Raw genomic sequence first — 52,470 nt, forward strand, 5'->3', positions numbered from 1 at the left:
AGCCTTTGCATTGCTGATGAATACCTTTATGAAATATGCTTCTAAAGAATATGTTTATATGCCTCCTACCTGCTCCTGTGCAACAACAGCCGCACCTGCAGCGGCTGCCGGTGTCGCATTTCTCCATGGCCTGACTCCTCAGCAGATCAATGATATGCTGTGTACAGCACAGGTTCAGATGGCCGGCGTAGTATGTGATGGTGCAAAACCTTCCTGCGCTACAAGAATGTATGTTGCCCTGTTTGGTTCTTTGCAGGCTATGATGATGGCAAAGGAAGGCATCCGTGCTACAAATGTAGAAGGCTTTGTTCATAATGATTTGAAGGTTACGCTGGAAAATCTTTATCGCCTGCAGCATGATGTTTTACATAACAAAGTGGATGCAATCCTGTGGGATATTGTAAAAGAACAGAAGGTTATTCATTAAGAAGCGTCTTAGGTAGATTCCGATTTATCCCGATGCAAATATAGGCAGTGTTTGATTCTTGCCAAACTGCGACTGTAAACCAACTGCACCTTGTGCTACAATAAGCTTGTAAGACAGGTAAGCATATTTTAGGTCAAAGTAAAGAGAGGGCTGTCGCTTTAACGAATGAATTTTCGTGAAGCGGCAGCTTCCTTTTTGCTGTTTTAAGGATAAAATCCATCAAAAAACGCTTTTCATTGTTACAGGCTATTATTAAAGACGCACTTTAATAAGCCATTTTTGATGGCTTGAAAAATTGTTTTGATAAGTCAAAATTTAGGCACTTTTTATCGGAAATAAATGTGTTCCGGTTCTTCCATTTTGAATCTTATTATGCAGTTTGTTTATGTTGCTTGCCATGGCAAGCAACGTGCTCTCTGCAAAAACATTTGCATTTCCTTTGCTTAAATATCTACGGAACTGCATATCCTGTTTTAAATTTCCAAAGGAGCCTTCCGCCTGTATCCTTCGGTTTGTCCTGAAGAGAATCCCTTCTTCTGAGAGTATCCGGTCTAAACCTTCTTTTCTATGTTTTAGAAATGTTTTCGCAACCTGAAGTGTCTTTGTCCGTTCTTCCAAATGGGTTTTGCAATTATTCCCTTTGATGCATTCGCTTTTGTAAGGGCATCCATTACAGTCCTCACATTTATAAATCGTTTTTTCGCTTACATATCCTGTTTTGCTTTTTGAGTGGCGGATATGATCTACACCTAATTTTTTACCATTTCTGCAGGTATAGATATCTTTTTTTACATCATACTCCATATTTTCTATCTTACCGATATCATTTTTATATTTACGGGTCTTGGAAATCTCATAGTTCGCAGGTTTTATATAAGAAAGCTGACCATTTGCTTCTAGAAAGAGATAGTTTTCTTCACTTTCATATCCAGCATCTGCTGTTATGTTTTTATATTTGAATTTCAAATGCTCCTGTGCATCTTTCAAAAAAGGGATCAACGTTGTGGTATCAGTAGGCTGGGGACCTATGGTAAGCCATGTGATGTATTCAGAATCCACGCCATGCTGAAGATTATAAGCAGGCTTTAACTGTCCGTTTCCCATGGCATCCTCCTTCATTCGCATAAAAGTAGCATCATGATCTGTCTTTGAATAACTGTTGCGTCCCGCACAGATATGTATCTGCTGGTTATATTTTTTGAGCCGGTTCAAATAACTTTCAAGAGTTTCAATGCTCTTTTGAAGCGGCGTTTTTCTTTTCCCAATCCCATGCACAAACACTATATTTTCAGTTTCTTTTAATGCATACAGTTTTTTGCGGAGCTTCTTTACATGCTTTATTTTTATTGTATTTCCATAAACGATTTTTATATCATAAAGCAACTCACACTCAGCTACAAAATCAGCAAGTTTCTGCAAAAGTTTTGCCTGGTTTTTTGTTACTGCCTTCTTCCAGACGAAAGTATACTTATTGGCACTGGCTTCAATTTTTGTACCATCAATAAAAATGGTCTCTCCGGAAATTTCCCCCATGCAAAAAATGGATTGGATGCATGTGTAATAGAAGCATGTAAGCCTTTTTATCCGCCACAGTTGATTATTCAAGATGAGTTGCATCTGATATCAGGCCCATTAGGTACAATCTATGGCGGTTATGAAACCATTATTGAGGATATGTGTTGTCTTGAGAAAAATGGAAAGAAAATACATCCGAAATATGTAGTTTCTACGGCAACTATAAAGAATGCGGGAGAACAGATTAAATGCCTGTATGCAAGGGAAAACTATGCCCAATTTCTCCCTAGTGGATTCGACACTAGAGATGCCTATTTTATTCGTGAGATTCCTCTTGTATCTAAAGACTTAGAAGACTTGACGGAGGATGATATTACAGAACTACTGGAGAAGGGTGAGAAGCCTTTCAGACAGTATGCGGGTATCTGCGCAAGTGGACAATCTGTTAAGACTACTTTAATCAGGCTATATTCGGTTCTTTTACAAGAGGCTTTTATTTTGTCGGAAGATCCTAAGTACCAGGATTATGTTGATCCTTATTATACCCTGGTTGGATACTTTAACTCAATTCGCGAGCTTGGTGGTGCGGTACGTTTGCTGGACGACGATATTAACAGCAGACTTAAAGTATTAAGAAAAAAATATAAGAATGCAAGGCAGAGATTTTTAGGATTTGACGGTAAGAAAGAAATTACTTCTAGAATTCCATCGTATCAAATTGCTGAAATATTGGAAAAGCTGGCGGAACCATTTGATCCATCCAAAGAAAGACAGAGTTGCTATGACGTGGTTATTGCTACAAATATGATTGCAGTAGGTATGGACGTAGATAGATTGGGATTAATGGCTGTTGTAGGTCAGCCAAAGCAGAACTCGGAATATATTCAGGCAACAAGCCGAGTGGGAAGAAAATATCCTGGAATTATTTTTACAGTGTATAACCCATATAGGCCAAGGGATTTGTCTAACTATGAAAATTTTGTTGGATTTCATTCTCAAATGTATCGATACGTCGAAGGTACAACAGCTACGCCGTTTGCTGCAAGAGCTAGGGATAGGGCTCTTCATGCTTTAGTAGTAGCGATGTTAAGACTTCAAACGGAAACAATGGCTGGAAACAAAGGAGCTTCTAATATTCTGTCAATATCTGATGAAGATTTTGTAAAGTATCTTCCTGTTTTTTCTAAAGCAGACTATTGATTGTATTTATATTAAGTTTTCAGCAACAATGTAACCATTGAAATTACATCTGTTTTTTGATATGATTACTGTCAAAGAGAGGTGTTTATAATGCAGATTTCAAGCAGATTTACAATGGCAATCCATATGTTTGCCTGTATAGATACATTTTCGGATCAGAAGATGACTAGTGATTTTATGGCAGCAAGCATTGGAACTAATCCGGTGATTGTTCGTAAAATATTGCAACAATTAAAGGCTGCTGGTCTTATTGAAGTTGCAAGAGGGACAGGCGGTGTGACAATTACCAGACCATTGGAGCAGATTACATTCCTTGATGTGTATAAAGCAGTGGAATGTGCACCAGATGAAGAACTGTTTCATTTTCATGAGAATCCCAATCAGAAATGTCCGGTAGGAAAGAATATTCACCATGTTCTTGATAAGAGACTATTAGAAGTACAGAAGGCAATGGAGGAAAAACTTTCAGAAATGACACTTGCTGATGTGAAAAAAGATATTGCAGTGTATACAGAGGAAGAGTAGCCTACAGAAGGTTTCGGATGAGTGATTATATCATCACAATTTCCGGAACCTTTTCGTTTTTCATAATCAATGTAAAATCTTCAAAAGGAGTTGTAACAAAAAAAGTTACAAAAAGTTTGATGTAACTATTGACATTACATTAAACTGATGATATTGTATAGCCACAAGATGTAATAACCATTGTTACAACATACCAAGGAGGTAATTTAAAATGCAGAAAGTAGTAGAATTTTTACAGAAAAACCCGGTTCAGTATTTAGCAACCGTCGGAAGAGATGGAAAGGCAAAATGCCGTCCATTCATGTTCTGTTTTGAGCAGGACGGAAAGCTTTGGTTCTGTACTAACAACACAAAGGATGTTTACAAGGATATGTTAGCAAATCCTGAAGTAGAAGTATCAGTATCTTCCCCTGAATACGCATGGATTCGCCTTCATGGCAAAGCAGTATTTGAGGACAACAAGAGTGTAAAGGAAGGATGCATGAACAATCCTATCGTTAAGGGACAGTACCAGACAGCAGATAATCCTATTTTTGAGGTATTCTATCTTGAAAATCCGCATGGTTTAATCGCAGATTTCTCTGGAAATCCACCTTATGAATTTTAAAGATAATTAACAGAAAAAATTACAGTCTTCGGGGCAAGGTGTAATTCCTGACCGGCAGTATAGTCTGCGAGCAAAAGCTGATATGGTGCAATTTCATAACCGACGGTAAAGTCCGGATGAGAGAAGATATGATAAAACAAGTCCCGCAGGGAATCCCGTCCTGCGGGCTGTTTTAAATTCAGGCAAATCTCACAAAAAGGAGATTTATGAGTAACAATACAGCAACTATTAAAACAAAAATGGATTATCTTAAACTTCTGGTGGATGAAATTCATTCAACAACAGTTGCAACGATAGGTTCAGATGGACATCCTCAGACAAGAATCATAGATATGATGTACTATGATGAAGAAGGTGTGTATTTCCTTACAGCAAAGGGAAAAGCATTTTATGACCAGTTAATGGAGCAGCAGTATGTGGAAATATCAGCAACGAGAGAAAAAATTGCAGTGTCTCTGCGTGGAAAAATAAAGAACATCGGAAAAAAGAATCTTGATATTATGTTTGAAAAAAATCCATATATGAAGAAAATCTATCCGGGAGATACGAAAGACGCAATCGAAGTGTTTCGGCTGTATGAGGCACAGGGAGAGTATGGGAAAATCCAGTGCCAGAAAGCCTGTCATCCAAAGACTTACGATGCAAAAGACCTGTTTCGTAAAATGGATAAAGCAAGAAGAGACTGCCTGATTCCATCAGAACTTGTACCAAAATGTCCGGTGTGTGGCGGCAATATGGCTATGAATCTCCGTTGTGATAATTATTTTGTGGAAGATGAAGCGTGGCATGAGGCAGCCGACAGGTATGCGGGTTTTCTGGAACAGAATAAAGATAAAAAGGTAGTTCTTTTGGAACTTGGAGTTGGATTTAATACGCCGATTATTATACGTTTCCCTTTTGAAAAGATGGTGAGGGAGAACTCGTCTTATAGTTTGATACGCCTGAATATGGATGAAGCGGTAGTTCCGGAAAGCTTCGGGAAACGTGCAATCGGTATTGGCGGTGATATGGCAAAGGCAATTACTGATATAAGGGGGCTGGTATTATGACACAGGATGAGCGAAGAGAATATCTGATTCAGTATCTTTTAAAAGAAGAAATACCGTTTGGCAGACAGAACATTCCTACGGATAAGCAGGGGCAGGAAAATCTGCTCCGCTCACTTATGAACGTCAGACCGCCAAGACCAATCAGTAATGATTTTTTGAAAATACAGGATGAGTATCTTACAGAAAGAAATATAGAGCGTGGAATCACAGATATTGATACGCTTGCACCTGTAAAATCCGATTCGAGATTATATATCTGGCAGGGGGATATTACCACTTTGAAATGTGATGCGATCGTGAATGCGTGTAACTCACAGATGCTTGGTTGTTTTTCACCGATGCATGCCTGTATTGATAACTTTATTCATACTTATGCTGGAATGGAACTTCGTTTGAAAATGCATGAAATTATGGCAAAGCAGGGGCATGAAGAAGAGACCGGTAAAGCAAAGATAACATCGGGATACAATCTTCCGACAAAATATATTCTTCATACGGTAGGACCTATTATACAATGGAAAGTCACAAAAGAAGATGAAGACCTGTTGGCAAGCTGCTACACAGAGTGCCTAAAGCTTGCAGCTGATACTGGTGTGGAATCTATTGCATTCTGTTGTTTGTCTACAGGTGTATTCCGTTTTCCACAGCAACGAGCTGCCGAGATTGCAACGAACACTGTAAAGCAGTATCTTAACAAAGACAGCAGAATAAAAAAGGTAATCTTTAATGTGTTTAAGGATGAAGATTTAAAAATATACAGTGGATTGTTATAAGCGTCTGTTGAAATATCCGATAAATCTTATTGTACTGTTACTGCCTGAGAATGTGATTTATATTGGAATCCGATGTTAAGTGAAAGACTGGTGAGAAGAACGAGAATATTATTAAAAAAAGTGGACAGTTCACCAATTGGGGGCTGTCCACTTTTAATATAGAATCCAAAAATTAAAATGAATCTTTTTATCTAACATTTTCTATTATGAATGACATAAATTTATGTGCTACATTACTCAATCGTTCATAGTCCTGATAAATGAAAGCAATCTTCTTTTTGTTGTTTACCTATAATAACGATTGGAGTAATCGATTATAGACACTGCAATCAAAAAAATCTGAAAATATATTTATCAACATTACATAAAAATGTGTAGATGCACATAAAATGGGAATACATATTGAAATGCAGGTCGTTCTGTGATAGAATCTCATTACTAAAAAGTGTGCAGATGCACGGAAATGGGGAGCGTAACGATGGAGATTAAAAGAGACGTTTACCTACAGCAGCTGATCGAGCGAAAAGATAATGGAATGATAAAGGTGATTACCGGCATTCGTAGATGTGGCAAATCCTTTTTGCTGTTTACCATCTTTAAGAGATACTTACTGGGGAACGGCGTTGATGTTGATCATATTATTGAGATTGCATTGGACGGTATTGAAAATGAGGAACTAAGAGATCCCAAGGTATGCTTCAAGTACATCAAGGATGCCATGAAAGACGATGGCAAATACTATCTGCTTCTTGATGAAGTGCAGTTTATGTCACGATTTGAGGAAGTGCTGAACAGCCTGCTCCGCATGAGCAATATTGATGTGTATGTCACCGGAAGTTATTCCAAGTTCCTGTCCAGCGACATTGTGACCGAGTTCCGTGGCAGAGGTGATGAGATTAGAATCTATCCTCTCTCCTTTGCAGAGTTTTATTCTGTCTATGACGGCGATTATGATGATGCCTGGGATGACTACATGATCTACGGAGGATTGCCGCAGATCGTAAGTTTCCAGAGCGAACGACAGAAAGCGGACTATCTGAAGAACATCTTTGCAAATGTCTATCTGAGGGATGTTATTGAAAGAAATAAGATTCAGAACGTGGATGAGATTGGGATTTTGGTTGATGTGCTTGCATCTGCAATTGGCGCACCGACCAACCCTTCAAAGATTGCCAATACATTTGCCAGTGAGCGCCAGATGACTTATGCTAATAAAACCATCTCCAAGCATATCGACCATTTGACAGATGCCTTTTTGATTTCCAAGGCAAGCCGATACGATATTAAGGGCAGAAAGTATATCGGTGCAAATCTGAAATACTACTTTACTGATCTGGGACTGAGAAATGCACGTCTGAATTTCAGACAGCAGGAGCCTACTCATATCATGGAGAACATTGTTTATAACGAGCTGCTGATCCGTGGCTACAATGTTGATGTGGGTGTCGTGGATATCTTCGATAAGGATAAAGAGGGCAAACGTGTTCGCAAGCAGTTGGAGGTTGACTTTGTGGTGAATCAAGGAAACCAGAGATACTATATCCAGGTTGCATATGACATGACTTCGGAAGAAAAACAGACGCAGGAGTTCAATTCTCTGCGTAATATCCCGGACTCTTTCAAGAAGATCGTCATAGTAAATGGCAGCAAAAAGCCTTGGAGAAATGATGAAGGTTTTGTCATCATGGGAATGAAGTATTTCTTGCTGAATGCGAATAGTCTGGAATTTTAAGTCGATTTGAGTTGTTGCTGTGGTGTTGTTCTATTTCAAAAAAGAGTGAAATGATATAAATAAGGCCACGGCTGATTTCATGTTGGAACAGCCGTGGCTCAGTTTATTTTTTTATCCGTACAAACGAGACTGTTCCGCAGATTATGTAGAACAGACAGAGTACGATTCCGATAGTGAGAACATACGAGAATAAAGATGAACCTAAGAACGAGATAAACAAAAGTTTGTTGAATTAAAAATGAAATTTTCAAATACAGAAATGCAGTGATGCAGACATATATACACGGTAATTTACCAGTTTTTGAGGGATTTAACCATATGCAGTATCAAATTCGCGACCCGGAAGGGTTTGCCAGAATGCTGGAAACGATTATTGAGACAGGAAGATTACCCAACCCGGTTGTTAAGAAGCAAAGTAAGATAACTTCAAGTTTTGAGGGATGACAAGCGGATCAGTATGATATTAATTGAAAATGCGTATATGGTTGATTGGTGTGTGCGGTAATATACTATATTCAGAAAAACTATTCAGGAGGGTGTTAGTGTGAGAAAATCAGATTGGGCAAAATGGTTGATCGTGATTCCGGCAATGCTAGGCATTGTGTTGGTAACCTATGTGGATCGTATAACAGATATCTGGGGATTTGGTGCATTTATCTGCCAGCTGATTGCGATTTTAGAATTGGCTTATGGTATGCGAATCGCGATGCTGGCACAGAGTAGAAAGAAGTCCTACCGGTTAACACCGGAAGAACGACATGAGTATGCACAGTATTTATATGAGAAACAATATCAACGTTACCCTGCTGTGGCGAATCAGATGCTTTTGGTTATGGCAAGGATGAGTATACTTCTTGACAATTATGAACGGGCTACACAGGAGCTGGAAGATATTTGTATAGATAAATTTAATCCGGCACAGTTGAAGGTGTATTATTACCTGAAAGTGGTTACAGCAGTAGTGGCAGGAGATACAGAAGGGCTTCAAGAGAGCCAGATGCGTTATGCAGGGATTCCGGATACTAAATGTGTATATCCGCCAGAAGCTGAGCTTGCTGAGTGGATAGAGCAGAGAGATACAGTGCAGATGGCAGAAGCACTGAAAAAGGCAGTGCCGGATGAGAAAGAGCATCCGGTACGGATCAGTATCATTACTTTGATTCTTGCATATAGTACCTTCTTTTACGGATTGTGGTATGGTATAAACCGTGATATGGGATATGAAGTGAGATATCGTTTCGCAGAAATATCGATTGCTGTTATTACAATCAGTCTGGCGATTCTTTTAATCTGGGGAATCGTAAGCTTGTACAGACACAATTGCCAGGCATTATCCATACAGTCTGGTAAAAACAGAGTGGCATTAATAATCATTTTTGGAGCTGCTGCGATATTTACACTTTTGATTATTGGAATGAGTGGTCTGAGTGTAGTGTTCGGAATGGATGGAGAGGAGACGGTGACTGGTCATGACAGCAAATATACGTATATAACCGTGCAGGAGGATTATGGCGGCGAGCGGAGATATCGAACCAATAATCCATTTGTTATGCAGAGTATGGATGGTCTGTGGTGGTCTTCGGATTCTTCGGATATAATGGATGCTGAAGAAGATAACGAAGAATCATCGGATGCGGATACAGAGGATTTCCCAGTGACAGAAGATACTCAGAACGGAGATGTGGTAGAAGCTTATGAGGCAGAAGGACAGCATGATGGTCTGACGATTCAGAATGCGATGCTGGCGGTCTATAATTATCTTCAGGAGAATAATGCACTTCAAAATATGGACTTCAGTTACACTGCGAATGCAAAAGGAGAAGTCTATGGTATTGTCAGTGAAACGCAGGAAACAAAAGATGGTAATACGGTAAATGTAAGATATTGTCTGTATGACAACGGAGCGAAGACGGATGCGGATGGTAATTCTTGCGAAGAACTGGTGTTAGAAAAAGTATATCCAGACGGTAATTACGAGACCGAATTGGTAGATTTTTATCTGGTAAATACGGATACGATGCAGGTGACAGATGAACAGAAGAATACGTGGTAAAATAAATTCTGGGGAAGTAGGTGCATTATATGACAATGGGAGAAAGAATAAAACAACTGCGAAGTGCAAATGGGTTTACACAAGAAATGCTTGCAGAAAAAATGAATGTGTCCCATTCGGCGATTGCAAAATGGGAAGCGGCAAACTAAAATTATTCGGATTGAAAAATCGGGATTTGATGAATTAAACTAGATGGCAATTGATGGAGTAACAAGTTGTATGAGAATTCGAGAAGTTAACAAAAATAAAAAGCAGTTTATATCATTATTGTTATTAGCTGATGAACAGGAGAGCATGGTTGATTGCTATCTTGAAAAAGGAACTATGTATGTGCTTGAAGACAATGATGTAAAAGCTGAATGTGTTGTCACCGATGAAGGTAATGGAATACTTGAAATCAAGAATATCGCAGTCAATCCGGAAAATCAGGAAAAGGGCTATGGCAAAGCATTAATTGATTTTCTTGCCAATAAATATGCGGATGAATATTCTGTTTTGCAAGTTGGAACAGGTGACAGTCCATTGACGATACCATTTTATGAAAAATGTGGATTTGTTCGTTCTCACAAGATTCCCAATTTCTTTACCGATAATTATGACCACCCAATTTATGAGGACGGTGTACAGCTAATAGATATGGTATATTTGCAAAGACATATATAATTTCCAGTTTGCAGGGATGATAAGCGGTTCAGTACGATATAAATTGAATATAGAAACGTAAAGACTATTTATCGTAAAACAGTAAATGGTCTTTTTTGTACCTTTTGGGGAGCGAGTAGAGATTTATAGCCGGAAATCTATGTTTTGTCATAATCTGTGAAATAAGATGGGTTAATTCTTCGATTTACATGTTTTTTAAAGTGTAATGGCATGGTATTATGGTACTTATAAAGAACCTATTATGTCTGTTGGAGAGAGCGGTGAAAAGTTATGAAGCTATTATTTAAACAACGGTTGTTTTCATGGTTTGACAGCTATGATATCTATGATGAAGCAGGCAACACTGTTTATGTAGTAAAAGGTCAGTTGTCCTGGGGACATAAACTTGTAATTTATGATGCCTATGGAAATGAAGTAGGAATGGTTGTTCAGAAAGTACTTACTTTTCTTCCTAAATTCGAAATTTATAAAAACGGCAGTTATATCGGATGCCTGAGCAAAGAATTCTCATTTCTGACGCCACATTACAATATTGATTACAATGGATGGCATATTGATGGAACCATTATGGAATGGGACTATAGCATTCTTGATCGAAGCGGTTATTCAATTGCACGGGTTAGTAAAGAATTGTTTCATATGACTGATACATATGTTATTGATGTGCAGGATCCAGGAAATGCATTGGATGCGCTGATGTTTGTGCTGGCAATCGATGCAGAAAAATGTTCCAGAAATTAAATAGTTGATCTTGTTACTGTAATTATTCGGAGGATGAAGCATGGGATTATTCAAAAAGAAAATCGTGAAAAAAACATATGACAGAGAACATATGAAACCAGTTATTCGTGCAAGCATTTGTACCGGGGAAGAAGTTGAAAAAGAATATTAGACATCTTCTGGGTCGTGGATGGACGCCAGGTATTCGTCTGTAAGCTTATAGGGAAAAAGGAGTTATTTTATAAAGGTGATGAAAATTACTTACATTAACCACAGTGGATTTTTAATTGAAACTAAAGATTGCTACTATATTTTTGACTATTATAAGGGTGAATTACCACTTCTTGACAAGAAAAAAGAAGTAATTGTTTTTTGCAGTCATTTTCATAAGGATCATTTTAATCCTGTGATTTTTGAGATCCTTGATGATATGAGCATGACATATCAGGCAATTTTGGCGAAAGATATACGCAAAAGAAAACATTTGTCAGATATGAAGATCACATATGTTTATCATGATCAGACTTATAATCTGGATAATGGCACTCAAGTCGATACATTGCTATCTAACGATAGTGGTGTAGCATTTATTGTCAAAACAAAGGAAGGCACCATTTATCATGCCGGTGACTTAAATGACTGGTATTGGGATGGTGAGCCAAAAGCTGATAACCAGAGACTTACTTCAGCATATCGTGCGGAGATCAGGAAAATCAAGGGCATGCATTTTGACGCTGCATTTGTTCCCTTAGATCCGAGACAGGGAGATCACTATGCCGATGGGATCCTGTATTTCATTAAAAATGTAGATTGCAATGTCATTTTTCCAATGCATTACTGGAATGATGCCAATGTAATTAAGCGGTTTATTACGGAATATCCGCAATATAAATCACGTATTAAAAACACAGAATGTGCAAAAGGAGAAGAATTATGAAGTTTAAGATGATTCACGAAAACTACAATGTATCAGACCTGGACCGATCTATTAAATTTTACAACGAGGCCCTTGATCTGCACGAAGTGAGAAGAAAGACTACCGATGATTTTATCATTGTGTATTTGAACAATGATGTAAGTGATTTTGAGTTGGAACTTACCTGGCTTAAAGATCATCCACAGCCATATAATCTGGGTGAATGCGAATTCCACCTGGCATTCCAGGCAGAGGATTACGAGGCAGCGCATAAGAAGCATGAAGAGATGGGATGCATTTGTTTCGAAAATGAAGCAATGGGAATCTATTTCATTGTAGATCCAGATGGATACTGGCTTGAGATACTGCCGTAAAGCTAGAGTATATTGGGAATTTTAAGAATTTAATTTATCCATATAAATAACGAAAGGCTTCCGTAGGAGCCTTTCGGACTATGGGCTTCTCAAGTTTCCGTAGTGCGATCACAGGGCGTATCGTAGCCTCTCCAAACAAGTTTGTCAAGGAGATGTAGGTCAGTTCATCCTTGCTATGGATACCTGGTTTGAAAGATTGATGGTGGAATAATAGAGGCTGTGATAGAATGAAGAAAATGATTTGATACGCTAATCGGAATTAGGAGGCTATCGGAAATGACTGAAAGAGAAAAAATGCTAAGTGGAGAGTTGTACGATCCAACGGATAAAGAATTGGAGCAATTACGCGTGAATGCACGTAAATTAGCAAGAAAATACAATTCGACAGATGAAGATGACCAAGAAGAACAAGCACAGATATTGAGGAAATTATTGCCAGCAACAGAGGAACTCCCCTATTTACAGGCGCCTGTTTATTTTGATTACGGATGTAATACGTTCTTTGGAAAATTCAGTTCTGCTAATTTTAATTTTACATGTTTAGATGTATGTGAAATACATATAGGCGATAATGTGATGATTGGTCCAAATGTTACATTGGCAACTCCTATGCATCCATTATTACCTGAAGAACGCAATATCAGGATGAGAGAAGATGGCAGTTTTTATAATCTTGAATATGCGAAACCAATAACTATAAAAGATAATTGCTGGCTGGCATCTAATGTGGTTGTTTGTGGTGGTGTCACCATAGGAGAAGGGTGTGTAATTGGTGCAGGGAGTGTTGTAACAAAAGATATTCCGCCGTATAGTTTGGCAGTTGGAAATCCATGCCGGGTCATTCGAAAAATAACTGAGAAAGATCATATGCCAGATGGAATTGAAAAGAATTGAAAAATTTGCAGAGATGACAAGAGGTTCATTTTAGTAAAAAAAATAAAATAATCACAATTAATAACGCCGATGCAGGATTTTTATAATCCTATACCGGCGTTTGTTGTTTACGTGAGAATGTATTTTATGCTTATTTTCCAAATGTATTGCTAGATTTAGCTGCAGCTTTTGCAGCCATGGTGTTGGTGGACTCAAACAAGGAAGTTGTCGGTGCGACCGGACACATCAGTATTCGTCCTGTTCCACGATAAACATTTACCAGACCCTCTCCGCTAACTGCAGATCCGACAAGTGTTTTTGTAGATCTTTCTATGGTAAATTCAAGATTAGATGACCAGCATACAGCAAGGTTTCCATCAATTTTCAGTTCATCATTTTCCAATATGACTTCAATCAATTCATCTTCGGGAACATTAGACTCCAGTGCAGCTACACCATTTCCCTGCAAACTCAGATTAAACAGACCTTCGCTACATAATACTGCTGATGAAAGGTTCTTTCTGGCTACAACTTTACTTTTTACATTTGCATCACAAGCCAGGAACATGCCATCTTCAATTGTCATTCCGGCCGAACCCCATTTTCCAATGTCTGCAAGGATAATGTATTTGTATGTCGGTTCTAATACCAGGCAGCCTTCACCAACATATTCCGGTTTAACTGCGGTTTCTTTTGTAACCGCACCCTTGAGTGCCTTTCCAAGGAAATCTCCGATACCTTTTACACCAGATGTGGCTTGTACATTACCACCCATCCACTGCATGGCACCAGCCTGGATAACAGCTGAATGGTCTTTATCAATATCAATAACAACCTGTCTTCTTCTGACATTCATTTTACTCATGAAATACTCATTCATTGCATTCATAGGTGAAACGCTGGCATCCTGCACATATTCAAGCACATGGAAGTTTCTGATGCTTTTTGCATATTTTCTGTTTTCATTTTGTAAATTTTCAATTCGCATAGCATAATCTCCCTTTGAAACATTGCTGCGGCGATGGCTTTCTTGGCAAAGCGGCGAATTAATAATGATACTCCCGAATGATGTCGGCCAGGAGGAGTGAGGATCCTGGAGACCATACACGATATGGCTGAGGGTGCCTGCGATGGCGCTAACGGACTGGGTGTTCCGTTCAAGGATAAGTTCGATAAGACATTGAAGCTTTACTCACTCATGACTACTAAGCCGGAGGAGGTTGAAGCCAGAAAGCAAAAGGAAATGGAAGAATAATTGTGAAAAGAGTGTGTGAATTATTGACTAGAGATTCTCCTGATGGTATATTTAAATTACCCAACGGGTAATTTGAAAAGGAGGGCAAACGTGCAGCTACTATACAATAACAGCAAAGTTCAGAAACAATGTACCGATTTAAAAACTGCAAAAAAGTTGTTTGGCGGGAATGCTGCATTAGCAACCAGCTTATTTGCCCGAATAAATGCTATGCAGCAGGCGAGTGTAATTAAGGATATAGTAATGATGCCGACGTTTCATTTTCATAAGTTGAATGGCAATATGGATGGATTTTTTGCTATAGATGTAAAAACGAGAAGAGATCCATGGCGTATTATTATTCAGCCATTAGATGAGAATGAAGAACCTTATGATCCTTGTAATATTGATGAAATTGCTGGTATGGTTAGAATTGTTGAAGTAAAGGAGGTAAGTAACCATTATGAGTAATTATATTGAATATAATGATAAGATTGCTTTTCATCCTGGATACTATATCAAAGAAATCATTGAGGAAAGTGGACTTTCTCAGAAAGATTTTGCAAAACGATTAGATACCACGCCAAAGAATTTAAGTATTCTGGTACGTGGGGAGCAAAGCTTATCAATCGATATAGCCATGAAATTATCTCGAATGTTAGGGACTAGTGTTGACTACTGGCTGAATCTTCAGAAGAGCTATGACGCTTTGATTGCTGAGTTTGAATCATCCAAGGAATTAGAGCAGGAAAGAAGAATTTTCAAGTACTTTCAGTACACATATTTCAGAGAGAATTTTGGATTGCCTGATCGTCCGAGAAAAACAAATGAGCAGATTAAGTGCCTGCGTGAATTTTTAAATGTTGCGTCATTATCTGTTTTCACAAAGCAAAATATGGCAGTTAGTTTCCGAAGTGCATCTGAGGATATGAAAGAGGCTAATATTGTCAGAGCAAATGCAATGGTTCAGATCGCAATTAATCAGGCACTGAAGATAGAAGTACCTAAGTTTGACAAAAAGAAGTTTGAAAAAGCTGTTGATTATGCGTTGACATTAACAACACAGCATGGAGATTTTTATCCATTGATTAGGCAGGCCTTTGAAAATGCGGGAGTAATATTCGTAATACTTCCAAATCTTCCGGGTTCAGGAATAAATGGTGCAACCAAGAAGATTGGACAGAATGTAATGCTGATGGTGAATGACAGACGTTTCTATTCAGATACATTTTGGTTTACTCTGTTCCATGAGATTGGCCATATTATTAATGGTGATTATGGAATTACGTTTGAAAATGAGCACGCTGGCCAGGAGGATGCAGCAGATAAATATGCGGAAGACAAATTGATTCCTCCGGGAGAATATGAGGCTTTCGTTAAAATGAATGAGTTTAGCGAAAATGCTATCCGCAGATTTGCTGAAAGAATTGACAGAGATCCGGGTATTGTCCTTGGCCGTTTGCAAAATGATCAGATTGTTCCATTTACAAATGTTGCACTGTCAAAAGCATTAAAACACAAATACAAAGTAATAACGTCATAAAAAAGTATATAACTTGAGGTCGTCTACCGTTTTCCGCGATAGATGACCTTATTTTTTTATAGGAAACTGCTCCTACGGAGCACTCTTGAATGAAAGATGCCCGCCGGTAGGCGGGCATACTAAAAGGACGGTTGTGGTTTAAAAGATATAAAAACCTTCTTCGCCAAAATAGTCATCATCAATATCATCAAATTCGTGAAAGAAGTAATCTATGATGCTTAAGCAGTCGCATAAATCTTCGATACTGTGATTACATCTAAAAGTAACTGCTTGTTTTAGCCTTTAATTAGCTATAGGACCGGTTACTATTCACAGTTTCTGAAATAGAAAAAGAGTATTCATCTCGTAAGAGACGAAGACTCTTTGCCACTTTCGCAGGATGCTTCGTCCGGATTCATCTACAATCTTTTTCCCGGTTTTTTCATCATGTTCAAACCTGAGATCATTCATGTCTGCAACAACTTCAATCTGGTGATTGATTTGCTTTTGTAAGACGTAATCCTATAAAATGTCTGTTATTGAGAGGGTATGGGGAGATCCCCATCAAGATAAATCCCATAGGAGAACAGGATGCCAAACGGCAATACTGTTAAACATGGGTGGATCTTGTTCTTATTTGTATCCCTCTATATAACGAAACGCTCAGAGGCTGTTTTACAGTGGGGGAAAAGAAAAAATAAAAAATTTTTTTGCATTAATGTGAAAAATATAGACGTGAAAAAATAAAATGCTATAATTAAAAGAATTGAGACAAAGTTAACTACAATCAGAGAAGAAAATGATGCACAGTTGGCTCTGACACCATATTATTATTATACTTCTTCTATTTACAAAGGAGAATGCACCAACAGCTGGGTCGGTCTGATGACAGCGAAGAATTCAGACACCCCATTATATCTTGTAAAGATCAACGGTGAGCAGGTTTATGAACTCGTTAAAAAATATCTTACAGAGGCTGATGAGAATTTTTATGTAACCACAAAATACGAGTTGCCGATTGCATCTGGTATGAAAATAATTGTCAAAAACGAAGAAAATGGATTCTCATTAAAGGATATAACAATAAATGATAAAAAAATAGACCCAGAAAAAGAATATTCCATTCTTCTTACGGATACGACAAAATCTATTTTAAAAAAAATTAATCCAAAATGTGCTATTGAGCAAATAGGGGATACAACATTATCTAGTGCATGGATTGCGGCCATGTCAAATGGGCAGCAACCGTCAGCACCAGAAGACTATATAGAGGTTGAAAAATAAAGTGCACATAGAACAAGAGATAATTAAGAGAAAAAAAATAATAATGTCATTGTTTGTCATAATTTTTATTCTTTCAAGTTTTGTTTTTGTAAAGTTTCTGTTGAATAGGATGAATACATATATTGAGGTAAATGGAGAAATCAGTATGGAATCTGTTGTCGAACAGATTCAACAGACCTATGATATGCAAGTGAGTGGATACTATAGACAGTTACATTTTGTTGAGGACTATCTGTGCAAAGAGAAGAAAATATCCCTTGAAACAGATAATAACCGAAACTTTTTTAAGGCATGGGAAAAAGAATCTGAGAGTACACTTTTATTTCTACAGGAAAATGGAAAAGCTATAACCTCAGATGGAACAAAACTGAAAGTTGATATGCCTAGTAAGCTTTTGCTGAATTTGAGAAACGGATCTAATATTGAAAAATTGGTCGCTTTTGAATTTGAACAAGTGAAAAAAGACGGTTATTTGGTAGCAATTCCATGTCAGGAATATACGATTAATGGGGAAACTTATACAGCGATTGGAACAGTGTATGATCATTCGAAATTAGACTCCATGTTAAATCTTGGAGGATATGATGGAAGTGCATATCTCTTCATGTTGGATGATGATGGAAATATTACTTATACGAACCAGAAGGATGACATTTTTTTTCGAAATTATTCATTACTGAAACATCTGAAAAGTAATCATGCTATAACAGAAAAAGAGTTTGATTCTCTGAATAAAAAGATTGCGGAAGGAAAAAAGGGAGTAGAACTTTTGGGGAAAGATAAGCCTTATTATTTGGGATATTGTCCGATAGAAAGCAACAATACGATGTTGATTTATATTGTAAAAAAAGCGACAGTAGATAATGTGTTGAAAGAATACCAGAAAACGATTGGGTTTACTACAATGCTCATGACAGGATTTATACTCTTGCTTTTTGCTGGATTATTCTACAGTATTTCCAGATTCAGTATTGCAAATCAAAAAGTTAAATTTGAAAAAAGAAACAATGAGCTTCAGGCAATGATTATAAGCGAAATGGAAGAAGCTAATAAAAATCTGAAAAAGGCTAAGAACATTGCTATTGAGGCTCTACAGACCGCTGAAAATGCAAATAAGGCAAAAACAGATTTTTTATCCAATATGTCGCATGATATTCGCACACCTATGAACGCAATCATTGGTATTATATCATTAATCAGACATAATGCCGGCGACAAAGAAAAAGTTATAGAGTATGCAGATAAAATAGCTATTTCTTCTCAGCATCTATTAGGAATTATTAATGATGTTTTGGATATGAGCAAGATTGAAGCTGGAAAAACAGTTTTCAAATATTCTGATTTTTCTATTCTGGATTTTATGGAAGAACTCAATACAATATTCCATTCACAGGCAAACGAAAAAAATCAGAGTTTTATAATCACAAAAGAAAACCTTAAACATGAGTGGGTAAATGGCGACAAGGTTCATCTGATGCAGATTTTCAGTAATCTGTTGTCTAATGCAATAAAGTACACACAGGAAGGTGGAATAATCCAGTTTATAGCAGAAGAAAGTGAGACAAACTCTTCTACATATGGAAAATATCATTTTATAGTCAGTGACAATGGTATGGGAATGTCTGCTGATTTTAAAGAAACTATCTTTGACGCATTTACTCGTGCAGAAAGTTCCGTAACAAACAAAATACAGGGAACTGGTCTGGGAATGGCAATCACTAAAAATCTGGTTGAATCGATGGGGGGAACGATTGAGGTTGAGTAGAATCCGGTGAGCCGCAAACCCTTTGTTCATAAGGGGTTCAAGGCTCTCCGTTTTCACGATTGCACACTGATTGCACAGTGCGTGGTCTTAATATAGAATAAAAAAGCGGCTTGCTGGTCGCGAGCGGGTGCTGCTTCTTGGCGGGAGGGCACCCGTTTTTTCTTTCTCATGCACGGTGGTAGTCCGCCGTGTGTTGGTTGCTCGTGTAGTTCGCGATGCTCGTCTTCGGCTCACTGTAGTTGAGGATGCCGGTGAGCTTCTTTGCGACTGCTTGGTTGGTATTGGGATACAGGTGCCCATATGTCCCAAGCGTGGTCTGTATCTTCTCATGCCCGAGCCGTTCCTTGAGGAGCAATGGGCTTTCTCCCATGTTGATGAGAAGTGACGCGTGGGAGTGGCGAAGGTCGTGAACCCGGACGCGGTGAACGCCTGCGAGGTCTGCGAGCTTCTTCATTGCACGCGGAAGCCTTGTCTTTGTAGTCGGAAGCCCGTTGTAGCTCAATACGAACTCACAGTCAGGGATGACAACGCGCTGCACCTTGCGCCATGCGGCGAGTTCGGAAAGCGTGTCCTCATCCAGATAGATGGAGCGGATTGCCGCACGCGTCTTCGGTTTCGTGAACTTGTAGTCCGACTGGTTGTGGTAATAGAGCGTTTTGGTGATGGAACAAAGCCCGGTCGTGAAGTCGATATCGCTCCACAGGAGGGCAGATGCTTCCCCAAGCCGCATCCCACTCATGAATAGGAAGAGCAGGCTGATGAACAGGTAGTGCTCGTAGTAGTCTCCCTTGTAGAGTTTGGAAATCACCTTCTCGAACTCATCAAGCGTCCAGAAGTCCACAAGCGGTTTCTGCCCACGAACGTTGCCGACCATCCGTGACGGGTTCCTTTCCGTAATACCCAATATGACGGCACGGTCGAAGGCAACGGAGAGCATTCCCTGTGTGACGCGCACGTAGTTCGGGCTATATCCTGCGCGGATGAGGGCAAGCTGCCAGTTCTGTATGTCGATTGGCTCGATGGCATCGGTAAACTTCTCGTAGAAGCAGGAGAAGTGTTTCCGCACCGTACCGGCGCGGTTCTCGAAGGTACTCTCCTTTACCTGTGTCTGATACCAAGGCAGGTAGGTGTCCTCAATGAACGTTCCGAAGGGAATCCTTTTCTGTTCGGTGGGAAGCGATTGGGAAGCAAATTGCAAAACGAGTTTTGCATATTCCTCTTTCGCTTCTTTTTTTGTCTTGAATCCGCTCCGGTATTTTTGAATCCGCTTTCCCGTGGAATGGTCGAATCCGAGATTGGCGCGGAAATAGTAGGTGCCGTTATCGGCTTTCTTAATTTGGTCGTTTGCCATTTGTCTTTACTCCTTTTTCAGGAGCGCGACCAGCGGCATCACCGTCTAAGGCAATCCCAAGAAGCTCCTCGACGGCTTCCGCCGGAACGCGGTCGAGCTTGCGTGAGGAGTAGAAGGGATAGCCCTTCTCAACCATGCGAATTTTCGCCAGACGGATGATATCGGTGGCGAAAGAGTTCCCATAGCCGAGGGCAACTAAATCTTTTTTCGTTACGGTTACCATGGCTCTCCTTTTGACAGGAAAGCAGACTACTCGTCTTTCTGACTGTATTGTAGCAGGTCAGAGCGTGTTTGTATATAGTCTGCTTCCTTTCCTTCTTTCTGGTTGTCTGGTTTCCTGTGTTTGTGGTTTTACTGTTTACGGTTTAAACCTCAGCATCGCACGCAACAGCTTCGCCTGCATGAACGACTTCATCGAGAGGTCGATGCCGTAGTCCCAGAAGCCATCCGCGTCGGTGTAGAACCCGGTGCAGAGTCCGTCCATGAAGTCGTTGAAGTAATCGAGCACCGCCCCGGCAGCAAGGGCATCTCCGCTTGTCGCGGCAACGACGGTATCGTAGTCAATCTTTGTCTTTGCCATGCGGGTCACCCCCTTCCGTCAGAATGTCCGCAAGACGGGCGAGCGCACGGGCGCGACGGTTCTGCACCGTGGAGCGTGGGAACCCCATGTCCTCACCGATACGCCTATCCGACCATCCGGCAAAATAGGAGAGCAGGATGATTGCCTGCTCCTCTGGGCAGAGTTTTTCCAGCGCATCCGCGAGGTCTTTGTCTGTCACGCCGATAGGCTTCCCGGCGGCATCGAATACGGTTTCCCGCTCCGGCACGTCCTGCCAGTCCGCAAGGCTTTCGAGTTCACTTCTTCTGAGGTCGCAGAACAGCACCTCGCGGTTGCGTCTCCTTTTGCGCTCCCTCAAAACGTCCGTCCGCGCGTTCACGAGGGTCTTCCGGCAATAGGTCAGGAACATGCCGACCACTTCGTTACGGTTCGCTTTCTCTTTCGTCATCTTTTTTTCCTCCTTTCGGTATAGGCACGATTTCCGTGCCCTTTCCTGCCAAGAGGAAAAAGAAAGCCCCGCAGCGTCGATACGCTACGGGGCGCGGGGACGGTGCCGGGAAGGAAATCGGCACCAGAATCAGGAAGAAGCGGCTGATGCTTAAAAACCGCTCCGCTACGATTCTATCCCCTCGATTCCCAACTTCCGCTTGAAATCTTTGCGGTTCTTCATTCCGATTTCCCGACGGCGCGAATTGCCGTCGTACTTCACCGGGAACCCGACCTCAACGATGCGGTCGAAGACACGTCCCCACGGGTCATCTGCCGTGGCGTTCAGGATTCTCTCGCGAAAGTCGAAGTTCGTCGTTATCACCATCGGTTTCCCTGCCTTGTAGCGTCCGTCGATAACGTCGTAGACGTGCTCCATGACGTACTCGGTGGAGCGCTGGGCACCGAGGTCTTCAAGGATGAGGAGGTCTGGGGCGAGGATTCTCTCAAGGTTCCCGGAACGCTTCTCGAAGGAGGATTCCATCAGGTTCACGACCTGCTTGATATCGGTCACGAGACAGGAGAACCCGCGCTCGATGACGGCGTTCGCGATGCAGGACGCATGGAAGCTCTTGCCCGTGCCGCGCTTCCCGTACAGGACAAGCCCCTCCGGGTCTTTTGGGTCGAAGGTCGCGGCAAATGCCTTGCAGACGGTGCTCTGAGCCGCGTTCCTGCCGTCATCGGCATCGAAGGTGCAGAAGGCGTACCTGCCGGATGAGGGGAAGCACTGCTTCCTTAGCCGTTCCGTCCTACGCCTTTTCTCCGCCCGCTCGGTTTCCTCGCGCTGCCTGTCCGCTTCCTCCCTCTGGCAGCGGCACATGGTCGGGACAAGGTGCGGCTCCTTGAAGATTCCGCCCGCCGGGAACATCCGCTCGCGTGGCTCTCCGCATTTCCCGCAGACGAGGATGCCGTCCGCGTCGCGATAGTCCTCGCCCGGCTTCCGTCCGTCCTGCTCCTTGGTTTTCGTTACGTTTTCACTCATTTTACCTCGTCCTTTCTGCGTTACCCTGTCTGAGAGCCTGTCTACGGGACTTTGTGGTCTTGTTCGGGCAGTTACTGCCACATGACATTTAGCGTGTCATAGGCAGGCTCTCAGGCATTCTCAGGGGCATTTCTAGTACATGTTCTCGTCGATATATCCCTGAGCCGTCTCCCGGTCACAGCCCCATTTCGCCATGACCTCCTCGACGGAGGGGATTTTCCCGACCGCATTGGCCTTCGGTTCCGTGCGTGCGGGAGGGGTCGCGGCCTTCGGGTGTTCGTTCCTGTCCCAGACTGCGGCGAGTTTCTTCCAGTCATCGACGGGCTTGCCGGAGTTCGTGCGCCAGCCGCGTCCCTCGTTCACATCGAAGAAGCGGTCGGGGTCAACCGCGAATCCCATTTCTGCGAAGTGCGAGCGGACTTCCTCCCTTGTCGGGATTCCAGAATCTGTCGCTCCCTCCCCATCAGCCACAGCTGTAGATGTAGATGTATTCTTATATCTATCATCTATATTCTTAGGGTGTGACGCAATTTTTACAGCTTCATTTTCAACCTGTGCAGATTGTCTACCTGCGCTTTTACCGTCTGCGTCAGTGTAAAAACCGGTGTCAAAATCACTGTCAACTTTTACGTCAAAATTGACGTCAACTTTGCTGTCAAAGCTGTCAACTTTTACACCGTCAATTTTTACAGTGTCAACTTTCGTGCCGTCATCTTTTACGATTTTTCCGCCTTTTGGGGCTGGAAGTGCTGGCGCATATTCCTTGCGGTACTTGATAACGGAGGGGCGGCTCACTCCGGTCTTCTCGGCAACCTCGGTATTCGTGGCTTCCGGATGCTCGGTAAGGTATGCGAGCACTTTATCCTTCTTCACCTGACGGGTTCCCTTTCCGTTCTTACGGGCGCGCTCCGAAGCCTTGCGCACGCGGTTTCCCTCGCGCATCGCGTCAATTGCCGGGACGTTCTGGTTGAACTCCCAGTCCGCGATGGCGTAGATGCCATCCTCGCAGATGACAAGGCCGAGCTGTACGAGCGGCTGCACGCATTGCCGAAAGGCGGGAACGGTCTTCTTGGTGACCGCAGCAAGCATCTCGTCGGTGTAGGGAACGCTTTCGTGGAGAAGGAGCTTCCCGGCGCAGCCGCATTTCACCGCAAGCGATTGTAGACGGGCGAAGACGGTGTAGATGGAGTCCGCATTGTCCATCGCGTCGATGAGTAGGGCTTCCTGCGTGTCGAAGAACTCACTGTAGTCCCTGCGCCACGCTCCTCGGAGCTTCATTGGTACACCTCCGGGGTCTTCTTATCGCGTTCGGCTTCGGAGTAGGCGAGGTGGTCGAAGGGCGGGAACCTCGCGACAACCGCGAGGGCATGAGTGTACTTGGCTTGATTCGCCCGGTAGCCGAAGGAGGAGAGCATTTCCATGACTTCGGTATCCGTGAACGTGCCGTCATCGGTCACGATGGTGAACGTGCCGTCATCGTTTTTCGTGACCGTCCGCGTGTGGATTTTAGCCAGGGCGAGGACGAGTACGGTTGCGGAATCCCCATTCGGCTCATGGTCGATGAGCGTCATCTCAGGTGTCTCGTAGAAGTTCAAGGGGATGTAGTAGTAGTAGCTGCTGAAATCCATGGTGCTCCTTTCTGCTTGCAATCTGTGATTATGTTTTACTATATCTGTCCTGTTTTGTGGACTTTTCCAGTCAGATTTCATGCTTCTTTCACAATTAGACACGCGTTTTCAGATGGTTCTGCCAGATTCGCGTCCCGTGCGACGGTGCGCTGTGCTACAGTAGCGAAAGTCCTTTCTGCCTGTTGCTTTTATCTCGGAGTGCGGGCAGGAGAAAAGGGAGCCTGTGGCTTCGGTCACACGGCTCCCTTTTCTGTTACCAGTCGGAGTTTTCGCTATCCGGTTCCGCTGCCTGTAATCCACCATCAGCGACAGGCTCCGTTTTTACCGTTTTCTTTTTGCGTGCATCGAGACGCGCCTTGGCATCCTCCGGGGTACTTCCGTGGGCGGTGAGCATGTCGCTCACCTCGTCTGCATGGCTCGCAAGGAATCGGTCGAGTGCGTCGAGGTCGAGTTCCTGCCAAGCGCAACCGACGGCGGAGAGCACACTTTCACCAGCGGAATGGGTGACCAGAGAGCGCCACTTCCGGTTCCGCTCGCGAATCTTCTTTTCAAGTTCCTTTTTCTTCGCTTCGAGTTTGGCGAGTTCCGCCTTCTGTTTCTCGATACGCTCCTCGAAATCTTGAATGGTAGCCATGGTTCTTCCTTCCTACTTGACGGCATCCCTGAACAGATTGTGCCATAACGCGCGGAGGATGGTAAGATTCCGGCAGGGCGCGGTGCCGGAACAGGGGCGAAGGCACCGTGCCCCGGTTTTGCGAAGAAAAAGGAAGGAATTGGGCAGATGTATTCCAAGGATACAGGGAAAGACCAGATGCTGATGACGATGGAACGTGCGCTTACAAGCGGGCAGAAGGCAGGCTTCTTCTTCCTCGGCTTCCTCGGCGGCATCGTCGGGATTCTCGCCGCATCCCTAATGAACATCAACGCGCCGTACCGACCGGAGGGAACGAAGATGGCGGCACTCGGATTTGCGACGGCCTGCGTTCTAGGCACCCTTATCGCACTTGTTGGCTGCGTAGGCTCCATCGCGCTCCTTGGTGCCAGATAGAGGTGGCAAGATATTGAAGGACTTCCTCAATCAGCGTCCGGCATTCTTCCAGCTGCGCCAATCCGTTCGTGTGAGATGAGAAGGGGCATCCTGCGCGGGTGCCCTTTTTTCTCTGCATTGTTATGATGGTTTTATGGCTTGCCGTGTTTGTGGTTTGGTGGTCTGCTATATTTATTGTTAGTTAGCCAGAAGGGAGCAGAGGGTGGAAAATATGCCTGACAATGTGAAAGACAATCCCGTCGAAAAAAGGGAAGCCCTGCTCGCCGACCGTCTCAGGCTGCATAAGGGTTACAGGCAGCGGTTCGTGAAGGGAAGGAACAGACATGGACGGATACACGCTTTCCATCAGTCGTTGCAGTGGTGGTGACGGGGTGGAGGAGAGCTTCAAAGCGAAGATAAAGCGTCGAGAAGCTGCGCTTGATGCCTTTGCCGTTGCAGAAGCGTACTGCAAGGAAAGCTGGATGGTCTCAAGATGCGAGCGGGAGGGATTTGACGGTTTTATCATCGACCTGTGCTCCGATGCTGAGGATGAGACCATCCGTCTCGTCAGGCTTGTGCCCGACAGCGAGGATGGCATCATGGATGATGTATTCCGTCTGGAATACGGCAGTTGCGAGTATAAGGTTTAGGCACGCCATCGGCGAGTTCATTCATGCTTTTATATGCAGGATATAAGGAGTGTACGGTTCGCCTGTTTGCTGGTATGCCAGTCTGCTATATTTATAGTCAGCAAGGGGGACGGCAGTGGAGCCGCCCCCATGGCAGGAAGGACGAACATGAAGGACAAGAAGTTAGAGAAAGCCATTGACTATGTTTGCTCCTGTTGCCCCTATATCTTTAGCGGCAGCGCTGAATGGGACAAGTCGAATCCGGCATTTGCGGGATGGCGCGACTCTGCTACCAAGTATTGCGACCGGTGCATGGTTCGCAAGATGACAGACTTTTACAATGCGCTAGACGAGCATGAGTTCTCAGAAGGTATGCCGGAGTATCAGGCGATTGTGAACTATTAGGGCAGAGGAACCACGGGGCATCCGAGAGGGTGCCCTTTTTCTTCGCTTTTATATGCAGGATATGTGGAGTGTACGGTTCACCTGCTTGCTGGTATGCCGTTCTGCTATATTTATAGACAGCAAGAGGGGCGGCAACCGAGCTGCCCCATGGCAGGAAGGAAAAACCATGAGCACACCGTCCGTCACCATCCTCAAGAACCTCGTCCTCAACTGGAAGAGCAATCAGATGGAAGAGGAGACCATCGCCACGTTCTATCGCCACTATGACGGTTATCCCAGCTGCCATGCCATTGATATCGCCAACTCGCTCGTTGTGGCATCGCGAACCAAGCCTGAACAACATATCGACTTTTCGGGAGCAAGCGTGGAGAGGAACATTCTCAATAACCGAAACTGGTGCCAGCATTTCCTCAAGGCGATGTGCATGGCGGATGCCGATATCGAGTTCATCGGGGAGGACAATGTGCCCTCTGCGAGCTACACCTATGTTGTCACGGGCGCTTACGATAACTTCGGCGGCAAGGACAGCATCGGCGCAGAAGAGTATCTGAGCAGAATCAACATCAAGGTCTACGAAGGAGATGAGAACGGGAATCTCGTGTTTGATGGCGGAGCCGCTGAATGTCTGGCATGGGCTGACGGATATTGCGGGGATTGCTAAGTCGAGTGAAGGGCATCCGGGAGGGTGCCCTTTTTCTTTGGCTTTTTTGGAACTGCCCTGCGGGCGGCGTGAAGGCGCGGGGTCGTTGCGGGAACGGGGACTCGGGGGCGGCTTTCCCACCCTTCCAACAGCCTGCGGGTCGGGCTAGGAACCCTCCGGCCATTGAAAGCGCGGAAAAGCCTTCTACTTGGCGGAAACGGGGGACAGACCTGCCGGGGTTTCCAACATTCCGACAGGCTCCGGGTCAGTCTAGGAACCCTCCGCCCATCGAAATGTTGAAAACCCCTTCTTCTCGGGAAACCATAGGCCGCAGGCGCGGCAAAGCGGGGCACGCCGCAGCGGCTCGGTAGAGGGCGGGGAAAGGAGGGTCGGTGGCTCCGCGACGGGAGGTTGGCTTTTCTTGGCACCCTACGGTTTCGCGGGGTCTCTCCGTGGCGCGGTCGCTTGCGCTCCCTCAGATTAGGGGCTGCTCGCCCCTAATGACCCGAGTTCCATGGAGAAGGCATGGAGTCTCGCATTGTGGTGTGTGCTGGTATGCTATAATACTGGTTATCGGGTAGGCAAGTTAAAGGGCTTGCCGAGTAGACGGAAAGGAATCATGAATATGGCGAGATACCACTACACGCGAGAGAACGAAAACGGCGTGGTACTCTATTTGGAATCGGAACCGGCGGAAGATGCGATGGACGAGTTCGACGATGAGATTGCCGTTGGGTTCAGCGGAAACGGGTACCTGAGTTTTTGGACGAGGTGCCGCAAGGCGGCGGAAGCGCTGCCGAATGGTCTCAAGTATGCGGCGGGCGGCAGATGCGTAATCACAGATACGTTCACGGGCGAGGAAAAGATTTGGAGGGTGGGGCGTTAGCCATGGACATTCAGGGCATCCGGGAGAGTGCCCTTTTTGCTATGCATAATATGCAGGATGTATGGAGTTTCCTGATTTATCGTGTTTTCCTGCTTGCTGGTATGCCAGCCTGCTATATTTGTAGACAGCAAGAGGGACGGCACCGGAGCCGCCCATGGCAGGAAGGGGTTTAGGATGAAGCGTGCGGAGCTTGACAGGCGGATTGCAAACGGGGAAACGCTGGACGATATCGTTCCTGCGCTCATGGATGACGGTGCCGATATCACGTCCTACGATGACTTGAAGCGTTTCGCCATCGAAAAGATTGAAAGCGATGAGCTGTATCTTGCCGAGCATGTCCTCAAGGCGTGCCTAGATGTTGCCGATTACTACGGTTACGATTATTCGATGGGCACATTGGAAAAACCCACTGCTATTGATGGCGTGGAAGACTTGATTGATTACGTGGAAGATTGAGACGGCGGCAGCACGGGGCATCCGGGAGGGTGCCCTTTTTGCTATGCATAATATGCAGGATGTATGGAGTTTCCTGATTTATCGTGTTTTCCTGCTTGCTGGTATGCCAGCCTGCTATATTTATAGACAGCAAGAGGGACGGCATCAGAGCCGCCCAAAGGCAGAAGGGACTTCAAGATGGCTACTTTGGATGTTACGGAGAAGGTCAACGTCCTCGTGGACGCGATTGGCTGGGAGGGTTTTTGCGAAGAGCTGATGGCACGGATGGACGAGGATGCGCTCGATGCCGTCTGCGACCGTATCGCACCGCGTTACGGCGTGGAGCTTGCGGGGAGTCGCTATGCAGCCTAAAGACACGGAGGAGCGCCGCAGGGCAATCGACCGAGTGAACCGGGCATATGCCGATGAGGACTACGATAGGTACGAAAGGCTCATCGAGCGTTATTGTCAAAAGTTCGGGTTTGACGGCGATTACAGTCTTTTTGAGGATGCCTGCACGGATGCCCGCATATTCGGTCACGGAATCGGCTAGAGGAGGAAGCATGACGCTCGGGGAGCTGTTCGAGGAGACTTACATTCAGGGTGAAATCGCGATTCGAAGCTATGATTCGACGGGTACTACGATTGAGCACTATCTAGGCGATGCGGAGGAGTTCTACCCTGACGAACACCCGCAAATCCTTGAAAGGGAGGTCGGCTATATCTTCCCGCTCATGGAGGTAGAACCGACCATCTGTATCGAGCTGAAAGATGAGGGGTGAGCGGAATGAAGGTCAAGGAGTTGATGGATAGCCTGAAAGGGGATGGTTACCGCTTTCACGTCCATTATCCAGAGGAATGGGAGTTTGGACTCATAACGAGCGAAACTTTCTTCGGCAAGCGTGGGCTGGCCTTGCAGCATGGGGAGGATGACGTGAGTTCTTTCACACTGAACCCGTCTTGGCTTTCCTGCGAGGACGAGACGCAGCGTTGCATCATGGTCGAGATTTACTTGGAGCCGTGAGGATGAGCGCGGGGAGTAAGCCCCTGCGCCCGTGGCAGGTCTGCGCAGGGGATGTTATCGGTAGTGGCAAGCGGGTCGAGTACGTGTTCGAGCGGTACGGGGAACTGTACATAAACGCAAGCGACGAGGAGCTTGTGCGGCAGGGAAAGCGAACGTATGGAGAGGAGCTTACAAGGCTCTACGACCTCGACCTTTCCGGGTGGAGGGTCATCGGCCATTACGGGTGCGGACGCGGCTACGAGGGACGAAGCTGGTATGACATGGGGAAGCCGTTCGGACGGCGCTAGAGAAGGGATGAATATGGGCAAGGAGAAAATCGAGGAGAAGGACGTGCGGCTTCTGAGGTATGCCGTCGAGCAGGCGTTTGACGGGGCGATGAGGGACGGGGCATTGGCACTGTTGAACCGTCTGGTCGATTCGGCTTCGGAAGCGGCAAATCTTGAGGAAGAGCTTCTGAACCTCAAGGGGGAGTATCAGAGGAGCATGGAGAACTCGAAGAGAGGGGCATTCAAACGCCTTGATGCTGCCTACAAGCGCAAATGCAGGCGAGAGAAGCGAATGGCGAAGGGGCAGATGCTTTGCGCAGACGGCAAGCCGGTCATGTTCGGTGAGACCCTTTACGGAGGGGACGGACGCGATTGGTTGATTGTCGGAATTGCCGGAGCGTGGTCGTATGACGTTTACGGGCTGCACGTCGCGCACGACGGGAAAAAAGAGAAGAAACCGCTTCGAGCGGAATGGCTTGTCCATGAGCTGACGGATGCCGGGGAGGAGGTTTAGGAAAAGGATGCTGCCAACAAAGAAGCGCTGTCCTAGGTGCGGGCGTGTGCTGCCAGCGGAAGCGTTCAACTTGGTTCGCGGCGGAAGGGAGCTTGCCGGGTGGTGCCGTGTGTGCAACCACCGCTATTATCTCGACCGCAAGGAAGCGGGATTCGTCAGGAAGAACCCGAGCGGGCGGAGGATTGCGCATGGAGGGTATACCGATGCGGTCGGCAGGTATATCGACCTCGGATAGGGAAAGGACGGGCATCCGGGAGGGTGCCCTTTTTTCGTGCAGGATATGCAGGATGTATGGAGTGTACGGTTCACCTGCTTGCTGGTATGCCGGTCTGCTATATTTATAGACAGCAAGGGGGACGGCAACCGAGCCGCCCCATGGCAGAAGGGACTTCAAGATGAAGAACGTCAGGGAGCTTGAGACCTATGGTGCAATCCTTATCGGCTGCGGGATTATGGCGTACACGCTCATGCTTGCGAGCGTGGATGCGCCGGTCTGGGCGACAATCGAGTTTGTTATGGGTACGCTCTTCATGGTGGTCGGCGTGTGGTGCGTCTACCTTGCGGGTATGGAGTACGACTACCAGATGGAAAAGCGCCGCTACCGTAACAAGAGGTAAGCACTAGCAGACCATAACCGCTATCGGGAGGAGTTCGGTCGGTAAAGGAGCTAGGGCATCCGGGAGGGTGCCCTTTTTCTTTGGCTTTTTTGGAACTGCCCTGCGGGCGGCGTGAAGGCGCGGGGTCGTTGCGGGAACGGGGACTCGGGGGCGGCTTTCCCACCCTTCCAACAGCCTGCGGGTCGGGCTAGGAACCCTCCGGCCATTGAAAGCGCGGAAAAGCCTTCTACTTGGCGGAAACGGGGGGACTGACCTGCCGGGGTTTCCAACATTCCGACAGGCTCCGGGTCAGTCTAGGAACCCTCCGCCCATCGGAATGTTGAAAACCCCTTCTTCTCGGGAAACCATAGGCCGCAGGCGCGGCAAAGTGGGGCACGCCGCAGCGGCTCGGTAGAGGGCGGGGAAAGGAGGGTCGGTGGCTCCGTGACGGGAGGTTGGCTTTTCTTGACACCCTACGGTTTCGCAGGGTCTCTCCGTGGCGCGGTCGCTTGCGCTTCCTCAGATTAGGGGCTGCTCGCCCCTAATGACCCGAGTTCCATGGAGAAGGCGTGGAGTCTCGCGTTGTGGAGTGTGCTGGTATGCCGCATAGCTATAATTACAGATAGCAGCAAGGGGGACGGCACCGGAGCCGTCCCAAGGCAGAAAGGACGGAGCAAATGGAAATCGAGAAGAACGATATGGTCATGGTCTATGACGGGGGTGGCACTGTTCCCCACTGCAAGTATACCGGCAGGTTCGGTGACCTTACGGCATACTGGCAGGAGATTGTCTCGGATGCGGTTTATCTGTTCCGGCTGGGGGAGAGCGAGGAGTGCGACTGGCTGGTTCTCCTCGGTCAGCCTTGGTCACCGTATTCACCGGACGGCATTCGCTAAGGAATTGAAGGGGCATCGGGAAAGAGATGCCCCTCTTTTTCGATGTACATAAGTAGGGAGCGTGTAAATGGATAGGTACGAGGTCATGGCAGGCAAGATGGCACCCTTGACCGACGGGGCGCACCGCAAATGGGGATTCGCCGGAAAGGTCGAGACGAGGAGCTATGAGCGGCTGGTCGATGCACTCATTGACTTTGTTGAGACCGGAGACGGCCTAAAAGCGCGGTTTCTCACAGGGTTTGCAGCGTGCTTGGCAGCGGATAGGAAATCTGTCGAGAATCGTGGGTTCGGGGTCGCGGTCAGGAAAGTCCGGTGCCATCGGGGCGAGGACGGCACGGTAAGGGTATCTTCCGTAGAGACGATGCACGAACGTCGGTACACGGTCGATGATTGGAAGCGGGAGCACTCGGGAAACCGACCGGCATGAGACAGATGCTATACGACTTGAGCAACGAATAGGTCAGAGAGAATGATGCAAGATGGGAAATTGGACGGACAGGTTTGACCCGGAGACGGTCGATGAGATAAAGCGGTGCGAGGTGGGCGAGGGCGATTTCCTTCTCGCTGAACGTCTTGCCATGCACAAAGGCGTGGAATCCGTATTTGGCTTTCATGTTAATTGCCTAGGTCTCGGGAAGCCATATTGGGAGAAGGGCGTCTATCTCGGTGATGTGCTCGATTTCTTCGACAGGCACGGCGAGACTCTTATTGAGAAAAGGGCGGGCAGCTGGCACGGCGATTCCACCGAGGTCGCGAAAGCGAACGAGTGTCTGCAAAAGGGACTTGCGCAGTTCGGGTTGACATTGGCGCAGGCGAGGGAGCGTTACGGGAAGCGGGAGAAGGCCAGATACCGTAAATGGGCGGAAACCGTGGCCTTCTTTGCCACCGACTGCTCCTTTCTCGATATAGCGAATCTGGTCGATAGGTCTGTGGCACAGGTCGTACATGAGATTCATGACACTTGGTACGAGGACTACATGTTGGGTTGCATTGATTACATCGCATCTGTGGCCTACCACGGCGGCATCCTTTTGAAACCGATAACGACAGAGAAGGAAATAACCGGTCATATCGGGGACACAATACTTAGCTGGTGCGAGAAAGGGCAGAAAGACGATGGCGGTAATGAGTTCCGTGATTGAGCTGTACGAGCACAACTCGATATTCCACGCCCTAAGCGACGGAAGAACATGCGCTGGATACCATTGGCAGTATTTGGACGAATGAACGAAGGCATCCGAAAGGGTGCCTTTCTTTTTTGAACAGAATATGCAGGATGTATGGAGCCTGCCGTTAGCCTGCTTGCTGGTATGCCAGTCTGCTATATTTATAGGCAGCAAGAAGGGCTGACGGAAAGGACGCTGGCATGGGCTACATCGAGAAGACTTACGGACGAAGTGAGAAGTTCCTTGCATTCAAGGTCTGCTTCTACGACACGCTCGTTCCGACTCGCGAATACAAAAGCGGGTACGCAGCGGACAGGTTCGCAAGGAAATGTGCGGCACAGGGGCTTTGGTGCTCTCTCCACGGGCTTGCGGTTGCAGATGGTAGTTGCGAGTGGGTCGAGATTTCAGCCTGCTAGGCGAGAAGGGATTACAGACATGCGCTATTTTGTTACCGGGCACGAGATGCTTCTGTATCTGAGCGGGGACAGGGAGGAGCACAAGGAAGAGTGTTGTTTCGAGCTTCCAGATTTCGAGAGCAAAGAGGAAGCGGTAGCCGCCGCGCGTGAGTTTATTAAAGAGCATAAGAACGCCGTCAACGACCAGAAGCACGGCATCGGCTCCGTGACCTATTGGACGGCGGAGGTCACGCGATGCATCGAGGATGAGGACTTCGGGTGGCTTCCTTGCGACGCGGACGGCGCCACGGAGGATGGTCACGGTCTCGTCCCGGCAGATGCGACCGCCGAATACATCTGCACGTTGGATGGGAGCCGGGAGGAGCGTGCATTCCAGCGTGCGAAATACAGCTACTACGATTTCCTTGATTACAAAGATGACTGCTATACGACGGTTTCAGGCTACATGAATTAGACGGTGGGGCATCTTGACGGATGCCCCTTTTTTCATGACGTGCGTGCAGGATGCAAGGAGCTTACTGCTTCACTGCTTGCTGGTATGCTGGGCTGCTAAATTTATAGACAGTAAAAGGGACGGTACCGAGCCGTTCAATGGCAGAAGGGAGCCAAGATGGACAGGAAGATTCGATATTTCGTCAACGGGTGGAGCTTTCGGCTCAGTTTTGCAACGCGCCCGGGTTATGACGGAGACCACGAGGATATCAGCGATGGAGATTCGTATGAGCTTGGCGAATACGAGAACTCCGAGGAAGCGCTCGCGGCGGCGGAAGCATTCATATCGACGCATGGGAACGAGGTCAATGACGAGGAAGATGGCATCGGCTCCGTCATCTACTGGACTGTAGAGGTCGAGCGTCGCGTGGAGTACAAAGAGAACGAATGGCTCCCGTGCGATGAGTCCGGGAGGATTGATGATGGTTACGGCAATGAGCCGAATGCGACCGTCGCATATCTCAGCTCACTGGAAGGAAGCCGCGAGGAGCGGGCGTTCGAGCTTGCGAAGAACGAGTATCTGGCATGGCTGGAACACAAGGCAGACCGTTATACGACGGTCTACGGTTACATGGGATTAGGTGATAGATATGAACAGCATTTGCTTTGACACCGAGACTACCGGTCTTCATCCGAACGGTAGCGACCCGGATGAGATTCTGACCATCTCCATCATCGGAAGGGACGGCTCCGTCCTGTTGGATGAGAGGTTCCGACCGACCGTGAAGAGCGAATGGCCGCACGCGAGCGCCGTCAACGGCATCTACCCGGAGGACGTGGCAGACCTGCCGACTATCGAGACAGCCATACCGCGACTGAGGGAAATCTTTGCAGGGGCGGACGAGATTATCGGCTACAACGTCGGATTCGACCTCGGATTCCTTTCCGCCGTCGGGGTGCGCCCGAGAGAGGATGCAATCATCACGGACACCATGAACCTGTTCACGTGGTTCATGGGAAGGCGTTACAAGTTGGTGGATGCCGCCGACCACATCGGATACGAGTGGACGGGCAGGGCGCACGGGTCGCTTGCCGACGCGCTCGCGACACTTGCCGTGCAGCGATGGCTCGAACAATGGCTCGTAGCAGAGTAGATACGTGCTTAGGGCGTGTGAAGTGTTGCTTTTCACACGCCCTTATCTTTGCAGCGCAAGTGTGTGCAATCTATGTGGTTATCTTGCTCTCTGGGTTGCTGGTATTCTGGTCTGCTATATTTATAGACAGCAAGGGACGAAAGTTTTCCCGGCAGGAGGATTCCAGAATCCTCCGCAAACGCCATCGAGAGATTGGAAAGACAATGGCTATCAACCGAGTGACCATCATGGGCAACCTCACGCGCGATGCGGAGCTTCGCAAAAAGGGGGACGCCACGAGCGTTCTCACCTTCGGACTCGCCATCAACGAGAAGAAGAAGGACAGCGAGACCGGCGAATATGTCGATGCGCCGGTGTTTGTTGATTGCGCCCTGTTCGGTGCGCGAGCCGAAGCGCTTGCTCCCTACCTCACCAAGGGGAAGAAGGTTTCGGTGGACGGACGGCTCCGCTACCACTCTTGGATGAAGAACGAGGAGAAGCACCATGCCCTTTCCGTCCTCGTGACCGATATCGAGTTTGCGGACTCGAAGGGTGCCGGGAAGGATACGGTTTCTGCTCAGGGGCAGTCTGCGGAACCGGAAACGTATGATGCAGATATTCCGTTCTAGGGAGGACGGAATGCACTTTCGTGGCGTTTCAGTGCGGGAAATCCCCTTCATGCTCTTCCTCGGCCTGCTATTCGCGGTGACCGTCGGATGGTGGGTGTTTCTCACACTTACGGTTTCGGTCGTTTTCGGAAACGTGGCTGCTGCGGTATTCGCCGTGTGCTCGGCACTTTCCGTCACCGTCGGTTACGGGCTTGTACACGCATCCGATTCCCGTGAGTAGCGTTTTTCAAACAGGACAGAAAGGACTTCTAACATGTACACGATTCTGATGCTCAACCAGAAGGGCGGAGTCGGCAAGACCACCATCGCGGACGAGCTTTCCTTTGCGCTTGAGCGTCGCGGCAAGACCGTGGCGTTCGTCACCACCGACCCGCAGGGCGGTTCCGTCCATGAGGTCTGCGATGACCCGGATTTTGCGGAGGAGTGCGATTTTCAGGTTGTCGATACGGCGGGCGTGCTCGTGGGCGGTGTGAACGATTGGTGCCGCGCGGCGAATCTCATCCTCGTGCCCATGCTTCCGAGCACGCGCGACATGGAGCCGACGCTGAGAACGCTCGATATCGTGCGTGAGTCCGGCACTGGCGCAAAAGCGTATGTCATCGTCAACAACTTCTATGCCTACGGCACACTCGACCGTCAGCTCGTGGAGTACCTTGAGGGTGAAGGGGTTCCCATCATCGCGAAGATTCCCCGCGCCGTTGCCCTCTCGCGTGCCGCAGCAGCCGGTGTGTCCGTGGCGGAGTACGACCCGAAGAGCCATGTGGTCGCCCCGATTGAGCTGCTTGCAGATTCGGTTCTGAACGAAGAGGAGAAAAACAATGGCTAACAAGACCACAGCGAACGCGTTCATGGCGAGCGCGCAGAAGTCCAAGCGCGAGATGGCGGATATCCAGAAGGAAGGTTCCGGCAAGCATGAGACGGACGAGGTGGAACTCAAGAAAATCAGTCTCCTCATCCCGGCTTGGCTCCACAAAGAAGCGCAACTCCACCGCGTCGAGACGGGGGAGAGCATGACCAAGCTCATCGTCCGACTGCTTGCCGAGGAGCTTGGTTAAGGGGATGGTGATGAAGGGATGGGCTTGATGGTAACGGAATCGGAAAAATCGAAGCACGACATGCTGCGTGCGATGCGGAAACACATACGCGAGAATGGCATCACAGACTTCACCGATTTTCAGGACTGGTGCGATGAGAACAACGACTGCTGGTCGCTAGCGCTCGATAGCGGACTTTCGCCGGTTATTGAGAAATACATCGACGGGCGCTTTTATTAGAGAAGAAGCGAAGCCGGTAGCCGGATTCATTTCGGAAGAGGGGTATGGAAGATGAACCTAATCACCATGGTTCCCGCCACCGCGAAGTTTTTCGAGCAGATGCGGGCGATGCGAAGGTACATCGTCGAGAACGGTGTCACCGAGTTCGCGGTATTTCAGAATTGGTGTGATGAAAATAACAGGAGGTGGGCGGAAGCACTCGACAGCGGATGTGCTGATGCTATCGAGAAGTTCATCGCCGATTGGAACGGTCGGGCGGATGCAGGCCGTTGGAAACACGCGGCGCAGGCGGACGATAACGTTTGGGATAACGAGTTGAAGTAGGAAGTAGCGATGAACGAGAAAGAGAACCATCTGCCGAATCTCAGCGACAAGGAGCGTGCGCACGCATTAGAGCTTGCCATGAAGGCTCGAAAGCGCCGTGCCGTTCTCAAGGCACGTATGAAGTCTGGTGAACTAGCATTTACTGATGCCTTGAATGAGGAGGACGCGAAACGTATAGAGGTCGTGTCGCTTTTGAAATGCGTTCCCGGCATTGGTGCGAGCAAGGCGGAAGCCATCAGGAGGTTGGTCAAGATTCCATTAGGCCGACGTGTTAGTGGACTTGGTATCCGGCAGCGCGAAGAGCTGACCGCTTTGGAAAAAAACGGTTGGAAAATGACAGCACAGAAGTCAAAGGCTTTGTGATGTATCCGCGCTGGACGCATTGGCGCGACCTAAAGGGAATCTGCCCCATTTGCGGGGAACCCGCACACGTCGGAACGAGCAAAAGGACGGGCAGGCATTTCTGGCTTCACGACAAGTATGACATGTACGAATACTATAACGGTCATGGCATTCACGGTCTTTGATATTGCAACGGCGGCTTGCAATCCGAATTAGCAAATTGATTTTCAACGAAATCGTGGATAGTGAAAACGGGCACTAATCGAGGTGCCCGTTTTCATATTGAAGCAATGAGAGAAATGGGATGCGCATCATGGGAAATCTCTATACCGATAATTTAATCGGCACCGTGATAGGGCTTTCGGTTGCAGATGATTGGGAAGGTGCCAGACGCGAGTGGGAGATAGTCGGATGTGAGGTTGACGAAACCCATTCTGCAACATGCGTTTGCGGAAAGGAGGGGCTTCGCTATGTCTATACGATAGCGAATACGGAAACCGGGGAAACACTCTCTCCGATTGGGTCGAGTTGTATCAAGAAGTTCGAGCAAAGCGATATGGACGAGGAACTTGCCGGTTGGCAGCAAGCCATCAAACTGATGGAGGAAGCGGCGAGAATCGGAAAAGAGGATTACGTCCATCTGCATAGCGGAAGTTACTCGCGCAAGCTCCTGTACTTCCTGTACGAGCAAGATGCGTTTCGACCGACAAAGTACAACGGATATGATGGTTATAACGACTACCTATTCTTGCTTGACATGTTCAACGGAGGATTCTGTTCGGAAGCGCAGGAGAGAAAATGCCAAGCTATCATCATGCAATCCATCTACCCATGGCTGAGAAATCTCTGGAAGAAAAGTAAATCGCAGAAAGGGAAAATAAATAATGGGAAATAACGCTTGGTGTCCGGCATATCTTGCCAAGGCGATTGCTTCCAAGTAGCGGTTGTTACGCAAGAATGTTCAGAAGGCTCAGGCCGGGTCTTCGATGGAATTGATTTTGTCTTCGCAGTTGATGGGAACCCGAGGTGGCGACACCTCGGGTTCTTGGTTTCCGGGCGAGCCGGAAACCCCGCAGAAAAGGCATGGGAAAGGGTGCGGCGGCACCCCCTTTTCCATGCCTTTTCTGCTCTCGCACTGATAGAATATCAGTGCTCACCGGCCAAGGCCGCTCTTCGAGTTGCAAGATTTGGGAAGTGGGTACTCAAAGTCCACTAACATGGACTTTTCAACCCTCTTCCATCTTGCTCCCGAGCGGCTTTCGGAGCCTTGACGGGAGAGCGCTTTCGCTTGAGAAAACCGGTAATTTAGGATTCCCGGTTTTCTGTAGTCAGCAGAGCGACTATCCGATTTCGTGTCACTTACAAATGGCGGCGGCGCAATTTGCCATAAGTGTTTTACGAATAATGGAAAGGAGAGAATTGCGAGATGCGTAATCGTGAGGTTCAAATAAAGTTTTACGCAACCGAGAAAGAGAGAGAGTCCATTCGCAGAAACGCGAAAAGAGCAGGAATGAAAATGGGCGAGTATGCCCGAGCGGTTTTGACTTCCGACGATGTTTCAATCAAGGTCATCGACACCGAGCCTTTGAAAAAGGCAGCGCACGAACTCGCGAAGCAGGGAACGAACCTAAACCAGTTCATGAAGTTCCTGAACACCTACGGCGTGAAAGTGTTCGACCCGGATGAAGCGAAACGTGTTTTGGAGAAAGAGGTCTCGACATTTTCTGAAATCATGGAAGCGCTCGCGGCGCTCCGAAGGGAAGCCGGCAGGAACAATGTCCATCTGCAAATCGAGGATTTTAACAACCTCGATAACGAATGACAGGAGATATGGGAATGACTTACCACGCAATGTTTTCGCTTTACATCACGACGGGATTATTAGCGCTTGTTATTAGCGTAAGTCTATTCTGCAAATCCGTAGCAGAAGCGAAAGAATGGAAAAGGAAGTTTGGAGAAAGAAACTGGGATTACCTTTATCGAGTTCTCATTGCGTTGGTCGCAATCGCTACATCCGGTTACGCCATTTTCATTCTCTTTGAAATGCGATAACGGGTTTTGATTCTCTGATTTGCGAGGGTACGAAAATGACGGAATGCAATCGTAAAAATCGGCTTTTGGGAAAGAGCATCCGAAAGATACGGATGCGTCGGAACATGACGCAACGAGAACTGGCGAATGCTATCGAAGGAATCAGTGAATCGGCCTTGCGCAGCTATGAACTCGGTGAGCGTAGTCCGAAGCAGAATACGCTCGAACGGATAGCGGAAACACTCGATGTGGCACCCGCATGTTTCGACACTTACGGCATCGAGCGCTATGACGAACTCGTACACGCACTCTTCCTCTTAGAGGACAGGTTCGGTATCGAACCGTGCGCGGATGGAAGCATTCGGTTTACCGACGAAGCAATCCAGTCATGTGTTTGCACATGGCGTGATTGGAAGGAGTTCTTGGAGAAGGGGAAAATCACAAGAGAGGAATACGAAGACAGGAAAGATGGTTCCATGAGATAGGGGACGAACAGGATGGGAAAAAGAAAAACGATTGTTTGCATTGAGACTGGAGAACAGGAGGATGCAGCCAACGCTATCGGTTTATCAAATGGTTTCATATCTCACCAGATAAGAGAAGGAAAGCCAATTAAAGGTCTTTACTATTACTATGCTGGTGAGATGCTGCCGGATGAACGCCGTCAAAAGATAAGGAATCGAAAGAAAAAGCAAAACAACAAACCGCGCCCCGTCATCTGTCTTGAGACGGGCGAACGCTTTGAGAGTATAACTCTCGCTTCAAGGATGTTCGGCGTAAGCAAATCGAATGTATTACATGCGATGAAACGTGGAAGTGCCGTGCATGGCTTTCATTTCTATTACGGTGACGAACCGAAGCCGGTTGATTCGTTCTTCAAACCTAGACGTAGAAGAAAGATTCGTTGCACGGAAACCGGAGTTGTTTATGAAAGCATAAAGGATGCGGCAGAGAGAACAAAGACCTCGCCGAACTGTATCGGTTCAGCTGTATCCGGTATGGCTGGTGGCTACCACTGGGAGTATGCCGATGACTGATTCGGGGTGGCTCCATTACCGCGACCTGAAATCTCGCTGCCCGGTCTGCAAGCGCCCGGCACACATCGCAAAGCGGGATGGTGACTTTTATTTCGTCGATGACGAGTACAACCCGTTCGTCAGGCACGCCCCGGTGAAAACGACGGAAGCGGTATTCCGATTTTTCGCAAACGGTTACCGTCGCGAACATGGGACGGAGCCGGAGGTCACGGGGAATCGAGTTGTATCGAAGCAAGACCTGCTATCGGGTATGCATATAATGTCGGTGGAGAGAGATTCGACAACAGGAAGGAAGGTCGAGAGGGATGAATGATTGCGATGGCGTGAAAACAACTCGCCAAAAGAAGGATAGTTGTGGCACTACAAGGAATGAATCGCCTTTTGCAAGATTCTTTGGTAATGCACTGAGAAATGCGCGAATGATGTGTGGCATGACGCGGGAACAATTTGCGGCTGAACTCGGAATATCTAAATACTCAATCAGAGCTTATGAGCAGGGAAGGAGATTTCCAAAGTACGAAACGCTCGACTCGATTTGTGAAACGCTTGGTACTTCGCCCGAATATCTACTCTGTCTCGGCATTATGAATGCGAATGAATTTGTCCATATGCTATTCAGCCTAGAAAACAGATTTCATCTTTACCCGGATATGGATGGAGCCATTCGGTTTGGTATGGGTGAAGTGCAGAATGCTATGGTCGAATGGGCGGAACAATATGGAAAATACACGTCTGGCGAAATCATGCTTGAGGAATATAAAGACTGGAAAAGGAAATATCAGGCAGACGAACCGGAGGATGAATCAAGGTCAGATGATTCCTTTTTAAAAGATAAGCCAGTCGTATGTTTGGAGTGCGAGGAACGTTTCGCAAGTATTGGTGATGCTGCCGCGAAGCTTCACCTTAATGCCCGCAAACTTGGAAACGCAATAAGAGAGAACGAACCGTACCACGGATTGCATTTTTTTCTTATAGCTGAGTCATGGCAGGACGAAACGAAATAACTTTTCGGAACAGAAGGGAGGAGAAAGAAATTACCATCATCAAGCAGACCGGTGTGCAGAGTTCCGGTCACATGAAGAACCTGCGCGGTTATATCAACGATGACCGAAAGGTGATTCTACGCGACAGCCTGAACATGGACGGCTGTACGAACCCGAAGCGCTGGGCGCACCACATGTGGATGACGCGGGAAGCCTATGGGCACAACAAAGCGGCAAGGAGAGTCCGGGACAAGAAGACTGGGGAGCTTAAGGAAGCGAAGAACACGATTCTGTTTCACCAGATTCTCGGGTTCAATCCCGACGAGTGCGATTTAAACGGCGGGCGGCTCTCACCGGAAGAGTGCATGAGGTATGCCAAGGAGTACGTGGGAAAGCATTACCCGAACCAGCAGATAGTGATGGCGCTTCACAACGAATACTGCAAGGCGGACAAGACCCATCGCTATGCCGTACATATCGTCATCAACCGTACCGACCTCTCCACGGGCAAGCGGCTCGATGAGGGGCGCGGGAAAAGCGCCAAGGTGAAACGCGCCAGTCGCATCCGCGACCTCGACCACGAGTGGGGATTGAAGCAGGTCGTGGAGGGCGAGCGCAATTCCTCCGTCCATAAGAAGCAACCGTCCCGTATCGAGAAGGAACTTGCGGCACGCGGCATCGACTCCTATAAGACGAACTTGCGAGAGCTGTGCCGTATCGCTGCCGGGGAAGCGGAGAACATCTATGATTACCGCGAGCTTTTGGAATCATGGGGCGTTGACACGGAGTTCAAGAGGGGGCGCATGTACGTTACCGACACGGACAACAACCGCTATGCCTTCTCCGTGGCGAAGCTCGATGCAGACCTCGGAACGAAGGGACTGGAAGCTGCGTTCACGGCGAATGTGGCGAAATCCATCCATGCGGAAGGAAGCGCAGCCGTTGCGGAGAAGAGGAATATCGAGCGGCAAAAGGCGATGGGAACGGAAACGAAGGAGAAGTACCTTGCGCAAATCCGAAGCATCTACCGGAAGTACCGCAAGGAGATACGCGGTATGGAGGGCATGGAAATCGTGGATATCCCCAAGCTGAAACTCCCGCGTCCCGATTCGGATATCGCGGACGATTCGGAAGTCAAGCGCCTGATTCTCGCCTGTTGGCGCGGAGCCGACGAACTCAGGGCGGAAGTATCCTCGACGGTCATGCCGAAAGGGAAGAAGAACGGCGGAAACGCCGGGAGCGGCGGTTCCCAGCGGGCGCAACAGGCACCTACGCAGGAACGCCCGGAACCGAACAAGGAGAACGGCGAGCGTTAATTAAAAAGCGGCGCGGGCGGGATATTCCGCTTGCGCCGCTATACGGATGTGTGAGAATCGGCATAAAAGCGCCCGCCGTTCCCCTAATGTCGCACATCAGGGAGCAGCGGGCTAAAGCAAGAAAGTTTCTCCACGAAGGAAGAAAACGCGTTCAGTTTACCTCACTATGCGTTCGCGTCAAGCTGACGCTTGAGATTCGACACCTTCAACCACTGGAGAAGGAAGGCAATGGGCGCGAATGCAGCCGGGATGGAAAGAAGAAGTGTCGCTATGAGGAGCAGTCCGAGAGCGTTACCCCACACGAACAGCTTTGAGCGCTTGATTGCACGCCATGCAGCGATGTAACCAGCCGGTACCGTGCCGACGTAAAACCCGGTAAAGGCTGTTGCAGCCAGCATGACGGGAACGAGTGCAATGATTCCAATTGCACCTGTCTGAGTTATCAGGGCAGGGGAATTAACGAGAAGCAAAAGGAAAACAACTATCGCCGTTATCGTCCCGACGATATAGAGGAACTTCTTCATCAAATCGAAGACTCGTTTTTCCTCATCATATTCGGCGCGAATTGCCATGGTGTTGTCTTGGTATATCGGGTGTTGGTAAGTTCGCATGTTATGACCTTCTTTCTAATGTCAATTCTAATAAGTCTGTTAGTTTGCATGACGGACGAATTACCGACCGTTCCATGTAAACAGATATAGGTTTACGAGTCTATCTTACTATATTGCTGGGTTGCTTTCAAGCTGGTTTGTTGTCCTATTTGTGCGGGATATATGGAGTATCGGCTTGAAGATTTATCTGGTTTGGTGGTATGATATATTACCAGTAATCAAGCTAGCCGTAAGAAAGGAGATACCATGGCGGGTAAGCCACAGGCGGAGAAAGCCGTTGAGCGTTTCCCGGAACTCGGGTGTTTCGCGGTTGCGGTGCGCCGTATCGTGTACGAGAAGGGGATGACGCTCGACAACGCCATCAAGAAAAGCGGAATCAGCAAATCCGCTTGGTTCGCTGGGATGGCCGGAAGCGGGGGAAAGCCGACACGTCTGCCTAGCCTTGCATCCTTTTTCGCCATTGCGGACGGTCTCGGAATCACGCCCGAGGAGCTAATTGCCGCGATGCGGAAGGAAGCCGGAGTGCGTGAGAAGAGCAATGGGGAGAGGGCTGAGAGGGCTGAGAACGATGAGTAGGATTTTCATCACCATTGGGAGCGCTCACTCGAAAGCCGCAAATGTAAACCCCGTGGACGGCATCTGGTGCTCCGACTGCGGATGGGCTGGGCGCGTCGAGGAGGATATGACGGATTCTGAGGAGAGCGAGGAGCCGCTGTTCGAGGAGTTTTCCGAATATGTCCCGAAGTTCTGCCCGAACTGCGGGGTGAACCTGCGTGAACCCTAGAGGTGTCCAGACAAAGGGACACCTGATGCGATAGGCTGTCCCTATCCGATAGAAAAGACCGGCAAGGTCGAGGAGAGAGATGGAAAAGGAACGTTTTCTTGTCGAGGTGGCGGTGAAGGGCGAGAAGGATTGGAAGGCGATACACATGTGCGGGAGCATGGCGGATGCCGTGCCGGTCGCGGATGCGGTACACAACCTCTCCTATCTGCTCGACACGCCCATCGCTATCCGCGTGCGCGAGAAGAGGGGCAAGGGTTTGGAGGACTGACGGATGGAAAGGAGCGAAGATTACATGGCAAAGCATTTTAGCGAAGTGAAGAGGGAACTTGAGCAGTCGGACGGGCATATGGCCGGTATCGGCCAGCAGCTTAAGCTCTCCGAGGAAGCGAGGGATGCCAGAAACGCCGGACGAAGGCTTGAGGACGAGAACGACGAGACCGACCTCATCGGAACCGTGAAGAAGCTGGAAGACCTTATCGCCGAGCAGCGCCGGAGTAACGAACGCATCGCAAGGGAGATGCGCGGGATGGTTTCGGAGATGAAGGATGTGCTCGAAAAGGTCGAGGAGCTGAGGAACGGCGCGGCGGACGCGCAGCATCAGGCGAATCAGATGGCACTCATGGGAGTTGCCAATGCCCAGCAGAAAGCTGGGGAGATGACCATAAAGAACGTCGAAGAGGTGACCGCAAGGAGCAGGAAGGTCATTGATTCGATGGTAGAGGAGTCTAAGAAGCGCATCGAGCGCCTTTCGATGGTGACGCTGCCCGATAGGCTGTTCTACTACAGCAAATGGATGGCGGTTGTCCTTGTTCTCATCATCCTCGTGCATGTCCTATGGGGTATGTTGGTGTAGAGACCTACCGGTAATATGGATAGATAGAGAGCAAGAAAACTTCTTATGAGACAGAAAGGACTGACAGAAATGAAGAATGACAGCAATATGTTTAACGACAACAGCATCGAGACTGAGGGTGTCCCGGCGGACAAGACCGCCGAAATCCCTAAGGTCGTGGATTCGACGAAGGAGGAGAACGCTAAGAAGCCGATTATGTTCTTCGGGCGCGAGTTCACCCGTAAGCAGGTCTGCGTGGCTGGTGCGGGAATCCTCTGTGCGGCGCTTCTCATCGGCGGCGGTGGGTATGCCATCACACATGCCGGGTGGACGGGCAAAGCGAATGTCCCTGCGGTGTCCCAGTCGAAGGACGATGAGAAGCAGGACATGGTACTTACCCTTGAGGTGAAGGCTGACGGCTGGGATGCGGACACTTCCACGCCCATTATCGCCCATATAGAGGATGCGGACGGGGAAGTAGACTTCTACACCGCCATCGCTGCGAACAAGCAGGTGACCGTGAGGGTCGGCAAGTCCGGTACCTATACCGTCACATTCATTTCACCGGTGAACGCCGACGGTTCCATCTATAAGGTGTCATCGAAGAAGGTTACCGCCGGGAAGGCCGATAAGAAGACAGCCGCCACGGGCGTGACTTTCGATAAGGTGGATGCGGACAAAGTGACGAAGGATGACCTGACAGCCATTGCCAAGGATGTTGCGGAAGCCGTGAAGAAGGGCGATTCTACTCTGACCGGGGACAAGGGTGCCGAGGTCGTGAAGAAGTTCGAGGACAACATCAAGAAGAACCCGAATGCCGATACGGATGCCGTCGAGAAGGAGACCGAGAAGGCCGAGGAGACCGCCAAGGAGGACAAGTCCGATGCGAAGACACCGGAGACCTCCGATGGCAAGAAAGATAATGGGAAGGCCGCAGGCAGCTCCGATAATTCTGGAAACAAGAGCAATTCATCTTCCAAGAAAGACGAAGGAAAATCCGATAGCAAGCCGAGTGGCGGCAACAGCAGCAACTCCGGCTCAAACACCAATTCAGGCAGTTCATCGAAAAAGGATGACACCCCGGCGCATGTTCATAAGTATGATATCTACCATCCTGCGGTGACCCATACGGAGAAGGTGTACCATCCCGCAGTGACCCATACGGAGAAAGTGTACCATCCCGCAGTGACCCATACGGAAGAGCGCTCAATTTGCAACGGCTGCGGAGCAGATATCACGGGCAATGAACAAGCTCATGCGTATAATGCACTTATGGCAGGCAATAAAGCATGTGGCGCATATCATACGGTATACAATACCGTAACAGATTCTGCGGCATGGGAGGAAACGGTTACGATTACAGATTCTGCGGCATGGGAGGAAACGGTTACGATTACAGATTCTGCGGCATACTACACTTGTTCCTGCGGTGCTCGGAAATAGGGGATTTCATGTTTACGGATATACCTCACGATTACTGCAATGAAGAGACCGGGCTACCAGTAAAGAATCACCTTCCGCCTGAGCTTGGCGCACGATTCAAGACGCGTAAGCAATGGCGCGAGTGGGGATATGAACCAAAACCCGGAGAGCAGGGTCATCGGATGCATCCGAGTTCGCTTGCCTATCGCAGCTATGTCTATTTCCATGAGAGCGAAGTATGCTCTTATGCTGGAACGGAACCGGCGGATGATGTAAGGTATCAGACTCATGTGAGCAAAAAGACCGTCGCGCTTGAAGAATGTACCGGCCATGGAGGTCTAGCGGCTATCGGCTGGAAAGAGCCTAGACCGTATCGTGCAGGATGACAAGACTAACAGTTAGAGAGTCCATATAGATGAAAAGCCCCGACCAAATGGCCGGGGCTTTTTTCTAATGCTCGTTATTCAGGTTTTTCGGTGGTTCCAACCCGTTCTGTTTCGATAGTTCTGTGGTTGCACCTTTCATATCACCGATTTCGGAACCGAAGAAATCCGGCTCCTCACGCTCAAACGAATGGGCGGGAACCGGAACGATGATACCACTGGAACCCTTGATATAGGAGAGAGCATCGTGGCGCTCGCCGACCTCGGTGAGCGACGCGGCGAGAAGGGAATCCTTGAACCAAGGGTATCGCTGTTGCAATTTCTCCATGACGGCCATCGCCTTGTCAATCGGCATCATCGCTAGAGACTCGTATCCGGAATACTGGGTATGGATGAATCCGTTGCGTTCCATGAAGATTCGGATAAGCGTCCAAGCGCCGCGCCAAGCGTTCGGCCTAATGGAGCTGTAATTTTCGCTGAGCGCAGCCGTTCCCAAATCAAAGTGAAGCTCCTTACGGGTGTCAGGGCGAGAGGAAGGGGATAACTGCATTCCGCTTTCAAGAAACTCCTTCACATCGTAGCTTTCACCGATTTCCGTGAAGGTGGCCGCTTTCAAGCATTTTTGGAACCAAGGAAACTCATTCATCATCTCATCTATGGTGCCATAAGCACGTTGATAGGACATGACGATATTTTCAGCCGATTCATATCCAGAATATTGTGGCTTTTCAAAGCAATGGGATTCCAGAAAGTCTTGAATGTCTGACCATGGATTCTTTTTACCAGTATAGAATCGTTCAACAGACTCGTTGTCTAGGTCGAAGTGAAATGCTTTCCTATCAAGTTCCATTTGGAATCCTAAGTGTAAATGCGGTTAGTCGTAAATACGTTCCGGACTGATATCCCGGATTACCTGTAGGTAGTCTTCACCCTCCGGTTCATTCATATCCTCATAGGTGCGCCATGACTTAATGTTCTGCATCACCCAAGGCTGTTTGGATAGAGTCGCGCAAACAGGGCACTGCGCCCCGAACTGCACCTTGCGGTTCTTTGCCTGCCAAGTACCAAGACCGATGCGCACGTTGCCCATCTGCTCCGCATACTTTCCCACGCAATCGTAGAGGTCATCTACGTTGTAGCCGTTCCTTTTTGCCTTCTCATCATCGAACTCGATGGTGAAGCGCCAAGGTCTCTTTTCCATTTCTGCCATACCTATCGTCCTTTCTGCCAGATGGCTGTTATCATATGTTACCATTATACTATAATGCCGGTATTACGGCAATATAGAAATTGAACACACGTTCTTTTTTGGCAAACGCATGTTACAGAACGGTGGAGAGAACGTTTTCTGGCATCTCGCTTTCCGGCTGGTGTTCGGATGCGCTTGCCATGTCATGACTCTCCCCGGCGAGCGATACCTCCTCTTCCAGTTCCGGTGCGTCAATCTCAATGTTCTTTCCCAGTTCCTCCTCGTAGCGCTCCATGATGAAGGTGTCCGCATGGTCGGCTTTCGATGCGGCTTTGAAGAGATAGGAAGGGTCGTTTTCGAGCGCATTCATCCAAGATTGCAGGTAGGCGACGTGGTTCTCGTAGAACTCCCCCTCCATATCGCATCCCTGTATGCCGAGGTCTGCCGAAAGGAAAAGGCTCCCGAGTTCTGCGACAAGCTCCTCCTCAGCATATGCCGGAGAGCCGAAATCGGTATCCAAATTGCGACCGAGAGCGGATGCATGGCCGGTGGAATGGGTCATCTCATGCAGTAGGACGCGGGTGAACGCTTCGTCCGAGCGGAAGGTCTCTCGCGGGGCGATGCGAATGCGGTCTGTGACCGGAAAGTAGGCGGCGCAGCGCGAGCGGTTGTTCTCGATGACTGGGCAGCGCGAAGATTTCTCAAGGTTTTGGGCGATGATAGCTGTCCGGTCATTCTGGTGGACGGGAGCGTTCTCCGGCGGGATGCCCTCGATATCCTCCGCATTGAAGACATTCCAGTAGCCCACGAGCTTCGGGTAGCGTCCGGCAAGCTCCTTCTCACCGGTATCCTCGTTTTCCTTGTAGAAGGCGAACTGCTTCCATTTCTCGATGAGCGCGGACTTGGCACCCTTTTTCACGTGCCAACCGGCATCCTTTATCTGGTTGAAGGTAGCCCACCGGTTGTCCGTATAGCCGCGCATGAACCCGATGAAGCCAAGATGCACACGGTTTCCGCCCTGATACACGGTGCCGGAGACGGGGTTGTGCGGTGTTAGGGAGGGCAGGTACGGTTCTGCCCAACGAAGCCCGTCGCGCTTCATGTCCTCGATGATTTTCTCAACGACCGCCTGACGCTGGTTATCAATAATCTCCGTAGGAGTCTGCTTCTGCTTAGATTTCATCATGGTCTCCTTTCCGGGAAAGCTCATTGAAATTATACGATAGCTGCCGCTTTTCCGACATGTTCTAAGAAAACGACCCCACAGAATCGCATCTGCGGGGTCTTGACGGTACGTTTGTAGCGTAGGTGCGAACGGATTGAAACCTGCCCTTATTCGGCATCAGAGCCAGTCTGACGGGATTCGGTCGAAACAGTTTCCGTTTGCGCCTGTTTTTGGTCGATACTGGTGGTCACGACCGTCCGCTCATTCTGCTTCCAGAAGTTATAGGAGCAGGAGACGAGGGAGATGACCTGATTCGGTTCGGAATCGGTATCGAGTACCATGGCGGCAGATTCTCGCGAAGAATCGTACCAGTTCCGAAAATCCGAATCACCGGCAAAGACCGTCCGTTTGGTCGGCTCCCATCCCTTCACGATATTCGCGAAGCGCACGGTGTAGCGCATCTTTTTATCGGGGGTCTGGATAAGTACCGTCCGACGCTCCGAAGCGAAGGATTTATCGCTATACCGTTGGATGTTGCCGAAGCAGGTGACCGCGTTCCCGAGGGTCAGGCTGTGTCCAAGGATGACGGCATTCGGACTTTGAAAGCCCTCTTTCTCGCATTCTGCGTCGAGATAGAGCGCACCCAAGGGATTGTAGTTTCGGTAGATATCGTGATGCAGGTAGTAATCCGGGTCGGATGCGTGGGCTTGCAGGATGGGATGGTTGATATCCGTTTGCGGGACGGTAATCCACCCGATAACGTCACTATTTACGCTCTTCCAGTAGTCCCAATCGACGGTGGGAAACTCGGGTTCCCGACCGCCTGTGTTTCCCGTGGCACTTTCCGTTTGCGTGCTGTTCGGTGACGGTGAGGGACTTGCATTCCGGTAGAAATGAAGCAGCACGCCGAAAAGGATGGCAGCGACGGCCAGGAAGACCGCCGCTGCCGCAAAGGCCGCACGGGATTTCCGGTTATGATTTCCCAATCTGGCCATCTGAATTACTTGCTGGCATCCGATGTGGCCTGCGGTGCATCCTTCGTCGCTCCGCAGGTGGTGCAGACCAGCTTGTCGATGACCGTCTCATCGTAAGCCGGGGTGTCGGTGACCTGCTTGTCATAGCCCTCGCTCACCATGACCTCATCGGTGATGGGGACGTTGGTGGAGTAGCCGGAGTGACCGGTTTGCTTGATATGCTCATCGGCCTTGCCGTCGATGACCTGCTTGCACTCATTGCAAACGGTATGGTAGGTGGTCAGGTTCTGGTAGACGGGTGCCACGTGCTCCGTGTGCGTCACAGCGTCATGGTGGACGGTCTTGTAGGTGATAGACCAGTCGTGGGTGTGAGACTTCTCTTTGCTCTTAGAGCCGTCCTTCGCAGACGCGTCGGAACCGCTTTCCTTGGAATCATTCGCCTGCACGGATTCGGCCTTGGAATCTGCATCGGTTTGGTGGCCGATGCCATAATAGGCACCGCCGCCGATGAGCGCGACGAGGGCAAGGCCGCAGATGGCGGCAATGACCTTCCGGTTATGCGGCTTCTTCTCGCTTTCCGGGTTCGCGTGCATGTTGTTCCCATCCGCAGGTGATTCGGTGGAATCTCCGTCGTTCATCTCGATATCGTTCTCTTTATCGTCCTTCATGGGTGTATCCCCCTTTCAAATTAAAAGGAAGGCAGGGTGCCGAAGAGCTGGCACCCTGCCGGTTTCAGGCGTTACGGGCACTAGGCTTCGGTGTTATCCTCTGCGCTCTCGTCCGCATCGCCCTTGGTGGTCTTGCGGCTCTTGATGCCGTAAGCGGTCGCGCAGCCTGCGGCAATCAGGAGGATGCCGATGGCGATGGCGATGTTCGTCATGTCAACGCCGGTCTTTCCGTAGGTGGAGCCTGCCGGGGTCGAGGTGACGGTCACGGACTGTCCCTCGTCGTTGATATCCTTATGCTCCGCCACGGTAACGTCCGTGGTCTTGCCGTCGATATCGCTCTGTTTGGTCAGCTCCTCGAAGACAACCAGTGTATGACCGTCGAGGGAGGTTGCATCGAACTCGCCGAGGTTGATGGAGACCGTGCCGCTCTCACTGTTCGGCGTGAACTTGAGTTCGGCGGTCACGCCCTTGTCGGCAACCTTCAAAGGTTCGCCGGTCTTCTTATCCATGAGCGTGGCATGGAGCGTGTACTCCTTGCCGGGAATAAGACCCTCGTACTTCACCTCGTCAGTGATGACGGCATCCTTGCCAGCCATCAGTTCATGGTCACCGTCGGACTTGTCAGTCGCAGTGGTACCGATGGTACTCGGGGCGAGTTTTACCGTCTGTCCCTCGTTGTCCTTATCGCATTCGCTCGCGACGATGGAAACGGGAGTCTCATCGGAAGCGTTCTCGATGCTGCCCTTGAACATGACCTCAAAGACCACGAGGTTCTTGGTCTCGCCGGACAGGCGGTCGATAACGTCGTTGGAGTTGAAGGTGTAGTCCATGTCGATGGAACCGGACTCCTTCTCAGGGGTGAACTCCGCCGTCTTGTAGACAAGGCAGGAGAGGAGGTCTTTGTTCTCCTCGGCATATGCCTTGACCTTGGCGAGGTCAATGGAAGCGGTCGGGAGCTTCTTTGCGTTCGACCAGTCGATACCGTTATCAGTGACCTCGACCTCATCGGCCTTGTAGGTCTCCTCGATATTACGGACGAAGCTTGTGCCGCCGTCTGCGGTGGCGCTGCCGCTACCCTCCAGACCGGTGAGCTTCCAAGTGCCGTCTTCCTGCTCGGTGAGAGTCTGGGTGTCGGTCTTGACAGTCCAAGTGCCGTCCTCGTTCTCGGTGCGCTCGGAAGCATCATAGGTGTAGGAACCGTCCGCGTTCTTCACGATGGCGGCACCGTTGCCCCAGTCCTTGTCCTTAACCTTGATGGAGTAGGTGTTCGACTGGAAGCCAAGCACGTTCATCAGGCCGGAGGTGAACTTGATGAGGTCATCCTCGGTATACTTCTTCGCGCCTTCGCCGGTCAGTACGGGAAGACCGGTCTTTGCATCCATCAGGATACCGGCCATGGTGTAAGCCTTGCCGGTGAGCACATGGTCGTACTCCACCTTGTCGGTGACGGTGGACTCGGCATCGGCGATGACGGTCTTGTCACCATCGAGCTTGTCCGTGGCTGTGGTACCAATCTCGGAGGTGTGCATGGTGACCGTCTGGTCTTCATCCTCGATATCGCTATGGGAAGCAATCTCCTTGTCCTTGTAGGACAGGGACTCGAAAGCGACCACCGGTGTGTTGTCCTTCAGAAGCGACCCATCGAAAGTGAAGGTTACATCGACGGTGCCGTAGGTGTCCTCGGGAACGAACTCGGTCTCGGCGGTGACGGGGTTGCCGTCGGCATCGAGGAGCTGCTTCTTCGTGACCTTGCCGTCCTTGTCGGTGACCTTCTCGTAGAGGGTGCCGGAAACCTTGTAGGTC

Annotated in this window: 73 protein-coding genes, 1 pseudogene and 1 riboswitch; of the genes and pseudogenes, 57 read left to right on the plus strand and 17 right to left on the minus strand. The window is 48.3% G+C overall.

What is annotated here, in order from left to right:
* Window positions 1-427, plus strand: a 427-nt coding sequence (locus NBH03_RS08470; protein WP_250799133.1) for an L-serine ammonia-lyase, iron-sulfur-dependent, subunit alpha, incomplete at its 5' end; no start/stop codon positions are given.
* 315 nt (window positions 428-742) lie between these two features.
* Here the strand turns inward: NBH03_RS08470 and NBH03_RS08475 are convergent.
* Window positions 743-1,969: pseudogene (locus NBH03_RS08475) on the minus strand (transposase); the annotation flags it as partial.
* A gap of 3 nt (window positions 1,970-1,972) precedes the next feature.
* On the opposite strand from NBH03_RS08475, the gene NBH03_RS08480 reads away from it, so the two are divergent.
* The 13 genes from NBH03_RS08480 (at window position 1,973) to NBH03_RS08540 (ending at window position 13,448) form a co-directional block, all read left to right on the plus strand.
* The gene (locus tag NBH03_RS08480) at window positions 1,973-3,142 is read left to right on the plus strand and encodes a helicase-related protein (RefSeq protein WP_331469041.1); all 1,170 of its coding nucleotides are present in this window, start codon (window positions 1,973-1,975) and stop codon (window positions 3,140-3,142) included.
* A gap of 90 nt (window positions 3,143-3,232) precedes the next feature.
* Entirely contained in the window at window positions 3,233-3,667 is a 435-nt protein-coding gene (locus NBH03_RS08485) for an Rrf2 family transcriptional regulator (protein WP_009243644.1), read from the plus strand.
* A gap of 211 nt (window positions 3,668-3,878) precedes the next feature.
* Window positions 3,879-4,274 carry a pyridoxamine 5'-phosphate oxidase family protein gene (locus tag NBH03_RS08490; RefSeq protein WP_004844992.1) on the plus strand — a complete coding sequence of 132 codons (396 nt, stop codon included), beginning with the start codon at window positions 3,879-3,881 and terminating at the stop codon, window positions 4,272-4,274.
* Between the two features lie 20 nt (window positions 4,275-4,294).
* Window positions 4,295-4,406, plus strand: a riboswitch (FMN riboswitch).
* 74 nt (window positions 4,407-4,480) lie between these two features.
* Window positions 4,481-5,323 carry a pyridoxamine 5'-phosphate oxidase family protein gene (locus NBH03_RS08495; RefSeq protein ID WP_250799143.1) on the plus strand — a complete coding sequence of 281 codons (843 nt, stop codon included), beginning with the start codon at window positions 4,481-4,483 and terminating at the stop codon, window positions 5,321-5,323.
* Window positions 5,320-6,096: a protein-ADP-ribose hydrolase gene (locus NBH03_RS08500; RefSeq protein ID WP_250799146.1), complete on the plus strand. Its 777-nt coding sequence runs from the start codon at window positions 5,320-5,322 to the stop codon at window positions 6,094-6,096. Before NBH03_RS08495 ends, NBH03_RS08500 begins: the two co-directional genes overlap by 4 nt.
* Window positions 6,097-6,574: 478 nt before the next feature.
* Entirely contained in the window at window positions 6,575-7,828 is a 1,254-nt protein-coding gene (locus tag NBH03_RS08505; RefSeq protein WP_250799149.1) for an ATP-binding protein, read from the plus strand.
* A 544-nt stretch (window positions 7,829-8,372) separates the two neighbouring features.
* Entirely contained in the window at window positions 8,373-9,881 is a 1,509-nt protein-coding gene (locus NBH03_RS08510) for a hypothetical protein (RefSeq protein WP_250799154.1), read from the plus strand.
* A gap of 29 nt (window positions 9,882-9,910) precedes the next feature.
* Entirely contained in the window at window positions 9,911-10,030 is a 120-nt protein-coding gene (locus NBH03_RS08515) for a helix-turn-helix domain-containing protein (RefSeq protein WP_250799159.1), read from the plus strand.
* A gap of 43 nt (window positions 10,031-10,073) precedes the next feature.
* Entirely contained in the window at window positions 10,074-10,544 is a 471-nt protein-coding gene (locus NBH03_RS08520; protein ID WP_330575726.1) for a GNAT family N-acetyltransferase, read from the plus strand.
* A gap of 270 nt (window positions 10,545-10,814) precedes the next feature.
* Window positions 10,815-11,285, plus strand: coding sequence for an LURP-one-related/scramblase family protein (locus NBH03_RS08525; protein ID WP_015514812.1), 471 nt, complete (start codon window positions 10,815-10,817; stop codon window positions 11,283-11,285).
* A gap of 229 nt (window positions 11,286-11,514) precedes the next feature.
* Window positions 11,515-12,201, plus strand: coding sequence for an MBL fold metallo-hydrolase (locus NBH03_RS08530; RefSeq protein WP_250799399.1), 687 nt, complete (start codon window positions 11,515-11,517; stop codon window positions 12,199-12,201).
* Window positions 12,198-12,554 carry a VOC family protein gene (locus tag NBH03_RS08535; protein ID WP_250799160.1) on the plus strand — a complete coding sequence of 119 codons (357 nt, stop codon included), beginning with the start codon at window positions 12,198-12,200 and terminating at the stop codon, window positions 12,552-12,554. Before NBH03_RS08530 ends, NBH03_RS08535 begins: the two co-directional genes overlap by 4 nt.
* Window positions 12,555-12,830: 276 nt before the next feature.
* Complete coding sequence (locus NBH03_RS08540; protein ID WP_227081395.1) at window positions 12,831-13,448, plus strand: sugar O-acetyltransferase; 618 nt, start codon at window positions 12,831-12,833, stop codon at window positions 13,446-13,448.
* A gap of 130 nt (window positions 13,449-13,578) precedes the next feature.
* On the opposite strand, the gene NBH03_RS08545 is transcribed toward NBH03_RS08540, so the two are convergent.
* The gene (locus NBH03_RS08545) at window positions 13,579-14,415 is read right to left on the minus strand and encodes an AIM24 family protein (protein WP_250799163.1); all 837 of its coding nucleotides are present in this window, start codon (window positions 14,413-14,415) and stop codon (window positions 13,579-13,581) included.
* A gap of 123 nt (window positions 14,416-14,538) precedes the next feature.
* On the opposite strand from NBH03_RS08545, the gene NBH03_RS08550 reads away from it, so the two are divergent.
* The 5 genes from NBH03_RS08550 to NBH03_RS08570 all read left to right on the plus strand — a co-directional run bounded on the left by NBH03_RS08550 (window position 14,539) and on the right by NBH03_RS08570 (window position 19,232).
* Window positions 14,539-14,682, plus strand: coding sequence for a hypothetical protein (locus tag NBH03_RS08550; RefSeq protein WP_215632899.1), 144 nt, complete (start codon window positions 14,539-14,541; stop codon window positions 14,680-14,682).
* 90 nt (window positions 14,683-14,772) lie between these two features.
* A complete protein-coding gene (locus tag NBH03_RS08555) occupies window positions 14,773-15,132 on the plus strand; it encodes a type II toxin-antitoxin system RelE/ParE family toxin (protein WP_250799166.1) in 360 nt (119 codons plus the stop codon).
* Window positions 15,125-16,204: a HigA family addiction module antitoxin gene (locus NBH03_RS08560; RefSeq protein ID WP_250799171.1), complete on the plus strand. Its 1,080-nt coding sequence runs from the start codon at window positions 15,125-15,127 to the stop codon at window positions 16,202-16,204. Before NBH03_RS08555 ends, NBH03_RS08560 begins: the two co-directional genes overlap by 8 nt.
* Window positions 16,205-16,969: 765 nt before the next feature.
* Complete coding sequence (locus NBH03_RS08565) at window positions 16,970-17,467, plus strand: 5'-nucleotidase C-terminal domain-containing protein (RefSeq protein WP_331476101.1); 498 nt, start codon at window positions 16,970-16,972, stop codon at window positions 17,465-17,467.
* A gap of 145 nt (window positions 17,468-17,612) precedes the next feature.
* Entirely contained in the window at window positions 17,613-19,232 is a 1,620-nt protein-coding gene (locus NBH03_RS08570; protein ID WP_250799176.1) for a sensor histidine kinase, read from the plus strand.
* 166 nt (window positions 19,233-19,398) lie between these two features.
* Here NBH03_RS08570 and NBH03_RS08575 read toward each other — a convergent pair whose 3' ends face one another.
* From NBH03_RS08575 to NBH03_RS08610, 8 genes are all read right to left on the minus strand, one after another.
* Window positions 19,399-20,583, minus strand: coding sequence for a site-specific integrase (locus NBH03_RS08575; RefSeq protein ID WP_118382993.1), 1,185 nt, complete (start codon window positions 20,581-20,583; stop codon window positions 19,399-19,401).
* Window positions 20,564-20,806: a DUF3173 domain-containing protein gene (locus NBH03_RS08580; RefSeq protein ID WP_055167997.1), complete on the minus strand. Its 243-nt coding sequence runs from the start codon at window positions 20,804-20,806 to the stop codon at window positions 20,564-20,566. Before NBH03_RS08580 ends, NBH03_RS08575 begins: the two co-directional genes overlap by 20 nt.
* Before the next feature lie 135 nt (window positions 20,807-20,941).
* Window positions 20,942-21,163: a helix-turn-helix domain-containing protein gene (locus tag NBH03_RS08585; RefSeq protein WP_055167999.1), complete on the minus strand. Its 222-nt coding sequence runs from the start codon at window positions 21,161-21,163 to the stop codon at window positions 20,942-20,944.
* Entirely contained in the window at window positions 21,144-21,590 is a 447-nt protein-coding gene (locus NBH03_RS08590) for a sigma-70 family RNA polymerase sigma factor (protein ID WP_118382994.1), read from the minus strand. The genes NBH03_RS08585 and NBH03_RS08590 overlap by 20 nt, the downstream gene beginning before the upstream one ends.
* Before the next feature lie 165 nt (window positions 21,591-21,755).
* The gene (locus tag NBH03_RS08595) at window positions 21,756-22,610 is read right to left on the minus strand and encodes an ATP-binding protein (protein ID WP_055261537.1); all 855 of its coding nucleotides are present in this window, start codon (window positions 22,608-22,610) and stop codon (window positions 21,756-21,758) included.
* 132 nt (window positions 22,611-22,742) lie between these two features.
* Window positions 22,743-23,888, minus strand: a complete 1,146-nt coding sequence (locus tag NBH03_RS08600) for a phage replisome organizer N-terminal domain-containing protein (RefSeq protein WP_250799178.1) — start codon at window positions 23,886-23,888, stop codon at window positions 22,743-22,745.
* Complete coding sequence (locus NBH03_RS08605; RefSeq protein ID WP_250799180.1) at window positions 23,885-24,238, minus strand: hypothetical protein; 354 nt, start codon at window positions 24,236-24,238, stop codon at window positions 23,885-23,887. The genes NBH03_RS08600 and NBH03_RS08605 overlap by 4 nt, the downstream gene beginning before the upstream one ends.
* A gap of 253 nt (window positions 24,239-24,491) precedes the next feature.
* A complete protein-coding gene (locus tag NBH03_RS08610) occupies window positions 24,492-24,872 on the minus strand; it encodes a hypothetical protein (RefSeq protein ID WP_055261531.1) in 381 nt (126 codons plus the stop codon).
* Between the two features lie 147 nt (window positions 24,873-25,019).
* Between NBH03_RS08610 and NBH03_RS08615 the strand changes: the two genes are divergently transcribed.
* From NBH03_RS08615 to NBH03_RS08770, 32 genes are all read left to right on the plus strand, one after another.
* Window positions 25,020-25,286, plus strand: coding sequence for a hypothetical protein (locus tag NBH03_RS08615; RefSeq protein WP_117774017.1), 267 nt, complete (start codon window positions 25,020-25,022; stop codon window positions 25,284-25,286).
* A 323-nt stretch (window positions 25,287-25,609) separates the two neighbouring features.
* Window positions 25,610-25,915 (plus strand): hypothetical protein, encoded by a 306-nt coding sequence (locus tag NBH03_RS08620; RefSeq protein WP_055261529.1) that lies wholly within the window; start codon window positions 25,610-25,612, stop codon window positions 25,913-25,915.
* 129 nt (window positions 25,916-26,044) lie between these two features.
* Window positions 26,045-26,299: a hypothetical protein gene (locus tag NBH03_RS08625; RefSeq protein WP_250799182.1), complete on the plus strand. Its 255-nt coding sequence runs from the start codon at window positions 26,045-26,047 to the stop codon at window positions 26,297-26,299.
* 166 nt (window positions 26,300-26,465) lie between these two features.
* Window positions 26,466-26,960, plus strand: coding sequence for a hypothetical protein (locus NBH03_RS08630; RefSeq protein ID WP_250799185.1), 495 nt, complete (start codon window positions 26,466-26,468; stop codon window positions 26,958-26,960).
* Between the two features lie 598 nt (window positions 26,961-27,558).
* A complete protein-coding gene (locus NBH03_RS08635) occupies window positions 27,559-27,825 on the plus strand; it encodes a hypothetical protein (RefSeq protein ID WP_250799193.1) in 267 nt (88 codons plus the stop codon).
* Window positions 27,826-27,999: 174 nt separating this feature from the next.
* Window positions 28,000-28,281: a hypothetical protein gene (locus NBH03_RS08640; protein ID WP_117774015.1), complete on the plus strand. Its 282-nt coding sequence runs from the start codon at window positions 28,000-28,002 to the stop codon at window positions 28,279-28,281.
* A 177-nt stretch (window positions 28,282-28,458) separates the two neighbouring features.
* Window positions 28,459-28,632: a hypothetical protein gene (locus tag NBH03_RS08645; protein ID WP_156058770.1), complete on the plus strand. Its 174-nt coding sequence runs from the start codon at window positions 28,459-28,461 to the stop codon at window positions 28,630-28,632.
* Complete coding sequence (locus NBH03_RS08650; protein ID WP_055262386.1) at window positions 28,622-28,813, plus strand: hypothetical protein; 192 nt, start codon at window positions 28,622-28,624, stop codon at window positions 28,811-28,813. Before NBH03_RS08645 ends, NBH03_RS08650 begins: the two co-directional genes overlap by 11 nt.
* A gap of 10 nt (window positions 28,814-28,823) precedes the next feature.
* Window positions 28,824-29,042: a hypothetical protein gene (locus tag NBH03_RS08655; protein WP_195509452.1), complete on the plus strand. Its 219-nt coding sequence runs from the start codon at window positions 28,824-28,826 to the stop codon at window positions 29,040-29,042.
* 5 nt (window positions 29,043-29,047) lie between these two features.
* Window positions 29,048-29,284 (plus strand): hypothetical protein, encoded by a 237-nt coding sequence (locus NBH03_RS08660; RefSeq protein WP_250799198.1) that lies wholly within the window; start codon window positions 29,048-29,050, stop codon window positions 29,282-29,284.
* 2 nt (window positions 29,285-29,286) lie between these two features.
* A complete protein-coding gene (locus NBH03_RS08665) occupies window positions 29,287-29,571 on the plus strand; it encodes a hypothetical protein (protein ID WP_156333797.1) in 285 nt (94 codons plus the stop codon).
* Between the two features lie 13 nt (window positions 29,572-29,584).
* Entirely contained in the window at window positions 29,585-30,064 is a 480-nt protein-coding gene (locus NBH03_RS08670) for a hypothetical protein (protein WP_055262382.1), read from the plus strand.
* 395 nt (window positions 30,065-30,459) lie between these two features.
* Window positions 30,460-30,681, plus strand: coding sequence for a hypothetical protein (locus NBH03_RS08675; protein WP_055168026.1), 222 nt, complete (start codon window positions 30,460-30,462; stop codon window positions 30,679-30,681).
* A 683-nt stretch (window positions 30,682-31,364) separates the two neighbouring features.
* The gene (locus NBH03_RS08680) at window positions 31,365-31,556 is read left to right on the plus strand and encodes a hypothetical protein (protein WP_250799200.1); all 192 of its coding nucleotides are present in this window, start codon (window positions 31,365-31,367) and stop codon (window positions 31,554-31,556) included.
* A gap of 67 nt (window positions 31,557-31,623) precedes the next feature.
* On the plus strand, window positions 31,624-31,983 hold the full coding sequence (locus NBH03_RS08685; RefSeq protein WP_250799202.1) for a hypothetical protein: 360 nt from the start codon (window positions 31,624-31,626) through the stop codon (window positions 31,981-31,983).
* 52 nt (window positions 31,984-32,035) lie between these two features.
* Complete coding sequence (locus NBH03_RS08690) at window positions 32,036-32,698, plus strand: hypothetical protein (RefSeq protein ID WP_195368085.1); 663 nt, start codon at window positions 32,036-32,038, stop codon at window positions 32,696-32,698.
* Window positions 32,699-33,157: 459 nt separating this feature from the next.
* Window positions 33,158-33,592 carry a hypothetical protein gene (locus tag NBH03_RS08695; protein ID WP_250799207.1) on the plus strand — a complete coding sequence of 145 codons (435 nt, stop codon included), beginning with the start codon at window positions 33,158-33,160 and terminating at the stop codon, window positions 33,590-33,592.
* Window positions 33,593-33,748: 156 nt separating this feature from the next.
* Window positions 33,749-34,240, plus strand: a complete 492-nt coding sequence (locus tag NBH03_RS08700) for a hypothetical protein (protein ID WP_250799211.1) — start codon at window positions 33,749-33,751, stop codon at window positions 34,238-34,240.
* A complete protein-coding gene (locus tag NBH03_RS08705; RefSeq protein WP_250799213.1) occupies window positions 34,221-34,724 on the plus strand; it encodes a 3'-5' exonuclease in 504 nt (167 codons plus the stop codon). The genes NBH03_RS08700 and NBH03_RS08705 overlap by 20 nt, the downstream gene beginning before the upstream one ends.
* Window positions 34,725-34,927: 203 nt before the next feature.
* Window positions 34,928-35,332, plus strand: a complete 405-nt coding sequence (locus tag NBH03_RS08710; protein WP_250799215.1) for a single-stranded DNA-binding protein — start codon at window positions 34,928-34,930, stop codon at window positions 35,330-35,332.
* 253 nt (window positions 35,333-35,585) lie between these two features.
* On the plus strand, window positions 35,586-36,158 hold the full coding sequence (locus NBH03_RS08715) for a nucleotide-binding protein (protein ID WP_250799217.1): 573 nt from the start codon (window positions 35,586-35,588) through the stop codon (window positions 36,156-36,158).
* A complete protein-coding gene (locus tag NBH03_RS08720) occupies window positions 36,151-36,387 on the plus strand; it encodes a hypothetical protein (protein ID WP_055158124.1) in 237 nt (78 codons plus the stop codon). The genes NBH03_RS08715 and NBH03_RS08720 overlap by 8 nt, the downstream gene beginning before the upstream one ends.
* 18 nt (window positions 36,388-36,405) lie before the next feature.
* Entirely contained in the window at window positions 36,406-36,606 is a 201-nt protein-coding gene (locus NBH03_RS08725; protein WP_195368086.1) for a hypothetical protein, read from the plus strand.
* A 51-nt stretch (window positions 36,607-36,657) separates the two neighbouring features.
* Window positions 36,658-36,930, plus strand: coding sequence for a hypothetical protein (locus tag NBH03_RS08730; RefSeq protein WP_195434967.1), 273 nt, complete (start codon window positions 36,658-36,660; stop codon window positions 36,928-36,930).
* Window positions 36,931-36,939: 9 nt separating this feature from the next.
* Window positions 36,940-37,293, plus strand: a complete 354-nt coding sequence (mihF, locus tag NBH03_RS08735; protein WP_117774002.1) for an integration host factor, actinobacterial type — start codon at window positions 36,940-36,942, stop codon at window positions 37,291-37,293.
* Window positions 37,294-37,585: 292 nt separating this feature from the next.
* On the plus strand, window positions 37,586-38,167 hold the full coding sequence (locus NBH03_RS08740) for a hypothetical protein (protein ID WP_250799219.1): 582 nt from the start codon (window positions 37,586-37,588) through the stop codon (window positions 38,165-38,167).
* Window positions 38,168-38,698: 531 nt separating this feature from the next.
* The gene (locus NBH03_RS08745) at window positions 38,699-39,094 is read left to right on the plus strand and encodes a plasmid mobilization protein (RefSeq protein ID WP_250799222.1); all 396 of its coding nucleotides are present in this window, start codon (window positions 38,699-38,701) and stop codon (window positions 39,092-39,094) included.
* Window positions 39,095-39,108: 14 nt separating this feature from the next.
* Window positions 39,109-39,324 carry a hypothetical protein gene (locus NBH03_RS08750; protein ID WP_250799226.1) on the plus strand — a complete coding sequence of 72 codons (216 nt, stop codon included), beginning with the start codon at window positions 39,109-39,111 and terminating at the stop codon, window positions 39,322-39,324.
* A gap of 35 nt (window positions 39,325-39,359) precedes the next feature.
* The gene (locus tag NBH03_RS08755; RefSeq protein ID WP_284703445.1) at window positions 39,360-39,788 is read left to right on the plus strand and encodes a helix-turn-helix domain-containing protein; all 429 of its coding nucleotides are present in this window, start codon (window positions 39,360-39,362) and stop codon (window positions 39,786-39,788) included.
* A gap of 12 nt (window positions 39,789-39,800) precedes the next feature.
* Window positions 39,801-40,340 (plus strand): hypothetical protein, encoded by a 540-nt coding sequence (locus tag NBH03_RS08760; RefSeq protein WP_250799228.1) that lies wholly within the window; start codon window positions 39,801-39,803, stop codon window positions 40,338-40,340.
* 305 nt (window positions 40,341-40,645) lie between these two features.
* On the plus strand, window positions 40,646-41,344 hold the full coding sequence (locus NBH03_RS08765) for a helix-turn-helix domain-containing protein (RefSeq protein WP_250799230.1): 699 nt from the start codon (window positions 40,646-40,648) through the stop codon (window positions 41,342-41,344).
* Window positions 41,323-42,639: a relaxase/mobilization nuclease domain-containing protein gene (locus tag NBH03_RS08770; protein WP_250799236.1), complete on the plus strand. Its 1,317-nt coding sequence runs from the start codon at window positions 41,323-41,325 to the stop codon at window positions 42,637-42,639. The genes NBH03_RS08765 and NBH03_RS08770 overlap by 22 nt, the downstream gene beginning before the upstream one ends.
* A 164-nt stretch (window positions 42,640-42,803) precedes the next feature.
* Here NBH03_RS08770 and NBH03_RS08775 read toward each other — a convergent pair whose 3' ends face one another.
* Window positions 42,804-43,250 (minus strand): hypothetical protein, encoded by a 447-nt coding sequence (locus NBH03_RS08775; protein WP_250799239.1) that lies wholly within the window; start codon window positions 43,248-43,250, stop codon window positions 42,804-42,806.
* A 246-nt stretch (window positions 43,251-43,496) separates the two neighbouring features.
* On the opposite strand from NBH03_RS08775, the gene NBH03_RS08780 reads away from it, so the two are divergent.
* The 6 genes from NBH03_RS08780 (at window position 43,497) to NBH03_RS08805 (ending at window position 46,674) form a co-directional block, all read left to right on the plus strand.
* A complete protein-coding gene (locus NBH03_RS08780; protein ID WP_250799241.1) occupies window positions 43,497-43,826 on the plus strand; it encodes a hypothetical protein in 330 nt (109 codons plus the stop codon).
* On the plus strand, window positions 43,819-44,034 hold the full coding sequence (locus NBH03_RS08785) for a hypothetical protein (protein WP_117527847.1): 216 nt from the start codon (window positions 43,819-43,821) through the stop codon (window positions 44,032-44,034). The genes NBH03_RS08780 and NBH03_RS08785 overlap by 8 nt, the downstream gene beginning before the upstream one ends.
* Window positions 44,035-44,113: 79 nt before the next feature.
* Window positions 44,114-44,302, plus strand: a complete 189-nt coding sequence (locus tag NBH03_RS08790) for a hypothetical protein (RefSeq protein ID WP_250799243.1) — start codon at window positions 44,114-44,116, stop codon at window positions 44,300-44,302.
* 3 nt (window positions 44,303-44,305) lie between these two features.
* The gene (locus NBH03_RS08795) at window positions 44,306-44,887 is read left to right on the plus strand and encodes a hypothetical protein (RefSeq protein WP_250799247.1); all 582 of its coding nucleotides are present in this window, start codon (window positions 44,306-44,308) and stop codon (window positions 44,885-44,887) included.
* A 45-nt stretch (window positions 44,888-44,932) separates the two neighbouring features.
* On the plus strand, window positions 44,933-46,309 hold the full coding sequence (locus NBH03_RS08800; RefSeq protein ID WP_250799252.1) for a hypothetical protein: 1,377 nt from the start codon (window positions 44,933-44,935) through the stop codon (window positions 46,307-46,309).
* A gap of 161 nt (window positions 46,310-46,470) precedes the next feature.
* Window positions 46,471-46,674 (plus strand): hypothetical protein, encoded by a 204-nt coding sequence (locus NBH03_RS08805; RefSeq protein WP_118199882.1) that lies wholly within the window; start codon window positions 46,471-46,473, stop codon window positions 46,672-46,674.
* 64 nt (window positions 46,675-46,738) lie between these two features.
* On the opposite strand, the gene NBH03_RS08810 is transcribed toward NBH03_RS08805, so the two are convergent.
* The 6 genes from NBH03_RS08810 to NBH03_RS08835 all read right to left on the minus strand — a co-directional run.
* Window positions 46,739-47,521, minus strand: coding sequence for a hypothetical protein (locus NBH03_RS08810; protein ID WP_118199883.1), 783 nt, complete (start codon window positions 47,519-47,521; stop codon window positions 46,739-46,741).
* Window positions 47,522-47,545: 24 nt separating this feature from the next.
* Window positions 47,546-47,926 (minus strand): hypothetical protein, encoded by a 381-nt coding sequence (locus tag NBH03_RS08815; protein WP_195509435.1) that lies wholly within the window; start codon window positions 47,924-47,926, stop codon window positions 47,546-47,548.
* Window positions 47,927-47,993: 67 nt separating this feature from the next.
* On the minus strand, window positions 47,994-49,046 hold the full coding sequence (locus tag NBH03_RS08820; RefSeq protein WP_250799254.1) for an ArdC family protein: 1,053 nt from the start codon (window positions 49,044-49,046) through the stop codon (window positions 47,994-47,996).
* Window positions 49,047-49,192: 146 nt separating this feature from the next.
* Window positions 49,193-50,020, minus strand: a complete 828-nt coding sequence (locus NBH03_RS08825) for a class B sortase (protein ID WP_250799258.1) — start codon at window positions 50,018-50,020, stop codon at window positions 49,193-49,195.
* 5 nt (window positions 50,021-50,025) lie between these two features.
* Window positions 50,026-50,667 (minus strand): hypothetical protein, encoded by a 642-nt coding sequence (locus NBH03_RS08830; protein WP_250799264.1) that lies wholly within the window; start codon window positions 50,665-50,667, stop codon window positions 50,026-50,028.
* A gap of 80 nt (window positions 50,668-50,747) precedes the next feature.
* The coding region (locus NBH03_RS08835; protein ID WP_250799268.1) for a VaFE repeat-containing surface-anchored protein at window positions 50,748-52,470 on the minus strand (1,723 nt) is incomplete at its 5' end.

The organism is Coprococcus intestinalis, assembly GCF_023656595.1.
GTDB lineage: Bacteria > Bacillota > Clostridia > Lachnospirales > Lachnospiraceae > Coprococcus_A > Coprococcus_A intestinihominis.

Excerpts from the sequence above, each read along its gene's own strand:
- NBH03_RS08710 (WP_250799215.1), top strand. The coding sequence starts at position 34,928 with ATGGCTATCAACCGAGTGACCATCATGGGCAACCTCACGCGCGATGCG.
- NBH03_RS08630 (WP_250799185.1), top strand. The coding sequence starts at position 26,466 with ATGAGCACACCGTCCGTCACCATCCTCAAGAACCTCGTCCTCAACTGG.
- NBH03_RS08615 (WP_117774017.1), top strand. The coding sequence starts at position 25,020 with ATGTATTCCAAGGATACAGGGAAAGACCAGATGCTGATGACGATGGAA.
- NBH03_RS08645 (WP_156058770.1), top strand. The coding sequence starts at position 28,459 with ATGGCTACTTTGGATGTTACGGAGAAGGTCAACGTCCTCGTGGACGCG.
- NBH03_RS08770 (WP_250799236.1), top strand. The coding sequence starts at position 41,323 with ATGGCAGGACGAAACGAAATAACTTTTCGGAACAGAAGGGAGGAGAAA.
- NBH03_RS08815 (WP_195509435.1), bottom strand. The coding sequence starts at position 47,926 with ATGGTAACATATGATAACAGCCATCTGGCAGAAAGGACGATAGGTATG.
- NBH03_RS08690 (WP_195368085.1), top strand. The coding sequence starts at position 32,036 with ATGGGAAATTGGACGGACAGGTTTGACCCGGAGACGGTCGATGAGATA.
- NBH03_RS08520 (WP_330575726.1), top strand. The coding sequence starts at position 10,074 with ATGGCAATTGATGGAGTAACAAGTTGTATGAGAATTCGAGAAGTTAAC.
- NBH03_RS08490 (WP_004844992.1), top strand. The coding sequence starts at position 3,879 with ATGCAGAAAGTAGTAGAATTTTTACAGAAAAACCCGGTTCAGTATTTA.
- NBH03_RS08705 (WP_250799213.1), top strand. The coding sequence starts at position 34,221 with ATGAACAGCATTTGCTTTGACACCGAGACTACCGGTCTTCATCCGAAC.
- NBH03_RS08780 (WP_250799241.1), top strand. The coding sequence starts at position 43,497 with ATGGCGGGTAAGCCACAGGCGGAGAAAGCCGTTGAGCGTTTCCCGGAA.
- NBH03_RS08650 (WP_055262386.1), top strand. The coding sequence starts at position 28,622 with ATGCAGCCTAAAGACACGGAGGAGCGCCGCAGGGCAATCGACCGAGTG.
- NBH03_RS08760 (WP_250799228.1), top strand. The coding sequence starts at position 39,801 with ATGGGAAAAAGAAAAACGATTGTTTGCATTGAGACTGGAGAACAGGAG.
- NBH03_RS08580 (WP_055167997.1), bottom strand. The coding sequence starts at position 20,806 with ATGGTAACCGTAACGAAAAAAGATTTAGTTGCCCTCGGCTATGGGAAC.
- NBH03_RS08590 (WP_118382994.1), bottom strand. The coding sequence starts at position 21,590 with ATGACGAAAGAGAAAGCGAACCGTAACGAAGTGGTCGGCATGTTCCTG.
- NBH03_RS08830 (WP_250799264.1), bottom strand. The coding sequence starts at position 50,667 with ATGAAGGACGATAAAGAGAACGATATCGAGATGAACGACGGAGATTCC.
- NBH03_RS08585 (WP_055167999.1), bottom strand. The coding sequence starts at position 21,163 with ATGGCAAAGACAAAGATTGACTACGATACCGTCGTTGCCGCGACAAGC.
- NBH03_RS08745 (WP_250799222.1), top strand. The coding sequence starts at position 38,699 with ATGCGTAATCGTGAGGTTCAAATAAAGTTTTACGCAACCGAGAAAGAG.
- NBH03_RS08495 (WP_250799143.1), top strand. The coding sequence starts at position 4,481 with ATGAGTAACAATACAGCAACTATTAAAACAAAAATGGATTATCTTAAA.
- NBH03_RS08640 (WP_117774015.1), top strand. The coding sequence starts at position 28,000 with ATGAAGCGTGCGGAGCTTGACAGGCGGATTGCAAACGGGGAAACGCTG.
- NBH03_RS08720 (WP_055158124.1), top strand. The coding sequence starts at position 36,151 with ATGGCTAACAAGACCACAGCGAACGCGTTCATGGCGAGCGCGCAGAAG.
- NBH03_RS08820 (WP_250799254.1), bottom strand. The coding sequence starts at position 49,046 with ATGATGAAATCTAAGCAGAAGCAGACTCCTACGGAGATTATTGATAAC.
- NBH03_RS08530 (WP_250799399.1), top strand. The coding sequence starts at position 11,515 with ATGAAAATTACTTACATTAACCACAGTGGATTTTTAATTGAAACTAAA.
- NBH03_RS08625 (WP_250799182.1), top strand. The coding sequence starts at position 26,045 with ATGGCAGGAAGGACGAACATGAAGGACAAGAAGTTAGAGAAAGCCATT.
- NBH03_RS08785 (WP_117527847.1), top strand. The coding sequence starts at position 43,819 with ATGAGTAGGATTTTCATCACCATTGGGAGCGCTCACTCGAAAGCCGCA.
- NBH03_RS08825 (WP_250799258.1), bottom strand. The coding sequence starts at position 50,020 with ATGGCCAGATTGGGAAATCATAACCGGAAATCCCGTGCGGCCTTTGCG.
- NBH03_RS08515 (WP_250799159.1), top strand. The coding sequence starts at position 9,911 with ATGACAATGGGAGAAAGAATAAAACAACTGCGAAGTGCAAATGGGTTT.
- NBH03_RS08740 (WP_250799219.1), top strand. The coding sequence starts at position 37,586 with ATGGGAAATCTCTATACCGATAATTTAATCGGCACCGTGATAGGGCTT.
- NBH03_RS08810 (WP_118199883.1), bottom strand. The coding sequence starts at position 47,521 with ATGGAACTTGATAGGAAAGCATTTCACTTCGACCTAGACAACGAGTCT.
- NBH03_RS08750 (WP_250799226.1), top strand. The coding sequence starts at position 39,109 with ATGACTTACCACGCAATGTTTTCGCTTTACATCACGACGGGATTATTA.
- NBH03_RS08550 (WP_215632899.1), top strand. The coding sequence starts at position 14,539 with ATGGCTGAGGGTGCCTGCGATGGCGCTAACGGACTGGGTGTTCCGTTC.
- NBH03_RS08525 (WP_015514812.1), top strand. The coding sequence starts at position 10,815 with ATGAAGCTATTATTTAAACAACGGTTGTTTTCATGGTTTGACAGCTAT.
- NBH03_RS08560 (WP_250799171.1), top strand. The coding sequence starts at position 15,125 with ATGAGTAATTATATTGAATATAATGATAAGATTGCTTTTCATCCTGGA.
- NBH03_RS08765 (WP_250799230.1), top strand. The coding sequence starts at position 40,646 with ATGAATGATTGCGATGGCGTGAAAACAACTCGCCAAAAGAAGGATAGT.
- NBH03_RS08620 (WP_055261529.1), top strand. The coding sequence starts at position 25,610 with ATGGACGGATACACGCTTTCCATCAGTCGTTGCAGTGGTGGTGACGGG.
- NBH03_RS08730 (WP_195434967.1), top strand. The coding sequence starts at position 36,658 with ATGAACCTAATCACCATGGTTCCCGCCACCGCGAAGTTTTTCGAGCAG.
- NBH03_RS08795 (WP_250799247.1), top strand. The coding sequence starts at position 44,306 with ATGGAAAGGAGCGAAGATTACATGGCAAAGCATTTTAGCGAAGTGAAG.
- mihF (WP_117774002.1), top strand. The coding sequence starts at position 36,940 with ATGAACGAGAAAGAGAACCATCTGCCGAATCTCAGCGACAAGGAGCGT.
- NBH03_RS08695 (WP_250799207.1), top strand. The coding sequence starts at position 33,158 with ATGCGCTATTTTGTTACCGGGCACGAGATGCTTCTGTATCTGAGCGGG.
- NBH03_RS08670 (WP_055262382.1), top strand. The coding sequence starts at position 29,585 with ATGGGCAAGGAGAAAATCGAGGAGAAGGACGTGCGGCTTCTGAGGTAT.
- NBH03_RS08485 (WP_009243644.1), top strand. The coding sequence starts at position 3,233 with ATGCAGATTTCAAGCAGATTTACAATGGCAATCCATATGTTTGCCTGT.
- NBH03_RS08535 (WP_250799160.1), top strand. The coding sequence starts at position 12,198 with ATGAAGTTTAAGATGATTCACGAAAACTACAATGTATCAGACCTGGAC.
- NBH03_RS08635 (WP_250799193.1), top strand. The coding sequence starts at position 27,559 with ATGAATATGGCGAGATACCACTACACGCGAGAGAACGAAAACGGCGTG.
- NBH03_RS08800 (WP_250799252.1), top strand. The coding sequence starts at position 44,933 with ATGAGACAGAAAGGACTGACAGAAATGAAGAATGACAGCAATATGTTT.
- NBH03_RS08655 (WP_195509452.1), top strand. The coding sequence starts at position 28,824 with ATGACGCTCGGGGAGCTGTTCGAGGAGACTTACATTCAGGGTGAAATC.
- NBH03_RS08540 (WP_227081395.1), top strand. The coding sequence starts at position 12,831 with ATGACTGAAAGAGAAAAAATGCTAAGTGGAGAGTTGTACGATCCAACG.
- NBH03_RS08675 (WP_055168026.1), top strand. The coding sequence starts at position 30,460 with ATGAAGAACGTCAGGGAGCTTGAGACCTATGGTGCAATCCTTATCGGC.
- NBH03_RS08715 (WP_250799217.1), top strand. The coding sequence starts at position 35,586 with ATGTACACGATTCTGATGCTCAACCAGAAGGGCGGAGTCGGCAAGACC.
- NBH03_RS08595 (WP_055261537.1), bottom strand. The coding sequence starts at position 22,610 with ATGAGTGAAAACGTAACGAAAACCAAGGAGCAGGACGGACGGAAGCCG.
- NBH03_RS08680 (WP_250799200.1), top strand. The coding sequence starts at position 31,365 with ATGGTCTATGACGGGGGTGGCACTGTTCCCCACTGCAAGTATACCGGC.
- NBH03_RS08610 (WP_055261531.1), bottom strand. The coding sequence starts at position 24,872 with ATGGCTACCATTCAAGATTTCGAGGAGCGTATCGAGAAACAGAAGGCG.
- NBH03_RS08790 (WP_250799243.1), top strand. The coding sequence starts at position 44,114 with ATGGAAAAGGAACGTTTTCTTGTCGAGGTGGCGGTGAAGGGCGAGAAG.
- NBH03_RS08805 (WP_118199882.1), top strand. The coding sequence starts at position 46,471 with ATGCATCCGAGTTCGCTTGCCTATCGCAGCTATGTCTATTTCCATGAG.
- NBH03_RS08600 (WP_250799178.1), bottom strand. The coding sequence starts at position 23,888 with ATGAAGCTCCGAGGAGCGTGGCGCAGGGACTACAGTGAGTTCTTCGAC.
- NBH03_RS08775 (WP_250799239.1), bottom strand. The coding sequence starts at position 43,250 with ATGCGAACTTACCAACACCCGATATACCAAGACAACACCATGGCAATT.
- NBH03_RS08575 (WP_118382993.1), bottom strand. The coding sequence starts at position 20,583 with ATGGCAAACGACCAAATTAAGAAAGCCGATAACGGCACCTACTATTTC.
- NBH03_RS08660 (WP_250799198.1), top strand. The coding sequence starts at position 29,048 with ATGAAGGTCAAGGAGTTGATGGATAGCCTGAAAGGGGATGGTTACCGC.
- NBH03_RS08500 (WP_250799146.1), top strand. The coding sequence starts at position 5,320 with ATGACACAGGATGAGCGAAGAGAATATCTGATTCAGTATCTTTTAAAA.
- NBH03_RS08505 (WP_250799149.1), top strand. The coding sequence starts at position 6,575 with ATGGAGATTAAAAGAGACGTTTACCTACAGCAGCTGATCGAGCGAAAA.
- NBH03_RS08665 (WP_156333797.1), top strand. The coding sequence starts at position 29,287 with ATGAGCGCGGGGAGTAAGCCCCTGCGCCCGTGGCAGGTCTGCGCAGGG.
- NBH03_RS08570 (WP_250799176.1), top strand. The coding sequence starts at position 17,613 with ATGGAATCTGTTGTCGAACAGATTCAACAGACCTATGATATGCAAGTG.
- NBH03_RS08725 (WP_195368086.1), top strand. The coding sequence starts at position 36,406 with ATGGGCTTGATGGTAACGGAATCGGAAAAATCGAAGCACGACATGCTG.
- NBH03_RS08700 (WP_250799211.1), top strand. The coding sequence starts at position 33,749 with ATGGACAGGAAGATTCGATATTTCGTCAACGGGTGGAGCTTTCGGCTC.
- NBH03_RS08755 (WP_284703445.1), top strand. The coding sequence starts at position 39,360 with ATGACGGAATGCAATCGTAAAAATCGGCTTTTGGGAAAGAGCATCCGA.
- NBH03_RS08685 (WP_250799202.1), top strand. The coding sequence starts at position 31,624 with ATGGATAGGTACGAGGTCATGGCAGGCAAGATGGCACCCTTGACCGAC.
- NBH03_RS08605 (WP_250799180.1), bottom strand. The coding sequence starts at position 24,238 with ATGGATTTCAGCAGCTACTACTACTACATCCCCTTGAACTTCTACGAG.
- NBH03_RS08545 (WP_250799163.1), bottom strand. The coding sequence starts at position 14,415 with ATGCGAATTGAAAATTTACAAAATGAAAACAGAAAATATGCAAAAAGC.